The sequence below is a fragment of the Exiguobacterium algae genome (genome assembly GCF_018617875.1).
Classification (GTDB): Bacteria; Bacillota; Bacilli; order Exiguobacteriales; family Exiguobacteriaceae; genus Exiguobacterium; species Exiguobacterium algae.
Map to the genome: position 1 here is coordinate 115,343 of NZ_JACSKZ010000004.1, position 57,671 is coordinate 173,013.

At 48.1% G+C, this 57,671-nt stretch carries 59 protein-coding genes, 1 tRNA gene and 2 riboswitches (2 of these 62 running past the window's edge); of the genes, 22 read left to right on the top strand and 38 right to left on the bottom strand.

Going from position 1 to position 57,671, the window contains the following annotated elements:
- Positions 1–274: the 3' portion of a VOC family protein gene (locus tag KNP03_RS10715; protein ID WP_214829163.1), read on the top strand. 140 nt of this gene lie to the left of the window's left edge; 274 of the gene's 414 nt are visible here — the last part of the coding sequence; its start codon lies beyond the left edge, outside the window; the stop codon is at positions 272–274.
- A 16-nt stretch (positions 275–290) separates the two neighbouring features.
- Here the strand turns inward: KNP03_RS10715 and KNP03_RS10720 are convergent, their stop codons facing one another.
- The gene (locus KNP03_RS10720) at positions 291–1,343 is read right to left on the bottom strand and encodes an NAD(P)/FAD-dependent oxidoreductase (RefSeq protein WP_214829165.1); all 1,053 of its coding nucleotides are present in this window, start codon (positions 1,341–1,343) and stop codon (positions 291–293) included.
- Between the two features lie 160 nt (positions 1,344–1,503).
- On the opposite strand from KNP03_RS10720, the gene KNP03_RS10725 reads away from it, so the two are divergent.
- The gene (locus KNP03_RS10725) at positions 1,504–2,061 is read left to right on the top strand and encodes a methyltransferase family protein (protein WP_240544578.1); all 558 of its coding nucleotides are present in this window, start codon (positions 1,504–1,506) and stop codon (positions 2,059–2,061) included.
- A 62-nt stretch (positions 2,062–2,123) separates the two neighbouring features.
- Here KNP03_RS10725 and KNP03_RS10730 read toward each other — a convergent pair whose 3' ends face one another.
- Together KNP03_RS10730 and KNP03_RS10735 are read right to left on the bottom strand one after the other, a co-directional pair.
- Complete coding sequence (locus tag KNP03_RS10730; protein WP_214829167.1) at positions 2,124–2,939, bottom strand: DUF368 domain-containing protein; 816 nt, start codon at positions 2,937–2,939, stop codon at positions 2,124–2,126.
- 94 nt (positions 2,940–3,033) lie between these two features.
- Positions 3,034–3,588 (bottom strand): GNAT family N-acetyltransferase, encoded by a 555-nt coding sequence (locus KNP03_RS10735; RefSeq protein ID WP_214829169.1) that lies wholly within the window; start codon positions 3,586–3,588, stop codon positions 3,034–3,036.
- A gap of 86 nt (positions 3,589–3,674) precedes the next feature.
- On the opposite strand from KNP03_RS10735, the gene KNP03_RS10740 reads away from it, so the two are divergent.
- Together KNP03_RS10740 and KNP03_RS10745 are read left to right on the top strand one after the other, a co-directional pair.
- Positions 3,675–4,424, top strand: coding sequence for a sugar nucleotide-binding protein (locus KNP03_RS10740; RefSeq protein ID WP_214829171.1), 750 nt, complete (start codon positions 3,675–3,677; stop codon positions 4,422–4,424).
- A 113-nt stretch (positions 4,425–4,537) separates the two neighbouring features.
- On the top strand, positions 4,538–4,900 hold the full coding sequence (locus KNP03_RS10745) for a potassium channel family protein (RefSeq protein WP_214829173.1): 363 nt from the start codon (positions 4,538–4,540) through the stop codon (positions 4,898–4,900).
- A gap of 21 nt (positions 4,901–4,921) precedes the next feature.
- Here KNP03_RS10745 and KNP03_RS10750 read toward each other — a convergent pair whose 3' ends face one another.
- Entirely contained in the window at positions 4,922–6,274 is a 1,353-nt protein-coding gene (locus KNP03_RS10750) for an alanine/glycine:cation symporter family protein (RefSeq protein WP_214829175.1), read from the bottom strand.
- A 125-nt stretch (positions 6,275–6,399) separates the two neighbouring features.
- Positions 6,400–6,672 carry a membrane protein insertion efficiency factor YidD gene (yidD, locus tag KNP03_RS10755; protein ID WP_214829305.1) on the bottom strand — a complete coding sequence of 91 codons (273 nt, stop codon included), beginning with the start codon at positions 6,670–6,672 and terminating at the stop codon, positions 6,400–6,402.
- A 193-nt stretch (positions 6,673–6,865) separates the two neighbouring features.
- Between yidD and KNP03_RS10760 the strand changes: the two genes are divergently transcribed.
- From KNP03_RS10760 to KNP03_RS10775, 4 genes are all read left to right on the top strand, one after another.
- Positions 6,866–7,654: a pyrroline-5-carboxylate reductase family protein gene (locus KNP03_RS10760; RefSeq protein WP_214829177.1), complete on the top strand. Its 789-nt coding sequence runs from the start codon at positions 6,866–6,868 to the stop codon at positions 7,652–7,654.
- A gap of 233 nt (positions 7,655–7,887) precedes the next feature.
- Positions 7,888–8,124, top strand: coding sequence for a FeoA family protein (locus KNP03_RS10765; RefSeq protein WP_214829179.1), 237 nt, complete (start codon positions 7,888–7,890; stop codon positions 8,122–8,124).
- Entirely contained in the window at positions 8,121–10,097 is a 1,977-nt protein-coding gene (feoB, locus tag KNP03_RS10770) for a ferrous iron transport protein B (RefSeq protein WP_214829180.1), read from the top strand. The genes KNP03_RS10765 and feoB overlap by 4 nt, the downstream gene beginning before the upstream one ends.
- A 12-nt stretch (positions 10,098–10,109) precedes the next feature.
- Entirely contained in the window at positions 10,110–10,307 is a 198-nt protein-coding gene (locus tag KNP03_RS10775; protein WP_214829181.1) for a FeoB-associated Cys-rich membrane protein, read from the top strand.
- Between the two features lie 42 nt (positions 10,308–10,349).
- On the opposite strand, the gene KNP03_RS10780 is transcribed toward KNP03_RS10775, so the two are convergent.
- The 5 genes from KNP03_RS10780 to KNP03_RS10800 form a co-directional block, all read right to left on the bottom strand.
- Entirely contained in the window at positions 10,350–11,045 is a 696-nt protein-coding gene (locus KNP03_RS10780; RefSeq protein ID WP_214829182.1) for a DUF554 domain-containing protein, read from the bottom strand.
- A 149-nt stretch (positions 11,046–11,194) separates the two neighbouring features.
- A tRNA-Val gene (locus tag KNP03_RS10785) sits at positions 11,195–11,267 on the bottom strand.
- Between the two features lie 83 nt (positions 11,268–11,350).
- Positions 11,351–11,908: a GNAT family N-acetyltransferase gene (locus tag KNP03_RS10790; protein ID WP_214829183.1), complete on the bottom strand. Its 558-nt coding sequence runs from the start codon at positions 11,906–11,908 to the stop codon at positions 11,351–11,353.
- A gap of 67 nt (positions 11,909–11,975) precedes the next feature.
- Positions 11,976–12,290, bottom strand: a complete 315-nt coding sequence (locus tag KNP03_RS10795) for a DMT family transporter (RefSeq protein WP_214829184.1) — start codon at positions 12,288–12,290, stop codon at positions 11,976–11,978.
- Positions 12,287–12,631, bottom strand: coding sequence for a DMT family transporter (locus KNP03_RS10800; RefSeq protein ID WP_214829186.1), 345 nt, complete (start codon positions 12,629–12,631; stop codon positions 12,287–12,289). The genes KNP03_RS10795 and KNP03_RS10800 overlap by 4 nt, the downstream gene beginning before the upstream one ends.
- A 130-nt stretch (positions 12,632–12,761) precedes the next feature.
- On the opposite strand from KNP03_RS10800, the gene KNP03_RS10805 reads away from it, so the two are divergent.
- Positions 12,762–13,553, top strand: coding sequence for an alpha/beta hydrolase (locus KNP03_RS10805; protein ID WP_240544579.1), 792 nt, complete (start codon positions 12,762–12,764; stop codon positions 13,551–13,553).
- A gap of 43 nt (positions 13,554–13,596) precedes the next feature.
- Here the strand turns inward: KNP03_RS10805 and KNP03_RS10810 are convergent, their stop codons facing one another.
- Positions 13,597–14,835: an aminopeptidase gene (locus KNP03_RS10810; protein WP_214829188.1), complete on the bottom strand. Its 1,239-nt coding sequence runs from the start codon at positions 14,833–14,835 to the stop codon at positions 13,597–13,599.
- A 115-nt stretch (positions 14,836–14,950) separates the two neighbouring features.
- Between KNP03_RS10810 and KNP03_RS10815 the strand changes: the two genes are divergently transcribed.
- From KNP03_RS10815 to KNP03_RS10825, 3 genes are all read left to right on the top strand, one after another.
- Positions 14,951–15,358 carry a YkvA family protein gene (locus tag KNP03_RS10815; protein WP_214829190.1) on the top strand — a complete coding sequence of 136 codons (408 nt, stop codon included), beginning with the start codon at positions 14,951–14,953 and terminating at the stop codon, positions 15,356–15,358.
- 88 nt (positions 15,359–15,446) lie between these two features.
- A complete protein-coding gene (locus KNP03_RS10820; protein WP_214829192.1) occupies positions 15,447–16,313 on the top strand; it encodes a YitT family protein in 867 nt (288 codons plus the stop codon).
- 117 nt (positions 16,314–16,430) lie between these two features.
- Positions 16,431–19,040, top strand: coding sequence for a putative bifunctional diguanylate cyclase/phosphodiesterase (locus KNP03_RS10825; RefSeq protein WP_214829194.1), 2,610 nt, complete (start codon positions 16,431–16,433; stop codon positions 19,038–19,040).
- Positions 19,041–19,084: 44 nt separating this feature from the next.
- Here the strand turns inward: KNP03_RS10825 and KNP03_RS10830 are convergent, their stop codons facing one another.
- Entirely contained in the window at positions 19,085–21,154 is a 2,070-nt protein-coding gene (locus KNP03_RS10830; protein ID WP_214829196.1) for an alpha-amylase family protein, read from the bottom strand.
- 167 nt (positions 21,155–21,321) lie between these two features.
- On the opposite strand from KNP03_RS10830, the gene KNP03_RS10835 reads away from it, so the two are divergent.
- Entirely contained in the window at positions 21,322–21,945 is a 624-nt protein-coding gene (locus KNP03_RS10835) for a hypothetical protein (protein WP_214829197.1), read from the top strand.
- A 32-nt stretch (positions 21,946–21,977) separates the two neighbouring features.
- Here the strand turns inward: KNP03_RS10835 and KNP03_RS10840 are convergent, their stop codons facing one another.
- Entirely contained in the window at positions 21,978–24,023 is a 2,046-nt protein-coding gene (locus KNP03_RS10840; protein ID WP_214829198.1) for a heavy metal translocating P-type ATPase, read from the bottom strand.
- A 110-nt stretch (positions 24,024–24,133) separates the two neighbouring features.
- On the bottom strand, positions 24,134–24,496 hold the full coding sequence (locus KNP03_RS10845; protein ID WP_214829199.1) for an ArsR/SmtB family transcription factor: 363 nt from the start codon (positions 24,494–24,496) through the stop codon (positions 24,134–24,136).
- 153 nt (positions 24,497–24,649) lie between these two features.
- Between KNP03_RS10845 and yhfH the strand changes: the two genes are divergently transcribed.
- Positions 24,650–24,808, top strand: a complete 159-nt coding sequence (gene yhfH / locus KNP03_RS10850; RefSeq protein ID WP_214829200.1) for a protein YhfH — start codon at positions 24,650–24,652, stop codon at positions 24,806–24,808.
- Between the two features lie 40 nt (positions 24,809–24,848).
- On the opposite strand, the gene KNP03_RS10855 is transcribed toward yhfH, so the two are convergent.
- From KNP03_RS10855 to KNP03_RS10865, 3 genes are all read right to left on the bottom strand, one after another.
- Positions 24,849–25,190 carry a fluoride efflux transporter FluC gene (locus KNP03_RS10855; protein ID WP_214829201.1) on the bottom strand — a complete coding sequence of 114 codons (342 nt, stop codon included), beginning with the start codon at positions 25,188–25,190 and terminating at the stop codon, positions 24,849–24,851.
- Positions 25,187–25,588 (bottom strand): fluoride efflux transporter CrcB, encoded by a 402-nt coding sequence (gene crcB, locus KNP03_RS10860; protein ID WP_214829203.1) that lies wholly within the window; start codon positions 25,586–25,588, stop codon positions 25,187–25,189. Before crcB ends, KNP03_RS10855 begins: the two co-directional genes overlap by 4 nt.
- Before the next feature lie 92 nt (positions 25,589–25,680).
- Entirely contained in the window at positions 25,681–26,883 is a 1,203-nt protein-coding gene (locus KNP03_RS10865) for an ornithine--oxo-acid transaminase (RefSeq protein ID WP_214829205.1), read from the bottom strand.
- A 155-nt stretch (positions 26,884–27,038) separates the two neighbouring features.
- Between KNP03_RS10865 and KNP03_RS13615 the strand changes: the two genes are divergently transcribed.
- Positions 27,039–29,090, top strand: coding sequence for an EAL domain-containing protein (locus tag KNP03_RS13615; RefSeq protein WP_214829207.1), 2,052 nt, complete (start codon positions 27,039–27,041; stop codon positions 29,088–29,090).
- Between the two features lie 18 nt (positions 29,091–29,108).
- Here the strand turns inward: KNP03_RS13615 and KNP03_RS10875 are convergent, their stop codons facing one another.
- Positions 29,109–30,512, bottom strand: coding sequence for a basic amino acid/polyamine antiporter (locus KNP03_RS10875; RefSeq protein WP_214829209.1), 1,404 nt, complete (start codon positions 30,510–30,512; stop codon positions 29,109–29,111).
- Positions 30,513–30,734: 222 nt separating this feature from the next.
- On the opposite strand from KNP03_RS10875, the gene KNP03_RS10880 reads away from it, so the two are divergent.
- On the top strand, positions 30,735–32,360 hold the full coding sequence (locus KNP03_RS10880) for a peptide ABC transporter substrate-binding protein (RefSeq protein WP_214829211.1): 1,626 nt from the start codon (positions 30,735–30,737) through the stop codon (positions 32,358–32,360).
- A 301-nt stretch (positions 32,361–32,661) separates the two neighbouring features.
- Here the strand turns inward: KNP03_RS10880 and KNP03_RS10885 are convergent, their stop codons facing one another.
- From KNP03_RS10885 to ade, 3 genes are all read right to left on the bottom strand, one after another.
- Positions 32,662–34,254 (bottom strand): Na+/H+ antiporter NhaC family protein, encoded by a 1,593-nt coding sequence (locus tag KNP03_RS10885; RefSeq protein WP_214829213.1) that lies wholly within the window; start codon positions 34,252–34,254, stop codon positions 32,662–32,664.
- Positions 34,255–34,367: 113 nt separating this feature from the next.
- Positions 34,368–34,543: riboswitch (Lysine riboswitch) on the bottom strand.
- 58 nt (positions 34,544–34,601) lie between these two features.
- Entirely contained in the window at positions 34,602–34,886 is a 285-nt protein-coding gene (locus KNP03_RS10890; RefSeq protein WP_214829215.1) for a hypothetical protein, read from the bottom strand.
- Between the two features lie 118 nt (positions 34,887–35,004).
- Entirely contained in the window at positions 35,005–36,714 is a 1,710-nt protein-coding gene (gene ade / locus KNP03_RS10895) for an adenine deaminase (RefSeq protein ID WP_214829217.1), read from the bottom strand.
- A gap of 120 nt (positions 36,715–36,834) precedes the next feature.
- On the opposite strand from ade, the gene KNP03_RS10900 reads away from it, so the two are divergent.
- On the top strand, positions 36,835–37,356 hold the full coding sequence (locus KNP03_RS10900; RefSeq protein ID WP_214829219.1) for a gamma carbonic anhydrase family protein: 522 nt from the start codon (positions 36,835–36,837) through the stop codon (positions 37,354–37,356).
- 124 nt (positions 37,357–37,480) lie between these two features.
- Positions 37,481–37,660 carry a hypothetical protein gene (locus KNP03_RS10905; RefSeq protein ID WP_214829220.1) on the top strand — a complete coding sequence of 60 codons (180 nt, stop codon included), beginning with the start codon at positions 37,481–37,483 and terminating at the stop codon, positions 37,658–37,660.
- 110 nt (positions 37,661–37,770) lie between these two features.
- Here the strand turns inward: KNP03_RS10905 and KNP03_RS10910 are convergent, their stop codons facing one another.
- The 11 genes from KNP03_RS10910 to KNP03_RS10960 form a co-directional block, all read right to left on the bottom strand.
- The gene (locus KNP03_RS10910; RefSeq protein WP_214829221.1) at positions 37,771–38,325 is read right to left on the bottom strand and encodes a nitroreductase family protein; all 555 of its coding nucleotides are present in this window, start codon (positions 38,323–38,325) and stop codon (positions 37,771–37,773) included.
- Positions 38,326–38,428: 103 nt separating this feature from the next.
- Complete coding sequence (gene lysA, locus KNP03_RS10915; protein ID WP_214829222.1) at positions 38,429–39,721, bottom strand: diaminopimelate decarboxylase; 1,293 nt, start codon at positions 39,719–39,721, stop codon at positions 38,429–38,431.
- Positions 39,691–40,779 (bottom strand): alanine racemase, encoded by a 1,089-nt coding sequence (gene alr, locus KNP03_RS10920; RefSeq protein WP_214829223.1) that lies wholly within the window; start codon positions 40,777–40,779, stop codon positions 39,691–39,693. The genes lysA and alr overlap by 31 nt, the downstream gene beginning before the upstream one ends.
- 13 nt (positions 40,780–40,792) lie before the next feature.
- Positions 40,793–41,719, bottom strand: a complete 927-nt coding sequence (locus KNP03_RS10925; RefSeq protein WP_214829225.1) for a branched-chain amino acid transaminase — start codon at positions 41,717–41,719, stop codon at positions 40,793–40,795.
- Between the two features lie 47 nt (positions 41,720–41,766).
- A complete protein-coding gene (gene dapD / locus KNP03_RS10930) occupies positions 41,767–42,474 on the bottom strand; it encodes a 2,3,4,5-tetrahydropyridine-2,6-dicarboxylate N-acetyltransferase (RefSeq protein ID WP_214829227.1) in 708 nt (235 codons plus the stop codon).
- Positions 42,452–43,201: a 4-hydroxy-tetrahydrodipicolinate reductase gene (dapB, locus tag KNP03_RS10935; RefSeq protein WP_214829229.1), complete on the bottom strand. Its 750-nt coding sequence runs from the start codon at positions 43,199–43,201 to the stop codon at positions 42,452–42,454. The genes dapD and dapB overlap by 23 nt, the downstream gene beginning before the upstream one ends.
- Positions 43,198–44,079 carry a 4-hydroxy-tetrahydrodipicolinate synthase gene (gene dapA / locus KNP03_RS10940; protein ID WP_214829231.1) on the bottom strand — a complete coding sequence of 294 codons (882 nt, stop codon included), beginning with the start codon at positions 44,077–44,079 and terminating at the stop codon, positions 43,198–43,200. Before dapA ends, dapB begins: the two co-directional genes overlap by 4 nt.
- Before the next feature lie 12 nt (positions 44,080–44,091).
- Positions 44,092–45,087 carry an aspartate-semialdehyde dehydrogenase gene (locus KNP03_RS10945; protein ID WP_214829233.1) on the bottom strand — a complete coding sequence of 332 codons (996 nt, stop codon included), beginning with the start codon at positions 45,085–45,087 and terminating at the stop codon, positions 44,092–44,094.
- Between the two features lie 12 nt (positions 45,088–45,099).
- Complete coding sequence (locus KNP03_RS10950; protein WP_420827885.1) at positions 45,100–46,299, bottom strand: aspartate kinase; 1,200 nt, start codon at positions 46,297–46,299, stop codon at positions 45,100–45,102.
- 114 nt (positions 46,300–46,413) lie between these two features.
- Positions 46,414–46,593: riboswitch (Lysine riboswitch) on the bottom strand.
- A 77-nt stretch (positions 46,594–46,670) separates the two neighbouring features.
- Positions 46,671–47,099: a GNAT family N-acetyltransferase gene (locus KNP03_RS10955; protein ID WP_214829234.1), complete on the bottom strand. Its 429-nt coding sequence runs from the start codon at positions 47,097–47,099 to the stop codon at positions 46,671–46,673.
- Entirely contained in the window at positions 47,093–48,265 is a 1,173-nt protein-coding gene (locus KNP03_RS10960) for an alanine--tRNA ligase-related protein (RefSeq protein WP_338082731.1), read from the bottom strand. The genes KNP03_RS10955 and KNP03_RS10960 overlap by 7 nt, the downstream gene beginning before the upstream one ends.
- 82 nt (positions 48,266–48,347) lie before the next feature.
- Between KNP03_RS10960 and KNP03_RS10965 the strand changes: the two genes are divergently transcribed.
- A complete protein-coding gene (locus KNP03_RS10965) occupies positions 48,348–49,076 on the top strand; it encodes a GntR family transcriptional regulator (protein WP_214829236.1) in 729 nt (242 codons plus the stop codon).
- Positions 49,077–49,108: 32 nt separating this feature from the next.
- On the opposite strand, the gene KNP03_RS10970 is transcribed toward KNP03_RS10965, so the two are convergent.
- The 4 genes from KNP03_RS10970 to KNP03_RS10985 form a co-directional block, all read right to left on the bottom strand.
- The gene (locus KNP03_RS10970) at positions 49,109–50,212 is read right to left on the bottom strand and encodes an LCP family protein (RefSeq protein ID WP_214829238.1); all 1,104 of its coding nucleotides are present in this window, start codon (positions 50,210–50,212) and stop codon (positions 49,109–49,111) included.
- A gap of 146 nt (positions 50,213–50,358) precedes the next feature.
- Entirely contained in the window at positions 50,359–51,129 is a 771-nt protein-coding gene (nagB, locus tag KNP03_RS10975; protein WP_214829240.1) for a glucosamine-6-phosphate deaminase, read from the bottom strand.
- Positions 51,126–52,277, bottom strand: a complete 1,152-nt coding sequence (nagA, locus tag KNP03_RS10980) for an N-acetylglucosamine-6-phosphate deacetylase (RefSeq protein WP_214829242.1) — start codon at positions 52,275–52,277, stop codon at positions 51,126–51,128. Before nagA ends, nagB begins: the two co-directional genes overlap by 4 nt.
- Positions 52,278–52,388: 111 nt before the next feature.
- Positions 52,389–53,753, bottom strand: a complete 1,365-nt coding sequence (locus tag KNP03_RS10985) for an MATE family efflux transporter (RefSeq protein WP_214829244.1) — start codon at positions 53,751–53,753, stop codon at positions 52,389–52,391.
- Positions 53,754–53,792: 39 nt separating this feature from the next.
- Here KNP03_RS10985 and KNP03_RS10990 point away from each other — a divergent pair, with 39 nt between their 5' ends.
- Positions 53,793–54,566 (top strand): CHAD domain-containing protein, encoded by a 774-nt coding sequence (locus tag KNP03_RS10990; RefSeq protein ID WP_214829246.1) that lies wholly within the window; start codon positions 53,793–53,795, stop codon positions 54,564–54,566.
- On the opposite strand, the gene glsA is transcribed toward KNP03_RS10990, so the two are convergent.
- Positions 54,563–55,504, bottom strand: a complete 942-nt coding sequence (gene glsA / locus KNP03_RS10995) for a glutaminase A (protein ID WP_214829247.1) — start codon at positions 55,502–55,504, stop codon at positions 54,563–54,565. The two genes, KNP03_RS10990 and glsA, sit on opposite strands and share 4 nt — an antisense overlap.
- A 47-nt stretch (positions 55,505–55,551) precedes the next feature.
- A complete protein-coding gene (locus KNP03_RS11000) occupies positions 55,552–55,725 on the bottom strand; it encodes a hypothetical protein (protein WP_214829248.1) in 174 nt (57 codons plus the stop codon).
- Between the two features lie 106 nt (positions 55,726–55,831).
- Between KNP03_RS11000 and hemG the strand changes: the two genes are divergently transcribed.
- Both hemG and KNP03_RS11010 read left to right on the top strand, forming a co-directional pair.
- On the top strand, positions 55,832–57,205 hold the full coding sequence (gene hemG / locus KNP03_RS11005; RefSeq protein WP_240544580.1) for a protoporphyrinogen oxidase: 1,374 nt from the start codon (positions 55,832–55,834) through the stop codon (positions 57,203–57,205).
- Positions 57,202–57,671: the start of a TIGR04053 family radical SAM/SPASM domain-containing protein gene (locus KNP03_RS11010; RefSeq protein WP_214829249.1), read on the top strand. It continues 613 nt past the right edge of the window; 470 of the gene's 1,083 nt are visible here — the first part of the coding sequence; the start codon lies at positions 57,202–57,204; the stop codon falls past the right edge of the window. The genes hemG and KNP03_RS11010 overlap by 4 nt, the downstream gene beginning before the upstream one ends.

Here is a 57,671-nt window from a genome sequence, read left to right on the forward strand (position 1 = left end):
TGTCGGAAACGACGTCATCGAACTATTGCGCCCAACGAGTCCAACCAGCCCGATCGCCCGTTTCATGAAAGCACGCGGAAAAGGCGTACATCATATCGCATACCGCGTAGATGATTTGGACGCATCCATCGCAGAGTTAAAACAAGCCGGACTCACGTTCTTAGAGGATACGCTTCGCACGACAGCAAAAGGAAGACGATTAATTTATATGGACCCACGTCACTCTGGCGGTGTGATCACCGAACTATGTGATTATCCGAACCAAAATCAGTAAAGGGATAGAATTCCCTCTACTGGTTTTTTATTGTGCGATTGATCACTTCACGATTCTTTTCTGTTAATCGCTCGTTGTGAGAAGACACCATCGCGACCTGTTCCGCTTTTGGATCGATGAAGGTTTTCGCCCGGTTGACTGCGTGGACAGCATCATGGAAAGCACCCGCAAGGAGGTGAATTTTCCCCTCATGACGCAATACATCCCCGGCTGCATACAATCCCGGAACAGATGACTCACTATACGCGTTTCCTCTAATCACACCATCCTCTACTCCCTCAACTACCAGTTCACTTTTTTCAAGGAGGGAGGCATCTCGCTCATATCCATGATTTACGATGACCTCATCCACTTCACAGTATTCCGTTTCTCCCGTTGACATATTCGTGAGTTCCACCTGTTGAATGAACTCGCCATCCTCGGATTGTAAATGACTTACTCTCGCTTCCGGTCTGAACGAAACGTTCCCCTTATTCACAAGTCTCTCGACTTGAGCCTCATGCGCGGCAAGTTCTGTTTTTCGATAGACGAGCGTGATATGTTGTGCAAACGACTGAAGTTCGCTGGCCCAATCAACTGCACTATTCCCACCACCGGAAATCAAAATACGCTTTCCTTTGAAACGATCAAGCCGCTTCACAGTATAGTGTAAATTTGACACTTCGAACCGATCGGCCCCACGAAGTTTGATTTTTTGCGGTTGCACGATTCCACTTCCGGTCGCCATAATGATGGTCTTCGACACATGACTCCCTTGAGACGTGTTCAAAATAAAACTCCCATCCGCGCCTTGCGCAATCCTTTCAACTTTCTGCCCGAGAATCACTGTGGGATGAAACGTCAAGCCTTGCTGAATAAGTTGCTCTGCTAATCTTGACCCGGTTGTCGGTGTCAAACCACCCACATCCCAGACTAACTTTTCGGGATAAATATGTACTTTCCCACCAAGGTGGGGTTGGGCTTCAATTAACTTCACCTTCATTCCTCGTAACCCGCTATAAAACGCTGCATATAATCCTGCCGGTCCTCCACCGATAATCGTCACGTCAAATACCTCTTGTGATGACACGATATCGCCCCCTTTTCATTATCAGTGATAATCGTTCTCAATTAATATATCGTGATTCCCCTCTTTGCACAACCTATCTCCCCTTTTTCTCTTGGCAGTATCGAGTTTTTCACTTCATGGAGGAGGGTATCTATTCATGGAAGGACCGAGGGGGTGAATGATGATGAACTGGACAGACTGGATGTTGATTATAATTTCAATCTGTTGGTTAGGTGAGATGATTATTTTTCGTAATCGGCAAGAATCGTCCGATAGTCAAAGTGAACATAAAAGTTTTTATACCGTTTCATTCATCATTTTATCTGTCTTTCTCGCTTCCCTTATTTTTTCTGGGATGTCACATACGATTCCATCTACTTCTCAACGTATCATCGGGCTCATCTTCTATGGTCTCGGGGTCAGCTTACGTTTTTGGGGAATCACACATTTACGTAATCAATTTACACGACATGTCGTCGTTCAACCAACAGACGAACTGGCAAGTTCCGGACCTTACCGTTTTTTACGACATCCGCTCTACACCGGTCTATTATCAATCACATTCGGTTTTTCCTTATACTTTTTAATATGGTGGTTGGCCATCTTTGGGGCCATTCTGACATCCATCGCATTACTTCAACGTATTCACATTGAAGAACAAATGCTGGTTACCCATTTCGGACAAAAATATGTTAATTGGTCCAAATCCCGAAAGCGCTTATTCCCTTTCATTTATTAAACTAAATCTTGCTACTTATCAAAAAAACAAGCGAGTCCTCAAACAGGACTCGCTTGTTTCAATCAGACGGCGTATCTACTCAGGAATCGGACTACGATGACTCCTAACAGGAACGACAAGACACTTAAAATCCATAATCCGGTGGAAGCCGGCAAACTAGAGGCAGGGAAGACAACCGCTAGCGAACCCGCTACCATACCAATGATGACTGAAAACGTCATACCCGGATAGTTTGCCAACAAGTGACGAATCACTTTACTGCTGACGATAAAGCCAACCGCAACCCCCGCACCGACAATTCCAATGATGAGGAAATTAAAGTTTGAAATCGCACTGATGACGGTTGGATAGACGCCGATCAGTAATAATACGAATGAACCACTAATACCAGGGAGTAACATCGCCATACTACCTAACCACCCTGCAAAGAACAGTAATAGCGCTGTTGTGAAATTGACATCCGTAATAATCGGTGTCTCCGTAGGTTTTATAACCGCCATGCTCGCAATCAACAGTGCAGCGATCCCCATCACGACAAAATGAATCGGACGGACGGTCGCGCGCGATCTGATTTCGACAATCAGCATCGGAATGATACCTAAAATCAATCCAAGAAAGAAGAACTGCGTTGGTGCATAATATTCACGAAGTAAAAACTCAATCAAATGACTCAATCCGATAATGGCCAATCCGACCCCGATGGCGAGCGGAATCAAAAATCCGAGGTATTTTTTCCAGTAGCGACTGAACACCCCGCTGATCGCCTCAATGAGTCGATCATATATCCCTAAAATGACCGCAATCGTTCCACCGCTCACACCGGGTATTAAATCACTCGTCCCCATCGCCATGCCGCGCCATATATTTTTCCACTCCATAATCGTTCTCCTTTTCGTATGACTTCATCCAAGCATTTAGTATAGCTGAGAAACCTGTAAAATGCATCGGCTTGTAGACTGAGACGGACACGCATCAGCACGTTCGACTCATGTAATCAAATCGCTCCCCGCAAATCTCAATCTCCTGCAGCTTCTGAAATCCAAGGCGTATGTACAGTTTCATTGCAGCCTGATTCGTCTGATCGACGTTTAACGTGACGGCCGGGATATCTCTTGCTTGAGCGTCACGGACAACCTGTTGAATCAATTGTGTACCGATGCCTTTCCCAACGTAGTGCTCATCGACAGCCAAAGAGTCAATATAAAGAACGTCTCCTCCCGTCTCCACATCCAGCCGGTCTTCACTTCCTTGAGACCGGAGCCACGCTTGAATCGGTTCATCTAACCGCTCAGCTGCCAACCCGTGATACGAAATAACGACCCCTACAATGGCTCCACACGCTTCCGCCACCCACATATTTTCATAACTCAAACGATTATCGGTTTGCTTCACCCACATATCTAATCGATCAAATACAAGATTGAGATTGGTCGTGGCTGTTAAAGTGTAAGCAATCTCATGAATTGCCCGATAGACAAGCGGGACGATTTGTCGGCTCTCGCTCGGAACTGCGCGTCGAATGTTCATGTTGATCCCTCCTCTACCAGTGTATCACGCATGGTTTGCAACCATCCGATTTGTGGCATCATACAGAGAGAAGGGAGCGAATCAAAATGAAAGCCATCCTAACCGGAATGAACGGAACGGTAGCACCTGTCGTCGCAAGGGAACTCCTTCAACACGGAATCGAGCCTGTCGCCTGGGATCGGGAAAAAGTTTCGACTTCAAAAGAAGAAGAGATGCGTCATTTTATCGAAGAAGTCAATCCGAACTATTTTCTTCATATCGGCATGGGTCCAGCCGAATGGGCTGGAGCGCTGGCACGTCTATGCGCCGAGTATCAAATTCCTTTTCTATTCACAAGTACGGTTTCTGTCTTTTCAGATCAAGTGACTGGCCCCATTCCGCCTGAAACCTCTCCTGACGCTGAAGATGAGTATGGTCACTATAAACGAGATTGTGAGGAGGTCATTTTTTCAAACAATTCGAGCGCTCAAATTGTCCGGCTCGGCTGGCAAATCGGGAATGAAGCAGGTTCGAACAATATGATGGACTATTTCGTCAATGAGATGAAACAAAATGGCGTCATTTCTGCCAGTGACCACTGGTATCCGTCCTGTTCATTCTTAGAAGATACGGCAAGCGCATTAGTCGAAATCCTGACAATGCACGGACCCGGCCTCTACCATCTGAATGGAAACACACGACATACCTTTTATGAGATCGCAGTTGGGCTAAAAGAATTACACAACTTGGATTGGCAGATTGAATGTGTCGATTTACCAAAACAAGATCATCGCATGATTGATTCAAAAATCTCCATCCCCTCCATCACGAAGCGCCTTTCTCTCCATACTAAATAAGTCACCCAAGCGGGTGACTTATTGTAGACAATCCATTTTTTTGTTGATGAGCAGGCAATCACTTTATGCGCTTCACGAACACACATCATTTTGAAACGAAAGGAGAGGGAGACATGTTACCATTCTTACTTACACTCCGACGGATTGTTCGAGGAATTTGGCGAGGACTTCACGATCCCGAGTTTCAAGTATTATTTAGTCTCGCTTTCATCACCATTCTCTCGGGCACACTCTTTTATGCCCGCTTTGAGGCGATGCGTTGGCTAGACGCCCTTTATTTCAGCGTCATCACTTTGACAACAATCGGCTACGGGGACTTCACGCCGGCAACAGATATCGGAAAAATCTTTACCATCGGATATGTACTGACCGGGATTGGAATCACTGTCGGCTTCGTCACCAAAGTGTTCGATCATTTACAACAAGCTCGTTTAGATGAGCTTGAAGCCAAACGAAAAACGCCACCCTCTCGGTAAGAGCGTGGCGTTCAAATCTTTTTATGAAACTTTCCGATTTTCAATCTCAAGCTGTTGGTTGAATCGCTTCGTTTCCGCGATGACAACACCCGATAAGAACAGCAAACCAATCAAGTTTGGAATCGCCATCAGTCCATTGAATACATCTGACAACGCCCACACCAAATTCAAGTTTGTCGTCATCGCCCCAAGTCCGGCGACGAGCACAAATGCAATCCGGTATGGAAGGATTGATTTTTGACCGAATAAGTAATGAATCGAACGCTCCCCGTAGTACGACCATCCAAGAACGGTTGAATACGCAAATAAAACGAGTCCGATGGTCACAATATAGCCTCCAGCTGGACCGAGGAATGCCTCAAACGTTGTTGAGGTCAGTTCCACACCCTCTAATCCGGTACCAATTTTGCCACCCATGACTAAGGTAAGGCCTGTCACCGAGCAAACAATGAGTGTATCTAAAAAGACTTGCGTCATCGAGACGAGCGCTTGACGACCAGGCATATCCGTTTTCGCAGCAGCAGCCGCAATCGGTGCAGAACCAAGTCCGGCCTCGTTAGAGAACACGCCGCGGGCAACACCGTACCGAATCGCGGCACCGATAGCCCCACCACCGATGGCTTCGGCACTGAATGTACTACTGAAGATTAAACTGAATGCGTCCGGAATGAGTGTATAATTCATGATCATGATCAAGAGTCCACTTCCTAAGTAGAAGACAATCATGATCGGAACGAAGTAGCTGACGACCTTTCCGATTGAGCGGACGCCACCTAAGATGACAGCTCCTGTAAAAATCATAAGTAATATACCTGAAACGTATAATGGCACGTCAAACGTCGCTTTCAATGCCAACGCGACCGAGTTGGTCTGTACCCCGTTCCCAATACCAAATGCCGCAAGCGAGGCGAACGCCGCGAACGCAACCGCAAGCCAGCGTTGATTCAACCCACGCTCTAAATAATACATCGGCCCCCCTGCCATTTGTCCGCGCTCATCTGTCACACGGTATTTGACAGCAAGAACAGCCTCCGCATACTTAGTCGCCATTCCGAAAAATCCAGATACCCACATCCAAACGATTGCACCCGGTCCCCCTAGAACGACAGCGGTCGAAACGCCGACGATATTCCCTGTACCGACGGTCGCCGCGAGCGCAGTCATCAACGCTTGGAAGTGACTAATGTCGCCACGGGACGACTGGTCTTGATTTTTTGAAAACGCGAGCTTCAAGGCATACGGTAATTTGGTAACTTGAATCCCGCCTAATCGCACCGTCAAATAAATGCCTGTCCCCACAAGCAAAATCAAGAGCGGTGGCCCCCACACGAAGTTCGATGCTGTACTTACCCAATCACTGAAAGATTGCCCCATTTTATGTATCCCCTTCCCCGAAATTAGTGTACACTCCTATTTTTTCAGAATACTTGGAACAATGCAAAAGTATTGTGCTAAAACAACCAACGCGAAAAGAACCCTGTAACTGAAACAGCGGGACGTTATGAACCGTCCCGCTGAGAAAGTGGTTTTTCACGCTGTAATGGAGCTTTCCAATCAAACTCATCCGGCACATAGTCCAACCCGCCTGGATGAAACGGCTGACATCTCATGAGGCGTCGCGCAGTCAAATAACTGCCTTTTGCTGCGCCATGTTTTTCAATCGCCTCAATCCCGTAATGGGAGCAACTTGGATAAAATCGGCATGTCGGGGGTTTTAATGGAGAGATGAATCGTTGATAACCGCGAATGCCCTTTACTAATACTCGCTTCACATCATTTCGCTTCACATCATTTCGCCTCACTCTGTTGAATTAGTGCCATCATAGCCCGTTTTTTGCATTTTGTCATGCCCGCCACCTCTAGGCGGAATCCACTCAACTGAGCAGGATAGGCGAATTTCTAAAAGGTGTTTGTTATGATAGTCAACATAACTATGACCGAATCTATTTGAAGAGGTGACGAATCATGAAGAACTTATTAATGGTCGGGGCAGGTTCAATGAGCGAGGCACTCGTACGCGGTTGGATCGACTCAGGGATTGCTCCAACGGATATCACGATGACAAACCGAAGCGACCGTGAGCGTTTATACGCGTTGAAAGATGAACTCGGTGTCCAAATTGTAGAAGAGGAAAACGTCAACGACTACGAAATCGTCGTATTGGCGATGCAACCAGATGGCGTCATTCCTTATGTCGAGGCCAACACTTGGGAAACGCCGCTTCTCATTTCTGTCGCAGCCCATATTGAACCGCATCAACTCGAAGCGGCTTCAGGTCTCCCGGCTGTGTGCGCGATGCCAAATACGCCGGTTGCATACCGGAGCGGGATGACCGGTCTATGGTTCGGACCCGAAACAGACGAAACAGACCGTGCCAAGGCCACTGCCTTGTTTGAACGCGTTGGCCGAACGGCCGTGACAGACGCCAAGTCAATGTCCGCCTTCATGGCGGCTGCCGGGTGCAGTCCTGCATTCTTCTACGAAATTGTCGGGGCAATGACTCCTGTCTTAACGGAAGCTGGATTCGACCAGGATACCGCCCGACAAATTGTTGCCCAAGCGATGAAAGGATCCGCTGAACTCCTTTCTCACGAATCGCGGGAGACAGATGAACTCATCGCAGATGTGGCCGCTCCAGGTGGTCCGACCGACCGCGGTGTCGGCGTATTGCGAAAGCGTGATTTGGCAGACGTTATGGCATCTGCGTTGCGTGAAAGTGCAAAAGAAGACCATGAATCAATCGAAAAAGCTTGAACCACTAGCCATCTCCCTTGGAAATGAAAGTCCAAGGGAGATGGCTTTTTCGTATGCTAATAGACACCGGCGTTCAGACGATTATCAACAACCATCCCACTACTTTTTACGTTCTTACGAACTTATTGATTATGAATAATAAGTTTTTTATGTGATATATATTTCACTTTCTAAGTGAACATGATAAGATAGCGAATGAGAATCGTTATCAACAAAAGATGGGGAAGATTATGATGAATCAACTAATCAATATCCCGTTGAACCAATCGGTGATCGTCTCGGATTTAACACAGATCGATGATCGGTTGCGCCGACGTATGATCGCTTTAGGGTTTTATGAAGGCTGTTCGATCAAAGTAAAGCGTAAAGCCTTTTTTTCTGGCCCGTTGACGATTGAACAAACGGAGCATCGGCAAATGATTGCCATTCGCCAAAGTGATGCCGAACAGATTGGAGTAATCGTACCGTGAATCCACGTATTGCACTCATTGGAAATCCGAATACCGGGAAAACGTCTCTTTTTAACCGTTTAACCGGTTCATTTGCTCATGTAGGAAACTGGGCCGGCGTCACAATCGAACAAAAAATCGGTCAACTGCATGGGGAAGCGGGTCAATTGATCGATTTACCCGGCGTCTATGATTTAGACCCGTTATCTGCAGATGAAGCCATCGTTTCACGCTTCTTATTACATGAATCATTCGATGGTATGATCAATATCATCGATGCTTCGCAACTCGAGCGAAACCTGCAACTGACGTTGCAGCTGTTAGAAATGGGCAGACCGATTCAAATCGGCTTAAATATGGTCGATGTAGCTGAAGGTCGAGGGATGCGTGTCAATCTCGAGCGCTTTGAAGAATTGCTCGATGTCGACGTCTTTCCCATCACGGCTCGCACCGGAGCGGGCTGTGAAGTGTTACTTTCTTCCCTTCAAACAAAAGAGCGCCAACCGTTCGTGCTTGATTATGGGGCAGACACGGAAGAGGCCATACAACAAATTTTAGAACTGACTGGTCGGTCCAAACAAGATCGGTGGATTGCCGTACAATATTTAGCAGGAAATCGTGTCATTTCTGAACAATTGGAAGCCTCGATGCCTTCAATCAGTGATATTCGAAAAACACTCGAAATAACACTCGGTCGTTTCGCCCATGCCCATATTACAGAACGTCGTCGCGATTGGGCCAAGCTGATCCGTCATCAAGTCATTGAAGAGAACAACGCAAATGAAATGACGATGACGGACCGAATCGACGCCGTGGTGACCCATCCCATTCTAGGCTTACCGATTTTCTTCGCGGTCTTGTATAGCCTGTTCCATGTGACGTTTAATTGGGTAGGCGCTCCTCTCTCCGATCTGTTGGACGGCTTCCTGTCCGGTTCTTTGACGACAGGCGCCGTATGGTTGTTACAGGCACTCGGAGCGTCTGAATTCATTCAGGCCTTGATTGTAGACGGGATCATCGCCGGTGTTGGGGGCGTCCTCGTCTTCGTCCCGCAAATATTCGTCCTCTTCTTTTTCATCTCATTTTTAGAGGACTCAGGGTACATGGCCCGTGTCGCCATCGTCATGGACCGTTTCATGCAAATGGTCGGCTTGAACGGGAAAAGTTTTATTCCGATGATCATCGGATTCGGTTGTAACGTACCCGGGATTATGGCAGCACGCACTGTCGAAGAAGAACGTGAACGACTCGTCACCATCTTCATTTCACCGTTCATGTCCTGCTCGGCACGATTACCGATTTATGCTGTTTTTGCAGCAAGTTTCTTCGCCTCGAATCAAGCGTTAGTCGTGCTTTCTTTATATATTTTAGGCATTGTCCTTGCCTTACTCGCTGCAAAACTATTCACCAACGTATTGGCAGCGGAAGACAAACACAGTTTATTCATCGTCGAACAACCGCCTTACCGCGTCCCTCAAGGATTAACGTTGTGGCGCAGTACGTGGCAAAAAGCGAAAGGCTTTGTACGTAAAGCCGGGACATTTATTTTCGGAGGATCCGTGTTCATCTGGTTGCTTGCTTACTCAGGACCAGACGGATTTAATGTTCCAATGAACGACAGCTTCCTCGCCATGATCGGTGGCGCCATCGCCATCTTCTTAGTCCCACTCGGATTCGGAACCTGGCAGGCGGGGGCTTCCCTCATTACAGGTTTTTTGGCTAAAGAAGTCGTCGTCTCAACGATGGCCATCATTTATGCTGTCAGTGAATCGGATCTGTCTGAATCCTTATTGCCGATTTTCACACCGCTTAGCGCATACAGCTTTATGGCGTTCGTATTGCTCTATGTCCCGTGTCTCGCGACTGTCGCCGTCATTCGCCGGGAAGTCGGAAGTGCGAAGCTCACCTGGTTCGCCAGCCTATATGGTTTAGGGGTCGCTTATGCGGTTTCACTCATCATTTATCAAATCGGTCGCTTGCTCGGATTCGCCTAAGGAGGAAAGAGGATGTCATTGTTTGATTTACTCATCGGTTTCGCTATTTTCGGATACGCCGCATTTTCACTTTACCGTTACAGCCGAAAAGCGAAAGCCGGAAAATGTGCCACATGTGAGATCGAGCCGACATGTACAACAGCTTGTGATGCGGCAGACTGGGATAAAATTATCGCTGAGGCATTGCAAACGGATCGTTCAAAATCATAATGCAAATAAAAATGGAGTGAAGCAGCTGCTTCACTCCATTTTTCACATGTTATGTAATACCGACACAATGATCCCGACCACTAAAATCCCCGGCAACAGATTCGCTACGCGAATTTTTGTGATGCCGACCAAATTCAACCCAATCGCGACAATCATCACCCCGCCGGTTGCCGTCATTTCTAAAATAAAACTGTCCATGAGCGACTCAGGAATGAATTTCATGATTTGAATCGCGAGAAGTGCAATCGCGCCTTGATAGATGAGCACCGGGATTGCCGAAAACATGACACCAATCCCGAGAGTGGAGCTTAGAACGAGCGAAGTAAATCCATCAATTAACCCCTTCGTATACAAAACATCGTGGTCCCCACGAAGCCCACTGTCGAGCGCTCCGATAATCGCCATCGCTCCGATGACAAAGATGAGTGTCGCCGTGACGAACCCTTCTGCCACACTTGACTGACTCCCGAGTCGTCGTTCGAGCCGATAGCCGATCTCGTTTAATTTTTCATCTAACTTCCACCACTCACCAAGTGCGGCTCCAACGACCAGACTCCCGATGACGATTAAGAAATTCTCACTCTTCATTCCCATTTGAATGCCAAGTAAAATGACCGCCAACCCGATTGCAGCCGTGACGGTTTCTTTCATCCGCTCCGGGATTCGGTGGAATAACAGCCCTAACAACGTGCCGATGACAATCAGCGCCGCGTTGACCAGTGTCCCAGTTAACACCATATCGCACGCCCCGTTTCCTATGTATTGAATGGAATATATCAATTCCAGATCTTCTCTGTCAATGAAATAAAAAAAGAGCCACTTCTCGCAAGAAGTGGCTTCGCGGAAACCCATGTTCCGATGGGTTTCTCGAGGGTTTGGCACCCAAGTGATTCTGACTGGGCTCGAACCAGCGACCTCTACCCTGTCAAGGTAGCGCTCTCCCAGCTGAGCTACAGAATCAGGTCGTGTCCTCTCTTAAGGACACTAATAATATATCAAGAAACTAATGAGTTGGCAACTGTTTTTTTAACTTTTTTTATTTTTTATCGAGTCATTTGCTGGCGGATCATGTGGCGACATAACCGTTCCAAATCTCCTGCATACACCGATACAATCATGCCTTCATATTCCGTATCCCGGTCCCAGTGCAATCCATTTGCTTTGGCAACGCGTTGCGAAGGAATATTGTCAGGGTGAATGAGGGAGATGATTTCTTTTTCCCCTTGTGAAAATGCATATTGCATTAATCTGGCTGCCGCCTCTCGACCGTACCCCATGTGCCAGTGCTTCGGTGACAACCAATATCCCACTTCCAGTTCCATGCTCCCATCTAACTCTTGTAACAACGTACCGGCATGACCGATCGGTTCGTCCTTGTCATGCGTCATCAACTTTAACAAACCCGTCTGTCTTCCTGTTTCGTACCGTGCCAATTGTCGCTCGAACCATTCAATGGTTTGTTCATCTGAATAAGGCTTCCCATCAGGACTGATGAAGCGCATCACCCGAGGATCTTGGAGAAGCGATTTAACGAAGTAAAAATCTGAAATCGTATACGGCTCGAACCGCAAGCGCTCTGATTGCAGCTCAACATGACTCATCGTTTCCCGCCCCTTTCTTTCACAGTCTGAACTATTCAATTCCCGGTTTATTCTTGTTTCAATCCTACTACGAAATGACTTTTAAGCCAATCACGCTCCCGATTACTAGAATTAAATAGACAACCCGCCGCCAATCTTTTGATTCACCAAGATACATCATCCCAAGAATCACGCCTCCGGCCGCTCCAATCCCGACCCAGATCGAGTAAGCCACACTTAAAGGGATTTCTTCAAATGATTTCGACAACAAGTAGAAGCTAAGACCAAACATGAGAATCGAGAGAACTGACCATTTCAGCAACTGATATCCTTTCGATTTTCCCATGAAAAATACAGCGGTCATCTCAGCTATCCCGGCCCCGATTAAAAAAATCCAGCTCACTCTGCATCGCTCCCCGTCACTTGCTTCAATCCGATGATCCCAATCAGCAGTGTAGTGATGAATAACCATTTCCACCCGTTCATCGCCTCTTCAAAGAAGAATGCGCCGACTAGTACCGTCCCAACTGCCCCGATTCCCGTAAAGACAGCGTAGCCAGTCCCCGTCGGTAATACGCGAAACGCTTTTGCCAGCAATCCGAAACTTAGAGCAAGTAACACAACTGTTAAAATGGTCGGGACGAGCTCAGTAAATCCGTCTGACAACTTCATTGTCGTCGCCCAAACAATTTCTAATAACCCCGCCAATACCAACGAGACCCAAGCGCCTGTCTCTCGCTTCATCCCAATTCCTCCTGTCAGCCATTCCCATCGATTCTCTTACAATGTATCGAACAATCCGGAAGTAGTCGAATCGTATGATTGTTTTCTTCTTTCCGATTCTCCACAATCAACTTAAAGATGAAGTAAAGGAATGATGACGATGATTGAACAGTTTCTATTTTCACTCCCGACAGAAGCCATCTCTACCCAGAAGCGAATCGTTCGTGTTTTTCGACCCGATTGGGTAGAAGAACATCAGGCGCTTCCGGTGCTATATATGCACGATGGACAGAATGTATTTTCCGGTAAAACGGCAACCCATGGAGAAGGGTGGCAAATCGATCAGTGGATTGACGAACTGCGTCTCCCACTCATGGTCGTCGCGATCGCGAGCCCTCCTGACTGGTTATCCCGTTATGACGACTATTCATTTTACGAAGATCCAATGATTGATTATCGCGTCGGACCTGAAGTCGCGAAAACAAGAACGCGTATCGGAGGAAGAGGTCGCCCATACACCGACTGGCTCATGCACGAATTAAAGCCGTGGGTCGATCAACAGTATGCAACAGACCCTGAGGACGTCGGTGTGATGGGGAGTTCGATGGGGGGCGTCATCTCTTTATACATGATGGCGACTTATCCGAACATCCGACGTGTCGGTTCTCTTTCTACAGCCGCCTGGTCAAACCTTGACCCGCTCATTCGTGAGTTGAGTCAAGCATCCCTGTCAGCAAGGCTTTACATGGACATCGGTACCAATGAAACAAGCGGGCCGATCACGCCAAGTGATTATGTACAAACAAGCGCTCAACTCGCACATACGGTGTCCCGCTCCGGCATTGCATTCCGTTATGAGGTAGAACCCGGGGCAGAGCATAACGAAATCGCCTGGCGCAGACGTTTACCAAACGCATTACGTTTCTTATACGAGCTCACTTAAAAAGCGACGGGTTCCGATTTTCGGAATCCGTCGCTTTTATTTATTAAATGACCCAGTTTCCGTCACGCATGATTGCTTCACGCGTGCCGTCTTCTAGTTCACCATCAATATTCATTTCAGCCGATCCAATCATGAAATCGACATGCGTCATGGAATCATTTGCGCCATTGGCAGCAAGCTCTTCCGCCGACATGGAAGGACCGCCTTCAAGACAAGTCGAATAGGCACGGCCCAATGCCAAATGACATGATGCGTTCTCGTCGAACAACGTGTTATAGAAAAGAAGTCCCGAGTTCGAGATCGGTGAATCGTCCGGCACGAGTGCCACTTCACCAATTCGGCGTGCGCCTTCATCTAAGTTCAATAGTTCATCGAGGGCAGCCTGTCCTTGCTTCGCTTCCGCTTTGACAACTTTTCCGCCTTCGAACCAAAGCGTGAACTCGTCAATCAAGTTTCCACTGTAGCTAAGTGGTTTTGTACTCGACACATGTCCCTCAACCGAATCTTTATCGGCAAGCGTGAACACTTCTTCGGTCGGCATGTTGGCAATAAAGTCGATTCCGTCCGAGTTCGGTCCACCGCCACCGAGGAAAACATGTTTCTTCGGAAGCCCGATTGTCAATTCCGTTCCAGGTGCTTTGTAATGAAGTTTTGCATATTTCTTTTCTGTCAACAGGTTGGCACGGCTACGAAGCGCCTGATCGTGCTTGTCCCACTCTCCGACGACATCTTCCCGGTCCATTCGTGTAGCCGCAAAGATTGCCTGCCATAGAGCCGCCACCGCATCTTCGCGGTCCGGGAATACTTTTTTAGCCCATGCCTCAGACGCCCCCGCAACGATTGACCAACTCACATTGTCACTCATCACGTATTGACGCCATTTCGCGAGCGCTTGCCCTGCTGCGCGGTTCGCATCGGCAACACGTGACGATTCGACACCGTTCAACGCATCCGGGTCGTCACTCACGATTGAAAGGAATGCGGTTTTCTCCTCTGCCAGTTGTTCATAACGTGCCTTCAACCAGTCCGGGAAATCTTTGAAAGATTCTGCCGGTGCGTCAAAGAAACGAATTTTTGATGTTTCTTCGTCACTCCAGTTGACGAATACCTGCTTCGCTCCCGCAGCATATGCCGCTTTGACGACGTGACGAACGAGCGGCGCTTGACTGATATCTGCCCGAACCTCAAGCTGTTGACCAGGTTGAAGGTTCACCCCTTTTTTCACCGCTAATTCTGCATACCGGGCAAAGTCTGCCTCGGTTGGCATTGAAATCATTCCCATATGTATCGCTCCTCCTTTTTTCACTTATCCTTATCTTCTTAAATTTCAGGAAAAGTTGCAACCAAAGCGCAAAAACGGGCATATTAATAGATGAGGAAAGAAGGAGGAATTACTTATGGCAGATTGGAAGACTACCTACTCTTATTTTTTAGAACAAGCCAAACAAGACATCACAGAACAGGAACAACTCGGTGACCTACTCGTTCAAGGTGAACGCGCACTTGCGAAATTGACCGTCGATGTCGCATCGAATGAAATCAGTAATATCGAACGAGAAGAAGAACTTACACTGTACTTTCAAATGAAGCAGATGTTAAACATGTTGCGTGCACTGTATCATCAGCAATTTGAGATGCAGTCTGACAAACGTCACGAACTGATCGCCGCCATCCTATATTTCGTTTCACCATTTGATGCCATCCCGGACGACTCACCGCTCGGGCTATTCGATGACGCACAAGTCATCGACTATGTACATGAACAATTGGCGAGTGATATTGACCGGTTCCATAATGAATTATGACGAGATACTTGAAATGAATTTCGAGTAGCAGTACGCTTGCATGAGACTTTATCATTTAAAGGAGGCGTATGGCGCCTAGCCATCACTTATGTACGCAAAATCACGAAAACGAGTTGCTCTCGAAACCGTGCTCTTTATCATCATCGGGACCATCTTACAGTCTATTTATGTCAGCTTACTGCTTAAACCGAACGAAATCGGTTCCGGCGGGATTGTCGGGATTACGCTCATCATCAATGAGCTTTTCCGTACCCCAATCGGGTTGACCCAACTCGTATTAAACATTCCGTTATTCATTCTCGGGTTAAAATATTTAGGCAAGCGGTTTATCTTCATGACAGGGATTGTCGTCGTCTTATCCTCGGTTTTAATTGATACGCTACCGATCATCATTCCACCTACTCCGCTCGACGACCCACTCGTCGCGTCGGTATTCGGCGGACTCGTATCAGGACTCGGACTCGCACTTTTACTATTCGCCGGAGCCTCTACAGGTGGCCTTGATATTCTCGGGAAAACGATTTTCATCAACAATCGCAATCTTTCACTTCCAAAGATTTTTTTGACACAGGACTTGATCGTGTACGTACTCGTTTTTATCGTGTTTGACATTAAAGCCGTCATGTACGCGCTAGTTCTCAGCTTTGTTCGTTCACGCACCCTATTGACGATTCACAAGTTTTTCTCGGCTCAAAAACAATGCTTCATCATTTGCGAAAAAGCCGAAGAAATTAACCTCGTCATCAAACAGAACTTGAAGCGAGGTGTCACAATCATGGATGCGACCGGCGGTTATTCGAACGATTCGAAGAAAATGCTGTACGTCGTCGTCCAAAATAATGAGATTCCCCGACTCCGGCATATTGTTTCTGAAATTGATTCAGAAGCGTTTGTCACGGTTTCCGAGATTGATTCGGTCGTCGGTAACTTCAAAGAACACTCTTATACACTCTAATCGTACAAGATTCGACAGCATTCTTTTTTTTGCTGTCGAATTTTTGTGTAATAAACCGTTGTTTCAACCGATAATAGTAACGAGCCTCAGATACATATACAGAAGGAGGTGCATGAGTTGTCTATCCACTCGCTGCGCCATTATGTTCCCGCCATGCTCATCGGGACTTTTTTTACGGGACTCATCCTTTTATTACTGAGTCCAAGTGAACTTAGAGAATTGACATTATTGATTTACTTTTTGGTGATTTCTATTGCGGCTACGGTGTTCAGCGGTCTCGCTGTTTTCTCTCATCAAGGAATGCGACGCTTCATCCACCTGCTGATCAGTGCTGGAAACCTATGCTTTATCACTTATTTGACGCTCCAACATTTTGTGCAGTCCATCGATTTCCCGAGCCATTCCGTTTTGTTTTTACAGAACTTTTTTTATTTAATCATGGCACTCGTCGTCATCACGCAATCGATTGAGATTCGTACGCTAAAGCTACGTACGTTTGATTTGTTCGCCCTACTCAGCTTTTTCGTGGTTGCCGTCCTCCATGCTTGGTTGACTTTTATCCCGAATCAACAAGTCGTGCTTCAACTCAGTGGATTTGAAGAACAAATGTTGTTGCTCAGTCTTTATATGATGCTAGGATTTTTGTATTTGAATCGAATCGTTTCATCCGGTCAACTCTTCCGGGTCTTTCTATTGATCGGTGTCCTTGGATTCACAGCTGCTTCAATTGTTAATGAGTTGTATTCCTTTACCGGAATCAATCATGATTTGGTCCACCTGATTCAGGCATGCAGCATCCTGATGATTTCCATCAGTTTCATTTTTGATGAAGTAAAGAAGGATGTGCTCGTATACGATTCAGTAATTGACTACGTATTGTATAGCATCGTCGTCATGATGTTTTTACTTGCCTCCGATCGACTACTCGGTGCTTCCATGCTGGACTCGATGATCACAAACGCCGTCTTGTTGTTACTGATTCGCCAGTTTGTCGTCTCAAAACAAAACGCGCTGATCAGTCACCGTCTTCATTCCGTCAACACCGATTTGGAAGTAGCGGTCACCACTAAAGCGCATGAGCTTGAATTTCGCGAGCAACAATATCGTTCGTTGTTCGCCTATCACTCCGAGCCGATCTTCCTGTTTGATTTACACGGAGAAGTCTTGTCCGTAAACGAGGCCGGAAGTTCCATTTTAGGCTTATCAACCGAGATGCTCACCGGCTCAAATATTTTGGATATCATCGTTCCGGAAGATCGCATGGCCTATACGGCTGTACTACAGGAGTTAAAGAACGGGCGTCCCCAAACGATTGACGTTCATGTATTGACAGAAAATCATGAAAAACGGGTGTGGCAACTCGTCAACGTCCCGATGATCATTGACGGTGATGTTGAAGGGATCTATGCCATCGCAAAAGACATCACGAAAATGATTGCTCAGCAAGAACAAATTTTGTATCAGGCAAAATACGATAGTTTAACCGGACTCCACAATCGATACGCCCTGCAAGAACAGATCGAGCAGTTGATGGAAGAAGGAAGAACGTTCACCCTCATGTTCTCCGATTTAGATGGATTTAAAGATATAAACGATCAATTCGGACACCACATGGGCGACCAGTTACTGCAACATATCGGGAAACGCCTCAGAAGCGCCCTCCTGCCGAATGAATACGCCGGGCGACTCGGCGGGGATGAATTTATCGTCGTCGCAGAACATGGTGACGTTGAAATTCTGACGGAGCGGTTACGCCGTCTCGTCTATCGTCCTCCTTACTACATGGCAGGCACTCTTGTAGAAGTACATGCCTCCATCGGAATCGTCCGTTTCCCTGAGCACGGAAAAACTTTGAAGCATCTTCTTTCGAACGCGGACCTCGCCATGTATCGAGCGAAAGACAAAGGGCGAGATGAAACCCTCATGTTCTCACCGGACTTACGCGAGGACAAAGAAGAGCGGAAGTTGTTGATGGAGGGACTCGAAACCGCATTAGAAAAAGGCGAGATTTCATTATTCCTTCAACCACAAGTCGACGCTTCGACGAAAGCAATCATCGGCGCGGAAGCTTTGATGCGTTGGCAACATAACGGAACCTTCATCCCACCAAGTCAGTTCATCCCAATCGCGGAAGAAACAGGACATATCCACGACCTCGGAAGATGGATGATTCATGAGACGTTCCAATTGATTCACATCTTCGAGCAAGGTGGTATCAATTTGCCGAAGCTGTCGGTCAATTTATCTGTCCGTCAACTGTTCGATGAGCATTTAATCGAGTATTTAAATACATTATTCGTGCGTTTCCCAATCGATCCCGCTCGTCTGAACTTTGAATTGACAGAAACCGTTGCCGCACATCAATCGGATCGTGTGTTGAATCGGATTTTAGAACTGAAAGCGCTCGGAATCAAGCTATCTATTGATGACTTTGGGACAGGATACAGTTCCCTCGCTTATCTTGTGCGTTACCCGATAGACGAATTGAAAATCCCGCGCGAGTTTACGATGCAACTCGAAGAAAACCGGGAATATCAAACGGTCACGGCGACCATTGTCGCGATGGCTCGACAACTGGGTATGGCTCTCGTCGCAGAGGGGGTCGAAACCGAATATCAGGAATCGTTCCTGCGCCGCATCGGCTGTGATTCGATGCAAGGGTATCGATACGCCAAACCTATGCCGCTCGACGAGTTTGTCATTTTCTATATGAAGCAATCTTCTTAACAAAAAGCGCCTCGGACCATTTTCTAAATGGTCCGAGGCTTTTGTTATTTCATTTCATATATTTTCACTTCACCAGGTTTTAAATCAATCCTTAAATTCCAATGCTCGTCAAATGCATGCTCGGCATATGGCCAGGAGTTCGGTGAGTAAATCATCTCAGCGAACCGACTCGCGTTCCAGTTTCTCCGGCGAACCCCGTCCAATCCGACGACCCCATGTAACTGTTCAAACATATTTGTATTGGCGAGCACGAGTAAAGTGTCCGTGGTCTCAGGGCGAAGCCAGGCAAACCCGATGAATGGTGTAGCCGGGCCTTCGAGCACCAACGGCTCAAAATGACTTGGATTGACAAGCACATCAAGCCAGCGACGACGGATTTCCGCCACTTGATGCATCAATTCAATCATCTCGTCCCGATTCGGGTGATCCCAATGAAATTGATACGCATCAAAAAAGGCGAGTTTTCCGAAATAAGGATCGGTCGGAAAGAGTTGATACGCCTCTTCCGGACGGCAGTCCAATCCGGTATTCATCGGCTGGGTCTCATAAAGTTCCAGTCCTGAGTTCGTTAACGGCACACCGTTTGGCATGAATCCGTTTAAGACCGTCAACAACCGGCTCGCCTGTCTGCCCCCATCCCGCGTCGCCAATCGTCGTGTATCTGCCGTTTCTCCGGAAGCAAACACCGGGAGCGGAAGAAAGCGCGAGTCATACAGGAATTGATGCGTTTCATGGGAATGGAAACGCGGCTCCTTATAAAATCCATATCCGATGATCATATTGTAACCCGCATCTTTAGCTGCCCATGCTCCCGCTTCAATCAATTCTTCTGCGATAAAGCTAAAGTTCGGATCCAACTCGCGGGGACGTTCTAAAATTCGTTGCGCCAAATCAACCGGGAGCGCATGTCCCATATCAATTCGCGCTCCATCAATCCCATATTCCCGCTGATAGTAGGGAATGATATCGGCAAGCATCGCCCAAAGCGGTTCATTGATTTGCTCCCCTCTGAATTGATTCGCTTTGATTGAATCAAACAGGATATAAGGGGCCAAGTTCGCTTCACTGACGAACGGAGCTGCTGCTACAGGATGATCTAGGAACAGACGGAAATAGGTCACATCCGACCAGGGAGGTTGCGGGTCGTTGATGCAATCCGAAAATGCAGGCGCCGTCGTCAATCCAAATTCTCTTTCAATCACGGCAAGTACGTTCTCTGTCGGATTTTCCGATAAGAAAGTACGTACACCCTCCCACTTCTCCGCATCTATCAGGTTAGGAGCCATCGAGAAGCGTCGCAAGTGCTGCCAGACGTCTTCTGAATGATACACCATCGGTAAGAAGGCATGTTCCGGTTTCACGTTTTCACCGATTCCTGGAACGTGTGGCGGATGATAATAATCCACTTCCGTCACCGGAATCCAATAAAACCATTCCGGGTTCTCGAGAATCAAACGATTATCCCGCGCACATGTTCTCGGGATGACGTCAATGACGACACGAATCCCGACCATATGACACGCTTCTACAAATGCCGCAAATTCCTCCTCGACTGTCAGTTCATCCCCTGTCAATGATTCCTTCAATTCTTCGTCGATGGCAAAAAAATCTTGAACGGCATACGGTGACCCAAATTCACCTTTTTTATCTTTATGACTATGTTGCGAAATAGGGAGTAAAAAAATCGTATCGATCCCCATGTATAACAAGTGAGGAATCAAGGCGAGCGTTTTGACAAACGTACCCGTATCTTTCATCCCGTCCCGATTCTCCATCTCGACATATCCGGAGTGATCATGGTCCCACGCCGTCGATGTCCGTACCTGCATCGAGTACACGGAAGATCGTTTGATCCAATCACCATTTGTTTGAAGGTGACCGTCTGCCTGTGCAACCGATGAAGCATAATCACGTCCTTCTACAGCGTGCGGTAAAATCGCTTTTTCAATCGTTTCGATCAAAAAGTCATACGGATTGACACGTTCTACTCCGTCTCGAACAGCATCCGATTGAAATTTCATCCGATTCCATAAACTCGGGATTTCGTAAAAAAGCTCGACACGTTTCTTTTGCAGCGTTTGATGCAACTTGTGTAACGATGAGGTCTCTGTCATCACCTTGTCTCCTTATGATTGGACTCACGCCTTCTATTGCCACTTGGTCATAGGGGCATATCTCTTAATTCATTACACATTTACCCGTTTTTTCCTTTTTTCAATAAAATATTTGTATGTTGTATTCAAGAAAATATTGTACGATGGGGTGAGAGAGGAGTTTGAAGATGTCTCAACGAAAATGGCTTTCTTTATTGATTGGCCTGTCTATTTTAACCATCCTAATCATCAGTATTTTCATCTTTCAATTAAGGGAGACGAATGCACGGATTGACGGGATTCACGGAAAACAACTCGATTCTTATGAAGCGATTGAAGATATTATGTATTTCAATGTGGAGCGTGCCAATGCGATTCGGGGCTTATTAGCATATGAAGACCGCCACTTCCTGGAAATGTATTATAGTATGTCACAACGCGCGAAGGAGTTGAAACGCTCCATCGTCGAAAATCCGGATACGCCAAGTTCCTTGCTCGATTTGCTGCATCGTGACGCCATTTGGGAAAAAGAGGCCGACCGCGTACTCGTCCTCTACGAAACAGGGAACCTGCAACAGGCAACGGCGGTCGCAGAAACGATGACCGATCAACGTCAGACCATCTTGGAAGATTTACGCGCTCTGAAGAATATGCAATATAAAGAAATTAAACATCAACTAGTCGTTGCCGAGCATCAAGTATCGTTCCTGACACAAGTCCTGTTCACAATCGCCTTTTTACTGATTGCCGTCATCGTCATTTTAACGTTCCTATTGATCAAGAGACGGTTACATAAAGACCTGACTGAATAAGAAAAAGGGGGCAGCCTTTGCTGCCCCCTAACTTATGCATTTGATACCGAACGAAGTAAACGAGATGCATTCGCAATCGCAATCAAGGCAACTCCGACATCTGCAAACACCGCTTCCCACATTGTCGCAAGACCGAAAACACCAAGGACAAGCACGAGTGCTTTCATACCGAAGGCGAATAGGATATTCTGCCACACAATCCGCTTCGTTCGTTTTCCTAACTCGATGGCGCGCAACACGTCAGACGGTTGATCATTCATCAACACAACATCTGCAGCCGTCACCGCTGCGTCACTTCCAACGCCACCCATCACGAGACCGACGTTTGCTCGTGCCAAGGCCGCCGCGTCATTCATACCATCCCCGACGAAAGCGACCTTACTCGAACTCGCGAGTGTCTCGACTGCCTGCACTTTCTCATGCGGGAGTAATTCCGCGAACACTTCATCTAACCCAAGCTTGTTTCCAATCGCCGAGACCACTTCTTGACGGTCCCCTGACAACATAACCGTCCGGTAGCCGGATCGCTTCAACATTTGAATCGTATCGACAGCATCAGGCTTGATCGTATCGATCAATTCAATCCGCCCAAGCCATTCCTCGTTTCTCATTACATGAACACTTGTTCCAAGCGAGGCATCCTCCACTTGTTGTCCCAGTCGTTCCATATAACGCGCACTTCCAACGTAAATCCGGTCCTCACCATCCACAGCGCAAAGCCCGTAACCCGGTTCTTCCTGAATAGACGTAAACACCTGAACTGTCTCTGCCTGATCGACGATAGCCCGGGCGAGCGGATGGGTCGAGGCTTTCTCCACTCTTGCCGCTAAATGGAGAAGTTCGTCCGCTTCCATGATGCCATTCGTCACAATCTGATTGACCGTAAACCGTCCGGTCGTAAGTGTGCCGGTTTTGTCGAAAATCACAGTATCTACTTCCGTCAACGTGTCTAGATATTCTCCTCCTTTGACGAGGATTCCACGTTTTGAACCTGCCCCGATGCCGCCAAAGTAACCAAGCGGAATCGAAATGACCAGGGCACAAGGACAACTGATCACAAGAAAGATGAGCGCCCGATACACCCAGTCACTTAAATTCCCTACAAATAACGGTGGTACGAAGGCAACGAGTGTGGCCATGATGACAACAAACGGAGTATATACTCGCGCAAGACGCGTAATCATTTGCTCGGTCTTGGCTTTCTTCTCATTCGCCTGTTCAACAAGGGCAATCATCTTTTGTACACTCGATTCTTCTGCGAGTCGAGTCGTCCTCACTTCAAGGCGACCATCCAAATTGACCATTCCGGCAAGTACTTCATCTTCTTTCCCTACTTGTCTGGGCACCGACTCTCCGGTCAATGAAGCCGTATCCAGTGAACTCGAACCCGCCTGAATCACTCCGTCCATCGGTACCTGCTCACCCGGTTTAATCGCGATGATGGCACCCACCGGTACTTCTTCCGGAGTTCGTTCCACTTCCTGCCCATCGATTATGACACGGGCAAGGGTCGGCTTCATATTTAGTAACGATTGAATCGACCGACGCGAAGCCCGGACCGCTCGACCTTGTACATATTCACCAAGTTGATAGAATAACATGACCGCGACTGCTTCTGGATATTCTGCTATCAAAAACGCGCCAACGGTCGCAATCGTCATTAAGAATTTTTCATCGAACCATTCCCGATGCCACACATTCCGGATTGCCCCGTACACAACGTCGTAACCTGCAACGGCATAAGCGGCGACAAACCCGATGAGTGAATCCGTCAAGATCGCGACAATAAACAATACCGCCGCTACACCAAAGCGCCATAATGTGTAGTCACGTGTCTGTTCTTCATTTTCTTCCTTCATGAATTTCGCCCCCGGCTCAATCCGTCCCATCGTTTCTTCGATCGATTGCAACATCTGGTCCCGGTCGGTTGGGTCAATCCATTCAATCACCATACGACTGGTGGCAAAATCAATTTGGCAGGATGCCACTTCGGCACGCTGCGCTACATCCCGTTCTATTTTTGCCGCACAATTGGTGCACGTAATTCCTTCTACTGGTAAAACATCTCGTTTCGACATCATCATCCCCCTTATTCAAATGAACATTTGAATATATCGTAACGTGAACTTCACTTCATGACAACAACAAAATAACCAGCTCATATTCTGAACTGGTCAAAAATCATAAATTATTCTGCTTTTTGCTCTTCACTATGCGTCAGAGCGATTTCGACAAGTTGGCGCACGTGATCGTCATCTAACGAGTAGTAGACAACCTTTCCTTCTTTTCGATATTTGACAAGACCTTGCTCCAGCAAAGTTCGCAAGTGATGGGAGGCCGTGGCATTTGAATGGCCGATAATCGCAGCGACATCACAAACACATAATTCCGGTTCTAGCGTGAGTACGTACAATACTTTCAAACGCGTCGGATCCGCAAATGCTTTGAACAATCGGCTGACTCGCGGTGCGTCCAATTGTGCCAACGCGCCCTGTAACGACGACACCTCTTCCGATTGAATGGCGATTGTTTCACATTGGGGTACTTTCATGATGGGTCACCTCTTCTTCTATACATACAGTTTAGCAAAATACGCCTTCAAAATCTGTTATATATTATTATTGACTATTTAACTACTGTTATAATACAATCAAACTAACAACAATCGTATCGATGTACTTACACAAAACAGGAGGCGTTTTGAATGAACGAATGGGCAAGCAGACTCGAGTCTTCAGTTGAATTTTATCGGAAACTCCCAGATAAAACGTGCCAGGAATGCGGAAAACACATGGATGAGCAATGTGAGTCATATGAATCAACCTGTGCAGAGTGCACCGAAAAACTTCAGCTTTCTGAATAAAAACAATCTCCCCCTCGAACAATCGAGAGGGAGATTGTTTTTATAAATGCCATCCTATATATGCCGCAATTAAACCGAAAAGATAGGTCGCCATCAAGTACATCCCAAAATGAAACCAATCTTTAGACGTAAAACGCATCAACTCTAATTTAAGTGTTGAGAACGTGGTAAGTGAGCCGAAAAAACCGACGCCAAGAAACAACAAGAGCGATGCGTATGTGGTATGGCTCGATAAGTACCCTAATCCGAACGACCCGGACACGTTAACGAACAAGGTCGCCCATGGAAAGGCAGAGGCCGACCACGCTTTCATCAACTGCCCGACCCCGAATCGCGCGATGGCTCCTAAAAAAGCACCCGCCATGATGAGTAAGATGGTCATGTCATCTCCTCCCCGCGTTGATGCCGAAGGCGCTTCGTACCGAAATGATAGCCGAGATACGAGCTATAGAGGCCCAGTCCTGCACTTAATAACACATATCCGATCGCTTGATCTGCCTTCCCCATGTCAATCAATTGAATGGTTTCGACACTGAACGTCGAGAAGGTCGTGAACGAGCCGATCATCCCCGTCCCAACTGCCGTCACGACTTGAGGGGTCAGTTTACCCGTTCGGAATAAAAAATGAGTCATCCAGCCCAGTAGAAAGCTCCCGATGAGATTAATCACCAGCGTTCCAATCGGAAACGTATTCGTCCACACTGCACCAATCGCCGTACCGAGGCCATATCGCGCCAAAGCTCCGAGCGCCCCCGCAATCCCAACATACAAGTACAACACGACGTTCCTCCTTTACAAAAAAACACCTGCGGCGAACACATCGCCTTGCAGGTGTCTGTATTTCTGAACTCATTATACCAAGCTGACCCCGATTACGAAATAGGGGCCGGTGCGAGGACTTCCTCGATTGCTTCAAACGCCTGGTCGAGTTCCTCTTTCGTAATGACGAGTGGTGGTGCCAAACGGATGACCGTCTCGTGTGTTTCCTTACATAGTAAACCTCGGTCTTTTAAGGCCTCACAGTAAGGACGAGCCGCCTCTGTCAACTCGATACCGATAAATAATCCACGCCCCCGTACTTCTCGGATCATCGGATTATCGATGGCTTTTAAACGGTTCATGAAGTACGTCCCTAATTCAAGCGAACGTTCCGGCAGTTTTTCTTCCTCCAATACCTCAAGCGCAGCAATCGACACAGCCGCGGCCAACGGGTTCCCGCCGAACGTCGATCCATGTGATCCCGGGTTGAAGACATTCAACACGCCTTTGTCCGCTGCGACACATGATACAGGGAAAACCCCTCCACCGAGCGCTTTTCCGAGAATATACATGTCCGGAACGACACCTTCCCACTCCACTGCGAACCACTTCCCGGAACGCCCGAGACCGGATTGAATCTCGTCAGCGATAAACAACACATTGTGCTGTTTGCAGAGCTCTGCCGCACGCTTCAAATACCCTTCTGGCGGGATGATGATTCCGGCTTCACCTTGAATCGGCTCTACGATGAAAGCTGCTGTATTTTCTGTAATGGCAGCCTCAAACGCTTCAAGATCTCCGTAAGGCACAATTTTAAATCCTGGCAATAACGGACCAAAGCCACGCTGATATTCTGCCTCTGTCGACATCGAGACAGCCGCCATCGTGCGACCATGGAAATTTCCTGAACAGACGATAATTTCAGCTTGACCCGGTATTTGCTTCACTTCGTACGACCAACGGCGCGCTGCCTTCACGGCTGTTTCAACTGCCTCAGCCCCCGTATTCATCGGCAACACCATTTCTTTCCCTGTAAGCGCTACCACTTTGTCGTAGAGGCGTCCGAGCTGATCGTTGTAAAATGCGCGTGACGTCAACGTGATTTTGTCAGCCTGATCTTTTAATGCCTGAATGATTTTCGGATGACAATGTCCCTGGTTGACTGCTGAATAGGCGCTCAACATATCCATGTAGCGATTCCCCTCTGGGTCCGTCACCCAGATCCCTTTTGCTTCTGAAATAACGATTGGAAGCGGATGATAGTTGTGTGCCCCGAATTTCTCTGTCAATTCAATCACATCTTGCGTTTTTGACATCTTGATTCCCCCTTATTCCAAACTATCTTACCATCTCAGTATATGATGACCGCCTTTCTTTTGACAACGCCGAACTTAATCGTATCGTGAGGTCAGAAAATCAGGTACACTGACAGTAGTATATGCATGAAACATGACAGATTGGGGGAAACGAAGTGGCTCCATTACGTGATTTTCCAGTAAACGAATTCATTGATGCGATTGCGGTCCCGTGTTGTTATGTGGCAACCGACGGAAGCGTCTCATTGTGGAATCAAGCGGCAGAGCGGTTACTCGGTTGGACACAGAGAGACGTGCTTCAACACCCGCTTCCGATTGTTCATCAACTCGCCCAAACTCTGGAGGGATGGTCAACCCAACTTTTACACCGTCCGTATTCCACGACTGTAATGACACCTTTTCTACATAAAGATGGAACGACCGTTTATGCGACTGCTTACATACAAGCCTGCTCGATCGAGAAGCAGAACGGGTACTTGTTGGCGTTCCTTCCTAAAGGGTTTGGTCCATTGATGAGCAATGAGCAATTTAATTTCTTGCACCACTTCCAAGAAATGATTAAACAGTCCACACATTACTTGGCGACAAACGACAAAGGTGAAATTATTGACGTCAACGCCATTTTCTGTCGGCTGTTTGACGTGACCGATCAGCAATTGCTCGGGCGCAACTGGTTTGAATTGCTGGACCCATCACAAGAGAATCGCATGATCGAGAACGAGGTTTCCGTTGCTTTAGCGACCGATAAAATCTGGAACGGCGAAGTTCCCGTCGCTTGTTCAAAACACACAGACAAGCCTTGCTGGCTCAACCTGACAGTCGTCCCGATTTTGAGTGACTCAGGTGAAGTCATTCAATATACCGCCTTCGGTTTTGATGTGACGGAAAAGAAACGACTCGAGCAAGAAGTAAACGACCTGGCCTACCGAAATGACTTGACCGGTTTGTTGAATAAAAAAGGATTTCTCCATCAATACGAGGACTTCTTTAACCAATTTGATCAACAGGACCGATACTTGCATGTTGCGTTACTGGATATCGACCGTTTCAAAATCATCAATGAATCCTTCGGTTCCCGCATCGGAAATGAGCTACTCGTACAAATCAAAGACCGTGCGGTAAAACTTCTTCCCGAGTCGACTGTATTCTTCCACCCTTCCGGTGGGTTATTCGGTCTGTTGTTCACTGAAGAGTCGAAAGAAGAGGTCTTCCAGTTACTGCGGCAATTACAGCATGAGCTACAGCGACCATTCCGCGTGTACCACCATTCGATTATGGTTTCTCTATCAATCGGATGTGTGTACTACCCGTCTGCGACGACCTCATTGGACGACTTATATACGCGAGCCGAAAGTGCGCTGTTTAAAGGAAAACAAATCGGGGTCGGGACCATTCAATTTGTGACGAAAGACATGGACGCCGCCTTTTCAAGACAAATTCATATTGAAAAAGCCTTGTATAAAGCGCTTGAAGAGAAGCACTTCTACCTCGAGTATCAACCAAAATATAACGTGAAAACGGATCAACTCATCGGGTTTGAAGCGTTGCTTCGCTGGCATCATGCTGAGCTTGGACAAATCCCGCCTGCAGAGTTTATCCCGCTTGCGGAAGAGATGGCATTGATCGTCCCAATCAATAACTGGGTCATTTTAGAGGCGGCAAAACAATTGAAACAGTGGCAATCCCAGTTCAACCAACCGCTGTCGATGGCCATCAACATCTCACCGAACCAATTTCGGAGTGAGAGTTTCTTGAATACACTCCGAAACATTAAACAGCAACTCATGCTCGACCCATCCGATCTTATTTTAGAAATCACGGAGAATCTCGTGATGCAGCAGACGGATGAGATCATCGAACGAATGAATCAAATCAAGCGTCTGAATTACCGTCTATCCATCGACGACTTTGGAACAGGTTACTCTTCACTCCAATACTTGAAGTCTTTCCCGGTTGACGAACTCAAGGTCGACAAAGTATTTCTCGACGATTGGATGACCTCAAAATCACACTTGTTAGATGTCATCATCCACCTCGGGAAAGGGTTGAACCTTCATGTCGTCGCGGAAGGTGTGGAAGATGAAGCCATGCTCGAGCATTTAAAAACGACCGACTGTGATGCTTTCCAAGGCTTTCTTTTCGCCAAGCCCTCTTCGCCTGCACAAATCGAACAGTTGCTTCACAGTAAAAAAACACCGGATGCATAAGCATTCGGTGTTTTTGCTTTATAAGGAGATACTCGCTGTCCAGAGGCCGTATATGCCATATGTCGCCGCTAAAAGAATGAGGAGGGCCACAATCGATTGAACCCGGTTCAAATACGGACGTCCTTGCTCCCGTTCGGCCAACATGAACACGAACACACCTGGTGCATATAAAATCATCGCAATGAGGACGTATTCCAAACCGGACGCATACAACAACCAAGTCGCATAGACAGATGCCACACCTGAAATGACCATCATTCGTTTGGATGCCGCATGCTTCGCTTCTTTCCATCCAAATAATGCGGAGAAGAGGTACGGGACAAGCGCAGCAATCCCCGCAATGCTTGAGAGAACCAAGTATGTTTGTTCCGAATATAAGGCGATCGCCGTTACAACCTGAGTAAACGCTTGCGTAATGAAGAGCGCATTGACAGGTGTATCATTCTGATTGATTCGTTTGAACACTTTCGGGAAGACCCCATCGCGACTTGCCACGTACGAGATTTCAGTAGCCAAAATGGTCCACCCTAACAAGGCGCCCGCTAGCGAGACGAGAAGCCCCAAATTGATGAGCGTTGCTCCGACCGGACCCACTACCGCTTCGAGGACGTAGGCCATCGATGGTTCTTGCAAACTGGCAAGCTGATCTTGTGTCATGACACCGAATGAAAAAATTGAAATCATCATATAAATGAGTAACGTACCAATCAAACCGATCACCGTTGCGCGCCCCACATCTTGTTTATGCCGGGCACGTGAAGAGAGTACAACAGCCCCTTCAATTCCAACAAACGCCCAAAGTGTGACGAGCATCGTCGATTTCACTTGAGGAAACGCCTCTGACCATGAAAAGCCGGTCTGTCCCCATACATCCACTTGGAACGTTTCTACTCGAAAAGCAAATAGAACCAGCACGATAAATAAGAAAATCGGAACCAGTTTGGCAATCGTCGTCACGATGTTCAGGATTGCCGCCTCACGCATCCCCCGTGAAATAAGCCAATACAATCCCCAAATTAACAATATACTGGCGAATAAGCGAAACAGGCGATGCTCCGCCGAAAAGACCGGGAAAAAGTATCCGAGTGTACTAAAGATTAACGTGATGTTTGCAACCGTCCCGATCCAGGCAGACATCCAGTAACCCCAACCACTATTAAACCCGACAAATTTGCCGAATCCTTCCCGAGCATAGGCATAAATCCCGCCTTCCAGTTCAGATCGGGTATTCGCTAAAAATTGAAACACTAAGGCCAGCATAATCATCCCAACGCCTGTGATGCCCCATCCAATTAAAACCGGTCCTACTCCTGCCCCTTGTGCCATCGCACCCGGTAAATTGAAGGCACCGCCTCCAATCATCGTCCCGACAACCATTGCTGCCAGACCAAAAAAGCCGATTCCGGCTGAATTTTGTTTCATTATTACTCCTCCAACATCCTGACAGTAAACGAATAACTATACAAGGATACCGTATATTCATTCGTCGATTTTCTCATTCTACTGAATAAAAGGTTTAATGAACAGTGATTTCCAATATGTTTATATTTTCGAATAATTATAAAAATTTCATTGCGTATTCACCGAGTTTGTAGTTTAATTGCAATATATTCGAAAGAATCAGAATTTTCGGGAGGTTTTATGATGCGTAACAAAAAATGGCTAGCTTTATCGGGGGTCGCACTTCTTGCGACGGCAGCTTGTAGTACAGGAGACGATTCGTCGAGTACAGACGGTTCTTCTTCGAGTGACTCATCAAAAGAAATCACGATGGTATCGGCAACAGACTTGCCACAGCTTGATCCGACACTTACAACGGACTCGACGTCAATCATCGTGACAAACAACGTATTCGAAGGGTTGTACCGTCTCGACGAAAACAACCAACCGACACCAGGAATTGCGGAAGATGTCGAAATTTCTGAAGATGGACTTACATATACGTTCAAACTTCGTGATGCAAACTGGTCTGACGGCTCGCCAATCACAGCCGAAGACTTCGTCTATTCTTGGAAACGTGCTCTCACACCAGAGACAGGCGCAGAATATGCGTATATCCTTCAAGACTTGAAAAACGCGAACAAAATTCTCGCTGGTGAGATGTCTGTTGACGATCTTGGCGCAAAAGCAATCGATGAGAAAACGCTCGAGGTCCAACTTGAAGCACCGGCTCCTTACTTCTTAGGACTCACTGGTTTCCCAACGTATATGCCACAAAAACAAGAGTTCGTCGAAGAACAGGGAGAAGAATTTGCGTCTTCTGTTGATAAGACTCTCTTCAACGGTCCATACGTCTTGAGTGAATGGCAAGACAACGCTGGCTGGGTATATAAGAAAAACCCGGAATACTGGGATGCGGACAACGTCAAGATGGATACAATCAACGTCAAAGTCGTCAAAGATGTAGCGACTGGCGTCAACTTGTTCGAATCAGGTGAAGCCGATTACACACTTCTTTCGTCTGAGTTCGTTCCACAATTCCAAGATAGCGATGAGTTTAAGACTCGTGCCGATGCACGTATTAACTTCCTTCGTTTCAACCAAAAGAACGAAGCACTTAAAAACGTCAATATTCGTGAGGCACTTGCCAAAGGCTTTGATAAACAAGGGGTAACCGACGTCATCTTGACTGACGGTTCACAACCGGCAAACTTCATCGTCGCAAAAGATTTCACGTATACAGAAGACGGTGCTGACTTCCGCGAGAAGTATCCGGATCTCATCAGCTACAACGTGGATGAAGCAAAAGCTGCTTGGGACAAAGGATTGAAAGAACTTGGTGTTGAGACAATCGAACTCGAGTTCCTCTCACGTGACGAAGAAGCCTTCAAAAAAGTTAACGAGTTCATCAAAGGTGAGCTTGAGAAGAACTTACCTGGGCTCACGCTCAACATCAAACAACAGCCATTCAAAAACTTCCTCGACCTCGAAGGAAAAGGCGAATACGATGTATCTGCTGCCGGCTGGGGACCTGACTACCAGGATCCAATGACTTACCTCGACATGTGGATCACAGACGGACCGTTCAACCGTATGCAGTATTCGAACGACGAGTATGACCAATTAGTTCAATCAGCGAAAAAAGAAGCGGATCAGATGAAGCGTTGGGAAACGATGCAGGAAGCAGAACGAATCCTCCTTGAGGAAGACTATGCGATTGCTCCAATCTACCAAAAAGGTGAAGCTTACCTTGAGCGTTCATCAATCGAAAACATGTACCGTCACCCGTTCGGTGCCGATGCGAGCTTCAAATGGCTTGATGTAAAATAATGACCAGAGACCCTGCACATTTACTTGTGCAGGGTCTCTTTCTGTACCGGATCCGGCAGTCTCAAAGTGTGATTTCCCATCATGTCCGTTAACATTTGTCTGTCTGATTGCCTCAGATTCGATGACCAAAACGTTCTATTATTCTTTGTCCCCCGTTCATATTCGAATTGAGGCACTTTGAATTTCTTCACGTACGATTCCCTTTGCTCCCGTTTCACAGTCAGATCGAGTTTGCATCGAACACATCGGACCACAAAAAAAGTGACGTTCATCCGTGATGAACGTCACTTTTTCTTTTTGATTATGCTTCACGCTCTGAACGAATGTCAGCCGGAACCTTCCCGCGTTTCGAAATAACTTGGGCAATTCCAACCAATACGACGAATGAGATGAGAGCCGCAAAGAAACCGATCCAAATCGATGTCGTGATTCCGAGTACCAAGTAGCCGATTGCCGAAACAATCGCTGCAAGAAGCGCGTATGGCAACTGCGTCAGAACGTGATCGATATGGTGTGACCCCGCCCCTGTCGAGCTAAGGATTGTCGTATCAGAGATTGGAGAACAGTGGTCTCCGAATACAGCACCCGCAAGTACTGCCGCTAGTGAGGCAAGGAGCAACTCCGGCTCTACCGCCATCACCAAGTCTGCACCGATCGGAAGCATCAATCCGAATGTTCCCCAGCTTGTACCTGTTGAGAACGCCATGACGCCTGCAATCAAGAAGAGCAATAATGGTAAATAAGATGCTGCAATCGTGTCTGTCACGAAGCTTGCCAAGTATTCACCCGTTTGCATATCACTGATGACTGCGATAATCGTCCAAGCGAATAAAAGAATCAATACTGCCGGCCACATCGCGCGAATCCCTTCCCACGTTGCTTTTCCGTAGTCTTTTGCCGGGATTTTACGTCCTGCAAGGAGCAAGAGGGCAACAATCAAACTGATGACAACACCGGCCACGAGTGAACGTGTCACGTCAGTCGATTCAAATGCACCGATTAGCGAGAAACTTTCTCCATCTGATGCGAGCGCCTGACCACCTGTATAAAGCATGGCGCCAACTGTTGCGATAATCAACGTGATGATTGGAACAATCAAATCGCGAACTTTTCCGCCTTCATGTTCATGTAAGTCTTCACTCATACCCATCGGCTTCCCTTTAGCCGAGTCATACAACTCCCCTTGCAATGCACGAAGTTCATGTGTACGCATCGGTCCGAATGCAAGGCCCGTAAAGGCAACATACGCTGTTAACATCAATGCGAACACTGCATAGAAGTTCATTGGAATGATTTGAATGAACGCTGAGAACGATGAATAGCTGTCAATCGAATACTTCGTTAAGATCCCTGCGATGATCGCGATGATATAGGCCCCCCAACTCGAAAGCGGGCTGATGACACAAACAGGTGCTGCCGTCGAGTCAATCGTGTAAGCCAATTTTGCACGTGAGATATTTTTACGGTCCGTTAGCGGACGGCTGATGTTCCCGACTGCCAAACTGTTGAAGTAATCGTCAATGAAAATCAAAATACCGAGTCCGAATGAGACAAGACGCGCCCCACGAGCTGTCTTCACGTTTGCCGCTGCCCATTCACCGAATGCACGCGCGCCGCCAGACGTCTGGATAATTGAAGACAAGATACCAAGTAACAACAAGAATGCAATCAACAAGACATTCCATTCATTGATGGCCCCTTCCGACCAGAACAAGGCGACAATGTTCGACCATAAGTATTGAATCGAATCAATCGGATTGAAACTGTGCAAGAGAAGAACCCCTGCGATAATCCCGACCCCAAGTGATGGGATGACCTTTCTTGTTGCGATTGCCATAATAATTGCGAGTAAAGCTGGTACTAATGAAAGTACCGAAGTTGAATAATCTACCATGCTGAATTCCTCCTCTTTGATTTAAGATGAGGCCCCCCAATGCTTAAAAAAACGCAAAGCGAGGGCATCGGCAACAAAGCCGACACCCTCGCTGGATGTTCCGTCTTTCTTAGCCGACTTGGAGCGCTCCATACGTATAATATGTATGGCAGTCTGACGGGTGTTTCCCGTCAGCCCAGCACAAAATCAGAGACATGACTTTGCACTTCGGCGATCTTGCCTTTCCGTAGTCCTCATCGTTGTCATCCTCCGACTACTTACTCATCAGCATCGCACCTCTACCTCATCGATAGCACGAATATTCATTTAAAAGTTACGTCTAAATTATCACACATCGACGTCACATATCAATAGTTTTTTTCATCACGAATAATTTGCTTTAAAACAGCAAGTGCTTCTTGATCATCTGCCTCTACCGCTTTAAAGAAGTCATTGAAGAAGTGATATAACACGAATCGGTCAGCGTGTGACTTCGTCTGTTCTTTAATCGTAGAGAAAATCAGCCGGCGCAGACGACGTTTCGTCTGTGTTTCTTCCGGCAACTCTTCACATCGGTCCTTGAAGGCACGATATACAGAATTGATCAAATCTTCATGCTCATCATATGACCGATTGTAGGCAACTTGTTCCATCTGTAATATCCCTCCTTTCAAGATTGACCCAATGAAACTTGTCGTAACTATACCAACTTCCGATTGGTCATTCAATCGTTACGCGCTGTTCTTAACAAAAATCATACATTGGACCGAGTCATTCTCCGATGAATGAGAATGTCGTCACATCGAATAGTCCCATATCCGTCAATTTCAAATCCGGGATTACCGGAAGGGCGAGGAATGACATCGTCAAATATGGGTTAAAGTGACGGTGTGCACCGACAACGTCGAGCGCATCATTTAACTGTTCGAGAATATCTGCCACTTCATGGTAAGGACGTTTCGTCATGAGACCACCGATTTCAAGTGGAAGTACCGCAAGCACTTCTCCTTCTGATACCGCCACGACGCCACCGCCAACTTTCTCTAACGTCTTCGCTGCGAGTAACATATCCTCCGGGCTGACTCCGGCGATGACAAGATTATGACTATCGTGTGCCACAGTAGCAGCGAGCGCGCCCCGTTTTAAACCAAATCCCGTAACCGGTGCCAGCGCCATATGCCCTGTCCCGTGATGTCGTTCGATGACAGCGAGCGTCGCGATGTCTTGCGACAAGTCCGCACCTGATTCGTCCGGACGGAATACGAGACGCTCACGCTTCGTCAATAAGCTGTTCGGAAGCACTTGAATGACGTCTACTTCTTCCTCAGCCACCGGGAGACGGAACGAATCAATCGTCAATTCCGGTAAAGCGAGCTCCCCTTTCATCGGCTTAGGAACTTCAATTCCTTCCGCCTCAAATGTCGCCTTCCCGTTTTCCGCTACCAGTTCCCCACCGACGTATACTCGTTGAATCTCTACTGATTCGACGTCTGACAAGATGACGAAGTTTGCCTTCTTGCCCGGTGCGATTGCTCCGACTTCTTTCAATCCGTAAGCTTCGGCCGCATGCAGGCTTGCCATCGCATATGCCGTTTCCGGTTTGACCCCTTGTTTGATGGCCATTCGAATATTGTAGTCAATTCCGCCTTCCGTGACGAGGTCGTCCAAATGTTTGTCGTCTGTACAGAACAAGAAACGATGGGCATTGCTTTCCGTGACGGCCAGGCTGACTTTCTCGACATTTCTCGCAACCGAGCCTTCGCGAATTTGAACATAGAAACCGCGTCGTACGCGTTCAATCGCTTCTTCCGCAGTCGTACACTCGTGATCCGTCATGATTCCAGCCGAACGATAGACGTTCAATTGATCCGGACCCAGACCCGAGGCATGTCCATCTACAACTTTTCCGGCATGTTCGGTTTGTGCAATCTTTTGAAGCATATCCTCACTACCCGCTTCGACTGATGGATAATCCATCACTTCACCAAGTCCGTGTACACCCGGGTCACCTAAAAACGGGGCCAAATCTTCTGCATATAATTTGGCGCCTGCGTGCTCGAACGGGGTCGCAGGGACACAACTCGGCAGCATCATTCGCACATCAAGCGGCAATCCCTTGGCATCTGCCAACATGTATTCAATCCCGAGTGCGCCGTTCACATTGGCAATTTCATGCGGATCCGCAATGACGGTCGTGACCCCCAGCGGCAAGACAGCTTTGGCAAACTCATGCGGTGGGACCATCGATGACTCGATATGGACGTGAGAGTCAATAAACGACGGGGCAAGTGTCCATGTAGGGTCATGATATTCCGTTTCTCCTTCATAGCCTTCTCCAATCGCCACAATGTAACCCGCATCGACCGCAACGTCAGTCCGAATCGTTTCACGGCTATACACGTCAATCACCGCGACGTCTTTAAAGACGATGGCCGCTTTCTTTTTCTTGGCGGCGATGTCAATCAAATGTTGTTTTTCCATCATTTTTGCTCCTTACTGGACGTATTTTATCCATCTTACCAAGAAAAATCTTTTCGTTGCAATTTCTTTTTCAAGTTGTGCGACAATGATAACATATTCGTTTGAAAGGGGTTACACTATATGAAATATCAACTAGGAAAACTCATCCCAAAGGTCGATGACACGGCATATATTGCACCTGGTGCACACGTGATTGGAGACGTCACGATTGGTGAACATTCGGGGGTTTGGTTCAACACCGTCATCCGTGGTGATGAAGGACCGATTCAAATCGGATCGTATGTCAACATTCAAGACGGTTCGATGATTCATCAATATGAAGGATCGCCGACAATCATTCATAACCGGGTCTCGATTGGACATATGGCCATGATTCACGGATGCGAGATTGAGGAGAATTGTTTGATCGGCATGCACGCCACCGTGCTTGATGGGGCAAAGATTGGGAAAGGTTCATTTGTCGCAGCTGGTGCGCTCGTCACACCAAATATGCAGATTCCTGAAGGCGTGATGGTCATGGGGGTCCCTGCTAAAGTGGTGCGTCCGTTAAATGATGAGGATCGCTTTATTATGGAACGGACCGTTAGAAAGTACGCAAAACGAGCCGAACAATATCGTGAGACTTGCCAAGCTTTAGACTGAATCCATAGTTTGTGAAAGCGTTTACAAGGTTCATAAATTGTTAACGTTTATCCCGAATTTTCTCCACATTTCCTTTGTATACTGAGGATGTAGTCAAGCCGACGTATTGAAAGGAGCCAACTGTATGTACCCGAACCACGATCAGCTCATGTTAGACTTGTACGCTTCATCCATCAACCCGAGTTACGGTCTCCATATCGATGATTCATTCGATGACACGCTTCACGGCACGCACCGAGAGGTTTGGGAACGCATGCATTCGGATAATATGAATAGTGAAGAAAAACAAAACGGGGGAACGTGAAGAAGATGATTCCAACTAACGTCATTCAGGACTGGCTCGCCACCAAATTAAAACGATAATCAATAAATTAAACAAAGACGCGTGGAGAAATTTCTTCACGCGTCTTTTTCTTATTCAAAAATCGCCAAATGAGCATCCAATGATTGGCGTGGCTTTTTCGAAGGAATCGCTGCTTCATCATACTTCCCGATTTGTAGCAGACCGACAAACGTCTCTCCTTCTGCCCCAATCGACTCCTTCATGCGGGCATCATCGAAAACACCGCCCGTTCGCCAAACGATGCCGAGATTCTGTTCGGTACATAACAGTTGAAGGTTTTGGATAAACGCTGCCGTCGCAAGCAGTGCATCTTTATTTCCTTTTTCCGTCTCAAACGCTTTGGCTGTCACGTAAAGACAAGCTGCCGCATTACGGATATGACCGGCCACTTTCTCCCGTTGTGGCTCTGCCATCTCCGAGAAGGCCGGTTCAAGTGCATCCAATAGCACATGCTTCCCTTCCCCATTAAACAGATACACGTTCCACGGTTCTACTTTGTTATGAAACGGCGCATGATGCGCTGAGTTCAACAGGTCGTACAGTACTTTCGTCTCGATTGGCTCGCCATTGAATGTGCGAATCGTTCTTCTTGTTTCAATGAGTTGTTGTGCTGTCGTTTTGGTCATAACCGTCACTTCCCCGTCTATAGTCTACTTATTTATCATAATTGTTCGGCCCAATTATTCAAAATGACGTGCATCAAAAAAGACTACAGCATACGCTGTAGCCTTATGTCGATTGACTGACAATCTCACATGCCACCAGGTCTTCCAGTGTTTGGCGTCGAACGACGAGACGGTGTTTCCCGTCTTTCACAAACACCACTGCCGGTCGCAACATCTGATTGTAGTTACTTGCCATTGAGAAGTTATACGCTCCCGTTGCTTTGACGAGTAGCAAATCACCCGGTGTGACCGGAGGGATCAACGAGCGGTTCGAGATGACATCCCCCGACTCACAGCACGCCCCGACAATTTTCGCCTCAAGCGTCTTCTCTTCGTTCATCCGTGTTGCGGCTACCACCTCGTACTCGGCATTATACAATGCAGGTCGAATGTTATCCGTCATCCCTCCGTCGACAGAGACAAATGTACGAACACCACTCACTTCCTTCACCGTCCCGACTTCATACAAAGTGGCTCCTGCATTCGCGACCAGCCAGCGTCCCGGTTCAATTCCGACTGTTGGAAGTGGCAGGTCACGCAAAGAAACCTCTTCCGTGAGCGTCTCCATCACGAGCTCCATCGTATTCGCAAAGTTGAGGCGCTCATCCGCGTCGAGATACGCGACCCCAAATCCCCCGCCGATATTCAGAACATCTGTCGTATATCCGGTCTCCGTACGAATCGTATCGATAAAACGAACCATCGTTTTCACGGTATTCACGAACAGTGTCGGATCTTGGATTTGTGAACCGACATGACAATGAATCCCTTGTAAATGCAGGTGTTCAGCCGACAATGTCGCTCGAACGGCTTCCAAATACGTGTCATCATGCGTCGGGAAACCGAACTTCGTATCGACCCCGCCCGTTTGGATGGCCTCATGTGCCCCCCCGACGACCTGAGGAACGATACGCAGTAACACATCGACTTCACGATTGTATTCGGCCGCAAGACCGGACAACAGGCTGATTTCACGCATATTATCAATCGTGAAATGAGTGATTCCGTTTTCGAGCGCGAATGAAAGGTCTTGAACCGTTTTGTTCGACCCATGGACATGAATACGTTCTGCCGGCACACCCGCATGAAGGGCCACGTACATCTCACCTCGAGAGACCACGTCGATGCTAAGACCTGCTGCCATCACTTTTTCATAGACTGCCGCAATCGATAATGCTTTCGAGGCGTATAGCGCATACGTATTGGGATACTTGTTCAGGAAAGCCTCTTGTACAATCGTAAGACGTCGCTCGAGCTCCGGCTCACTCATAATATAAAGCGGTGTCCCATATGTCGCCTGCAATTCACGAACGGATACGCCTTCGATCAAACATTCTGACTGGTTGGTGGTGTACATGTAACTCCTCCTTCGAAGCGATGCGGCACACGCCATGAGCGCGCACAGAGCTGCTCTGAATTGTTCGCATGACCAACTCGCGTCACATCATCAATTTTTATTTCTCGTCCATACAGGTTGACCCGGTCGCCAATTTGTACGTCTTCGTCCACTTTGATAAAGCTATGACTCATAAAGATATTACTGACGAACGGGTAAGCTCGACCTTCAATGTGCACCGGTAAAAATCGACGGGCCCGCATGAGACCATCCCCATATCCGACAGGTAAGACGGCAATCCGTTCTTTCGTTTCCGCGGTATATCCCGTTCCGTATCCGACATGAGCCCCCGCTTCAATCTCGTGGACGGCAATCACTTCCGTCTCCCAGTAGAAGGCAGGGATTAGCCACTCGACCGGTTCTACGGACGAATAACCATAAAGGAAGATGCCAACCCGGACGTGTGTGCAATGATGCAGGCGCGGGTCATCTTGAAGCGTCGCTGCACTGTTTGCGGCATGAACCAGTTCAAACACATGGCGTTCCATTAGACGTGTGGACCAATCCATAAAACGTTGGACGTGAACACTATGTTCCACTTCGGCGTTATCCGCATCAGCAAGTGGAAAATGCGTGCACAATCCGACGAGATCGAGTCCTTCATTTTGACAGAAGGCAACGATTTGAAGCGCCTCTTCAAACGACTTTGCACCGAAACGATTCATCCCGACGTCTAACTTCAAATGAAGACGAACGCCTCCGAGTTGAGAGCGGTTGGCAACGAGCCAGTCGTACGAACCGATAGCCACATCCAAACGATGCGCATGAACTTTCTCCCATTCGTACACGGGGTTCATGACCAACACATGTGCCTCTTCGGCATATGTCCGGACTTCCGTCGCTTCTTCCAAGGTCGTCACCATGAAATGGCGAACTCCCTCGTCATATAAGGTCGTCACAACTGGCTCCATCCCCAGGTTATAGGCATTATTTTTTACGACGGCGAACACCGGTCGGCCAAGCGCTTCAATCCGACGTTTGTTCTCGCGAATCGCATTCAAGTCAATTGTGACTCCCATTTACAAAACCCCTTTACTCTTTTACTGCTGTTTGCACGAACGTGATCCAATCACGGTGCTCCGGAAGTTGTCCCGTGACGGCTTCGCGGTATCGCGTCAACATTTGAGTCGCGACTGTTTGTCCACCGCCTCCGATTTGAATATGGTCGACTTCAATCACACTCGTCACTTCAGCTGCCGTACCCGTCAGGAAAATCTCATCCGCAACGTATAACTCATCACGTCCGATGTGACGCTCAATGACGTCATAGCCTTCTTCACGGGCAAGCTGCATAACGGTTTGTCGCGTAATACCATCAAGCACCGAACAGTCGAGTGATGGTGTCGTGATCGTATTCCCTTTGACGAGGAAAATGTTCGCCACACTCGCCTCACTGACATTTCCATTCACATCAAGGGCGATCGCTTCATCGAATCCGTCACGAAGCGCCTCCCCTTTTAACAATTGTGAGTTCATATAGTTCGAAGCCGCTTTTGCCTGCATCGGCATCATTGTCGAAGACACACGACGGTATGAGGCGACTTTTGCGCGAATTCCGACTGTTTTATTGAAATATTCTCCGAGTGGCCAACATGCGATGGCAACATGGACTTTCGTTTCTTGTGTCGGCATGAGTGCCTGCCATGGCGTACCGAGGAAGACGAACGGACGAATATAACAAGCATCGAATCCGTTTCGTTCAATCAATTCCATTGTCGCCTGTTCCAGCTCTTCTACCGTGTAGGGTAGTTTGACGTGATAGTATGCACACGAGCGAACGAGTCGCTCCAAGTGTTCACGTAGGCGGAAGATGGCCGGACCCTCTTCCGTATGATACGCACGAATTCCTTCAAAGAACCCGCTCCCGTAGTGAATCGCGTGTGTCATGATACTCGTGTTTGCGTCAGTCGGCTCAATCCACTCTCCGTCTTTCCACATCCATTGTCCATACTGTTCCATAGTTCAACTCTCCCATTCATTTGTTTATATTTTCTGTCTATTATACGTTAGAGAGAGCGTAAATCATCAACGAGTTGCGTTTTTTCTGAAGTTTTCTCGTCTTTCTGCTTGATGACGCGGGCTGGTGTTCCTGCTACGACAACGCCTGGAGGAACATCTTGTGTGACGACACTTCCAGCCGCGACGACCGCATTTTCCCCGACGCGCACGCCTTCCAAGATGACTGCGTTCGCTCCAATCATGACCCCGTCTTCAATGATGACCGGGTCTTTTGAAGGTGGCTCAAGGACACCTGCGACCACGGCACCTGCTCCGAGGTGAACGTTTTTTCCGAGCGTTCCGCGCGCTCCGATGACGGCGTTCATGTCGACCATCGAACCATCTCCGATGACCGCACCGATGTTGACGACAGCACCCATCATGACGACGGCATTATTCCCGATTTGAACATGATCCCGGATGAATGAACCCGGTTCGATGCGCGCATTTAATTTCGTCGTGTCGAGCATTGGGACGGCACTGTTGCGACGGTCGTACTCAAGATGCGAATCCGTGATGACAGACGCATTCGCTTCAAGGAACGCTGCCGCACGCTCGGCTGTCGTCAAGAACAGTTTCGATTCGTCCGTACCGAACGCTTTGGCTTCTTCAATCTCCAGACCAGCCAACTGACCGTTGACGTAAAGTTTAACCGGTGTTTCTTTCTTAGCATCTTTAATATATTGTGCAATTTCATAAGCGTTTGTGAGTAACATGAGTAGCCTCCTCGTATAAGTTCGTTAAATTATATAGTCCAGCCGGGCGATCGAGTATCGTCGCCGCCGCGGCGAGTGCTCCATTGGCGAAGACACGCTTCGAAAGAGCCGTATGCTTCAGTTCAATCATTTCATCGTCTCCGGCAAACAGGACCGTATGTTCACCGAAGATGGTCCCGCCCCGGATCGAGTGCATGCCGAGCTCATCCGTTCCTCTTGCCTCTCGGCGTGAGGTACGTTCATAGACCGGTGTGACGTCCCGTTTTTTCTCAATGGCACGAGCGAGGAGTTCGGCCGTCCCACTCGGGGCATCCACTTTTTTACGGTGATGCGCCTCGATCACTTCGATATCATAGCCGAGCGTGAGCGGCACGAGCTGGTCAAGCAATTGCTTCAACAGCGCGATTCCATATGACGTGTTGTAGGACTGGAAAATCGGAATCTCCTGTGATGCCGATTCAATCGCTGCCAACTCGTCTTCAGAGAATCCTGTCGTCGCGATGACGAGCGGAATGTTCTTTTCTTTTCCAAAAGTGAGGACGTCGCCCAGTAATGCCGGATTCGAAAAATCGATAACGACATCGACCGGTGTATCCACTTCCTGTAATGATGCAAGATGCTGATCACTCCCCGGTGACACGATGGCCGCAACATTCAACCCTTGGGAAAGTGCGACTTCCTCGACGATCCGCCCCATCGCACCATACCCATGAATGAGTACATTCATTGTCTCACCTCATTAAACTGTTCCATCGCCGAAAGAAGCTTCGCTTCTGCTGTCGCACTCATCGGGACGAGTGGCAGACGTGGTGCGCCGAATGCAAATCCACGTGCATTGAGCGCCGCTTTCACCGGAATCGGGTTCACTTCCGCAAACAATTCGTCGATGACCGGTAACAGGCGAATTTGCCACGTACGCGCTGCCTTCAGGTCTCCCGCTAAAAGCGCTTCAGCTAGCGCCACAGTTGCGTTCGGATAAACGTTTGAGAGGACCGAGACGACCCCTTGGGCACCCCACGCCATATAAGGGAGGATTTGATCATCATTTCCGCAGTACACAGCGAATCCTTCAGGAACATGTGCCATCATTTGGGCCATGACCGAAATGTCGCCGCTCGCTTCTTTTAAAGCGGTGATACGTGGATGCTCGGCTAACTCACCCACTGTTTCCGGGGCGAGTGCGACGCTGGTCCGTGACGGGACGTTATAGAGCATGAGCGGAATCGGTGACGCGTCCGCAATCGCTGTAAAATGGGCGATGAGTCCTGCTTGCGTTGATTTGTTGTAGTAAGGAGTGACGACCATCGCCATCTCCGCACCAAGTTCAGCGGCACGTCTCGTTTTTTCGATGCTGAGAGCCGTATTGTTCGACCCGGTACCGGCGATGATTGTCGCTCGACCGTCCGTAACTTCTACTGCCCGGACGAGTAACGTTTCGAACTCTTCATCCGTCAACGTCATTCCTTCCCCCGTCGTACCGCCAATCACGAGTCCACGGATCCCTTCTTGAATTTGTTCTTCAATCAATGCATCCCAAGCCGCCAAATTCAGACTTCCGTCCGTGTGAAACGGAGTCGCCAGTGCAGTTGCAACACCTGTAAACATGTCATCTCCTCCTTATTTTGCAGTCGTTTGACCAATCATACATTGTGCAATTTGAACAGCATTCGCCGCTGCTCCTTTTCTGACGTTGTCCGCAACACACCAAAGATGGAATGTGTTCGGTTGCGAATCGTCACGTCGAACTCGACCGACATACACCTCGTCTTTCCCGTTCGTATCGAGCGGTGTCGGATACAGCAGTTCAGTCGGGTTATCCATCAGCACGACTCCCGGTGCATCTGCGAGCACGGCACGTACTTCTTCAAGTGTCGCACCCCGCTCAAGCGTCACCGTGATGGAGACCGCATGACTGTTTCGAACCGGCACCCGGACACATGTCGCCGTCACACCGAGGTCTGGCGCATTCAAGATTTTCCGCGTCTCATCGATCATTTTTTGTTCTTCTTTCGTATAGCCGTTTTCTAAGAACACATCGATGTGCGGAAGGACATTGTTGTAAATCGGATACGGATAATTTTGCGGTGCCTCGCCTTGTGCCCCTCGTTCCAAATCATCGATTCCTTTTTGACCGGATCCGGATACGGCCTGATAGGACGTGTAGGCGACCCGCGTCAATCCATACACGTCGGAAAGTGGTGCCAATGCGACGACCGATTGAATGGTTGAACAATTCGGATTCGCAATCAACGATTTGTCCGGACTGAGCTCGACCCGATTCACTTCGGGTACGACGAGCGGGATTCCTTCTTGCATCCGGAAGGCGCTTGAGTTATCGATGACGATGACCCCTTGCTCGCTTAAACGTGGCGCGTATTGTTCACTGATGCTCCCGCCTGCCGAGAACAATGCAATATCAATGGCGTCCGTGTAAATCAGGTCAGAGAGTTCACGAATTACGATGTCCTGTCCGTTTACCTGAACAGTTTTTCCTGCTGAACGAGCGGAAGCATAAAGTAACAACTCATTGATTGGAAATTCGTATTCCGTCAATACCTCAATCATCTTCTGGCCGACTGCACCGGTGGCACCGACGACGGCTACGTTATACATGCTGACTCCCCCTTATAAGTTGAATCGAGCCGCAATGGCTGCGACCGCCGCTTCGACGTCTTGTTCTTGAATCGTGTAAGAAATGCTGATCTCAGATGTTGTGACTTGATAGAATGGAATCCCCATCTCGCGGAATGTCGCGAAGAGCTCGGATGCGACGCCTGTCGCGTCCCGCATGCCGATTCCGACGACCGAGATTTTTGCGTGTTCCGTGTGACGATCGATTTTGATTTGTGGCAAGGTCGCTGTCAATTCTGCAAGTGCCTCTTCTAAAAACGCCTCTTCATCGAGTGGGCATGTGAACGAGAGGAACACTTCGCCGTCGAACGCCGTTTGCGAAATCATATCGATGTTGACATGGCGTTCTGATAATCGTTCAAAGATGTCCGCGACTCCGGCTGCAGTGTGCGGGATATGTTTGATCGAGACACTGAGTACGTTTTTGACGACACTCACGCTCGTGACCGCTTTCTGTTCCATTGCTTGCGTTGTATCCATGATCCATGTTCCTCCTTCATTTGAGAGCGTCTTCCCTACAAAGATGTTTACATCATATTTTTTTGCGAGCTCGACACTTCGCATCTCCATCACTTTTGAACCGAGTGCACTCATCTCCATCATTTCGTCATAAGAGACATTGTCTAGACGTTTCGCCGTCGGATGGATTCGCGGATCGGTCGTATACACTCCCGCCACATCGGTATAAATCTCACAGCGTTTGCTCAGCACGGCAGCAAGTGCCACAGCCGTCGTGTCCGAACCGCCACGCCCGAGTGTCGTGACGTCTCCAAATTCATTCACACCCTGGAAACCGGCGACAATCAACACATCGTGTTGTCTTAATTTTTCTTGAAGTACTTCTTTTCGAATCGCTTTGATTTTACTTTTTGTATGAATGCCCATCGTATCAATCCCGGCTTGCTGTCCCGTAAGCGAAATGGCCGGGACGCCTCGTGAGTTCAAAGCGATACTTAACAGACTGATGGTCTGTTCCTCGCCGACAGCTAACAGGCGATCGAGTTCCCGAATCATCGGGCGCTCCGTGATTTGTTTCGCGAGCGAAAGGAGTGAATCCGTCGTTTTTCCCATCGCCGAGACGACGACGACCAGTTTTTCTCCGGCTGAGACTCGCGTTTGTAAGTAATCCGATATAGCTTGTATTTGTTCAATTGTGGCTACAGAACTGCCACCAAATTTGAGTACGGTTGTCATCAGGTTCCCCACTTTCAAGATGTCCACCAACAGAAAAAGCGGCAGACCGGTAGGAAGCACTCTCCCTACGGTCTGCCGCTTGTACGCGCAGTTGAAAAACGATTAAAAAATCGTTCCGTAGATAGCGCTCCATGGTAGTTGACCATGGCAGTGTAGGCGTTATTCACGACTACCCCAGCCTTCGTTCACACGCACGTGAACGTCGACTTCGGCGAATTTCCCCTTTCGGCTCGGTCCGGAGTGCGTCCGTTTCAACCAAGCTTACTCATGTCATTCGCAACCTCTATCTGTCAGTTGTTAGTATTAGTTATAACAAAACGAAATCTTCTTGCCAACCTTTTTTTAGAAAAATGGGATATTTCAAAAAAAGCTCACCACGTCTTCTTCATCATGCGATGAGGCAAATCAGCGTCTAGAAATTCCGGTCCGTATGCCTCATATCCCAACTTTTCGTAAAATGGTAACGCCGTCAGTTGCGCTCCCAATCTCAACTCATGCAAATGATGATGCTTTGCCACTCGTTCGATTTCAAGCATGATTTCTTTAGCGTATCCGTTCCCTCGAAAATCCTGGATCGTGGCAACGCGCTCCACTTTCCCCACAGTCTCCTCAATCGGACGTAATCGTGCCGTGGTCACCGGTGAATCACCGATCGTTCCAACAAAATGGATGCATTGCGGGTCAAGCGTGTCGTATTCAAGGTCCGGGTCAATCCCCTGTTCTCCGATAAACACCTTTTCCCGAACCACACGTGCCTGGGTAATCAATGATTCGTCTTGACCGTTTTGGATAATCAACATGGTAAAACCCCTTCCTGTAGCCGACGTACAATCTCTTCCATCGCTTTCTCTAATTCAATTAACGAGTCAAATCGCGCCTGCGCCTGCTTATTGCTTCCACCTCCCCGGCCAAACCCTAACTCATGAAGAACCGCCTTTAAGCATTTTCCGGTCGCCAAATCATGCGTGCCGTCATGGACGACAAATAATTTTTTCGTGCCGTAGTTCACACCAACCGCAATTTTCCCGGACGCCGCCACCCGCTCCACGATGGCCATAGTCAAGGTTTCCGCTTCGGTCTTCCCGATATGGATGGCGACATAGTCATCCTCTTGTAAAACAGCCTCAACCTTCGCTTTGGCAATTCTCAGTTCCAGTTCTTTAATCTCCCGTTCACGCTCCAAACGAATTGTCCGTTCTTCCAACACCCGCTCTGCTACCGTCTCATTTGTTGTCGAGAGCGTTTGGTGAATGGAGCGTAACGCAGCCCGTGACGCTTGAGTCATCCGCAAGGCGCGGTTTCCTGCTACGTAGGTCAAACGAATATTTCCCCGTACTTTTTTTATACCAGTTACGTGAATGGTTCCAAGTTGCGCCGTCGTCTCCACATGTGTACCGCCACACGCATTGTAGTCCAGTCCTTCGATTTCGACAATCCGGATCATCCCCGTCCGGTCAGTCGGTTTTCGTAAACGTGTCCGGTCAACTTCGTCCTCCGGGAGCTCCATCTTGCGAATCGGTCGATTTTCAAAGATGATATGCTGAAGCTCCTTCTCAAATTGTTCGACTTGATCCCAGTCCAACTGTTCTGTCCCGATTTCAATCGAGGCATCTTCTGCATTGATTCCAAAGCTGAGCGTCTCGATCCCGTGACGATCCTGCAGGATGGCTGTCATCACATGCTGAGCCGTATGTTGGATCGAGTGATCCTGTCTCACTGTCTCGTCAATTTGCGCTTTGATCGTGCTTCCGACTTCCAGCGATTGATCGAGTAAATGCCACGTGGTCCCTTCGACCGTTTGCACGTCTTTTACCTCATATTGATCGACCCAGCCGCGATCGGCTGGTTGTCCGCCCCCTTCCGCATAAAACGGGGTTTGCGCGAAAACGTGCCAATAACCTGATTGATCTTTTTTGACTGCCGTCACGACAGTCTCTGTGATGACTTTCTCCATCTTCCTGTCCACCTTTTTTCTATAATCTGTTCAGACATCTAGTCTAATTTCGTCTATAATAGGACATACTACTTCTCGGTTAGGAGCGAAATTGATGTTAGAAATTGATAAACAATCCCCGCTTCCTATTTATTATCAAATCGAAGCGTACTTAAAGCAACAAATAGATAACGGAACGTTAAAACCAGGAGATGTCTTGCCATCTGAACGGGAATTCTCCGAGCAATTCAATGTGAGTCGGATGACCGTCCGGCAAGCCATCATGAACCTCGTCAATTCCGGCTATTTGAACCGCCAAAAAGGTCGTGGCACCTTTGTTGCGAGTCAAAAAATCGCGATGACGCTGTCCGGGTTAACCAGCTTTTCTGAAGAAATCAAACACCGGGGCATGCGCCCTTATAGCCGCCTTCTTTCTTTTGACAAGGTCCCGGCCTCTGAACGGGTTGCACAGCAGCTCCGGGTCCCGAATCAGACTCCTGTCTACGAGATGAAACGACTACGCCTGGCCGATGACATCGTACTCGCCTTAGAAACTGCGTATGTTCCCGTTGCCCTGTTACCTGACTTAACGGAAGCTGATGTGACGGGATCGATTTACGAATACGCTGAGCAATCGGGGTTACGTTTGAAAAATGCGACCCAAACACTCGAGGCGAGAAGTGCCAGCCCTGAAGAAGCCGAGCTGTTGACCATCTCACCGAATGCGCCTGTCCTATTAATCGACCAGCGCACCTATCTTGAGGAAGGTGACATGTTCGAATATAGTCGTTCGCTCTTCCGTGGGGACTCCTATTCGTTCACTGTCTCCATGGAGCGTATATAAAAAAAGTTTGCCCAAGAGGCAAACTTTTTTTATTATTGCGCTTCGTAAGTCACGCCGTTCGGGTCAAGCGTGTACGATTCTAGTTCTGTGTCTGACATCGGTTCGACTTTATTCCCGGCGTCTGCTTGTTGGACGCGATAGCGCACTTCTTCAAGAAGCGGCTCGTTCAAGAAATAATAGAAGTGTCCATCTTCAGCCCGCGCGCCTTCACCGGTCAATTGATATTGTACCGTGTTGTGTAGTGCGCCGACGTCCTCGATCAAACGCATGTAATCGTTCGGTCCGAGTGTCGTTTGCATATTGTCGCCAACGGCTTTTAACACTTTATCATAGTTGTTGATCAGTGACGTACCGAGTGACTGCTCCAACACAGCATTGATGACTTCCATTTGCCGTTGTCCGCGGCCGATGTCTCCTCGAGGATCATCGTAGCGGTTACGGACATAAGCAAGTGCCTCTTCACCACTTAAGCGTTGTAAGCCTTGTTCGATTTGAACCGTCTCTCTTGATGCGTCATAACTGTTCTGTTGCGATGAAAACGGGACATCGATTTCGACCCCACCGACCGCGTCAATGAAATCGACGAAACCTTGGAAGTTCACTGATACGACATGGTCGATATCGATACCGATCAAGTCTTCAATCGTGCTCGTCGCCACGCGCATCCCGTTATTCGGATTCGATTCATCCATCGATCCGAAATAGTAAGCATGGGTGATTTTATCCTGGTCGAGCCCTGTTTTCCCGTAAGGAATGTTGAACCCTGAGTAATCGATATTGACATATGAATCACGCGGGATACTGAGCATCGTCGTTTGTTTTTCTTTCTTATTCAAAATCACCATGATCATGACGTCGGAACGGCCGTATTCACCTCTCGCTTTTTTCTGAGGTGACAAATCTGTTCCGAGAATCAAAAAGCTCTCGGTGTTTTCTTTATCGAAGCGGGTCGGTTCGACTGTCGGGTCATCTTCTAATGTCACCTGTGTGCCTGACAGCATGTTATGGGCTTTATAAAATGCCATCCCATACATACTCGATCCGACGATGATGGCAATGAGCAAAATGGAACTAAATACTTTATAAAACGCAGACGGTCGCTTGCGCTGTCTGCGAGCATGGGTTCTAGAATTCATGATGTTCTCCTTCAAGTCAAAGATGTAAGCTTCACTCATTATAGAGGAAACCTCAAGGTTTGTCGAAAACGTTTTGATGACAAATCGATTTCTTTACAATTTCCCATAGTTGAAATGAAAAAAACCTAGAGAGCTGTTTCTCTAGGTCATGCATTGGTGCGTATGGAGAAAAATCGGTCGGCAGCCTCACGCCCACGGGCTTGCCGGGCATCGTCGCATCGAGATGCCGCCTCGACATCAAGGACGATGGTGACGCTCGGATGTGCTTGAAGGATGGTCGCCGGCCATTCCACCGTCGGTTCCCGTTCAATCATATGATGCACAGCCTCTGCTTTTCGTGTACCGGTCGCCACCAACACAATTTCACGGGCATTCATGATGGTGTCCAGTCCCATCGTAATCGCATGGGTCGGGACATCACTCAATTCGTTAAAAAAGCGACGATTGGCTTCCCGTGTTGATGCCGTGAGCTCGGTGACGTGTGTTTTCGCATCGAGAGCCGTTCCGGGCTCGTTGAACGCAATATGACCATTTTCTCCGATTCCGAGTAACTGCAGATCCACACCGAGTGAGCGGACGAGTTGTTCATAACGCTCTGCTTCTTTCTCTGCGTCAGGCGCATCGCCCTGCGGCAAAAAATGTTCTTTAAACGGTACCTCGTCGAACAACCGCTCTTTCATGAAGTGATGGTAGCTTTGTGGATGATCCGCTCCGAGACCAATGTACTCATCCAAATTGACACTTGTGACATGCCGACAGTCTAACGCATCCTGTTTAAACATTTTGTACATGCCGACAGGGGTGCTCCCGGTCGCCAATCCGAGCACAAACGCATTCTTCCCGGCAAGCCGTTCTTTGATGATGGTATAGGCGATGCGCTCTGCATCTAGTGCATTCTTTGCAACTAATACGTTCATCCTCGTCCCTCCCGTTTGTACGCTATTTGTCCTCGAAACACCGTGTATGTGACTGTCATGGCTTCATCCCAGATCACAAGATCGGCATCAAATCCGGGTTTGATTTCTCCTTTTGTCTTTAATCCGAACTCACGGGCGGCATTCGTCGCCGTCATTTTGACCGCTTCCTGTATACTGCAACCGGTAAAGGATTGGATGTTTCGAAATGCCGCATCCATCGTCAGCACACTTCCTGCCAAATTCCCCGCCTCCAGACGTGCCGCGCCCTGCTCCACGATGACCGGTTGACCCCCGAGTTCATACCGTCCATCCGGCAATCCTTTCGCCCGCATGGCGTCTGTAATGACCACCAGTTCATCCGCTCCTTTTAAACGATAGGCGAAATCGATCATCTCCGGACGACTATGAATCCCGTCCGGAATAATTTCGGTCATCACCCCTTTTTCCAACAGACAGTATCCAACCGTTCCCGGCTCTCGATGGTGAAGTCCGCGCATCTGGTTGTAGAGATGCGTACCGTGTTTCACGTCTCCCAATTGATTTTCCTCAAACGTCGCACTCGTATGTCCTGTTGAGCCGATTGCGCCCGACTGTTTCATTGCACGCTCGAATTCACGTGCGCCTGGACGCTCAGGAGCATAGGTGACGAGACGAATCTGCTTTCCGGCCAACGCTTGCCAACTGTTGAACTGCTCTGCGTCCGGGTCAAGAATGTATTCCACCGGTTGAGCCCCTGCCATCTCCCGATTAACGAACGGTCCTTCCAAATGAATCCCGATGAGTGTCGAATCCCGTCCCTCAATCACGTTTCGAGCAGCGCTCAGCGCCTTCTCAATCGATGTCTTCGATTGCGTGATGGTCGTGGCAAAGAAAGAAGTGACCCCTTCCTGCAACATGTTTTCACTCCATGTACGTAATCGTGATTCGTCGGCATCCATTGTATCAATCCCATATCCACCGTGCACATGAACATCAATCATTCCGGGCGTCACCAAAGCTCCTTCTACGTCCAACGTCACTTCTGACGGGATCGGTTCGTATGTGTCCATTGATCCGACCTGTTTAATGGTGTCCCCATCCCACCGTACGTACCCCCGCTCCCAAGACGCATCCGCTGTCACGATGTGGGCATTAATTAACGTTTCCATCGACGAATCACTCCTTCTCTTTTCTTCTCTTCCATCCTATCATAACCAAAATAAGTATAGTTGTATAGACCAATTTAAATATAAAAGAAATTGTCCGCCTCAGCGGACAATTTACGCTTTACTGAGCGTCGCCGGATCGTATCGTCTGACAATCCACACGAGTCGAATGAAGAGCAAGACTGCCCCGGCCGCAAGACCGGCAATCAGTCCAATCCAATATCCGTCCGGTCCGATTCCTACCAGTTCTGCCAACGTGTAACCGAGAGGCAGTCCGATGACCCAGTATGCGATCAACGATAAGACGAGCGTCACATTCACATCCTTGAATCCTCGGAGTATTCCCTGAATGGGTGCTGCAACCGCATCAGAAAGTTGGAAAAACACCGCAAAAATCATGAAGTGCGAGGCCAGTTCAATCACTCTCGCATCATTTGTATAAATCGCAGCGACTTGTTCATTTTGCCAGAACAAGAGCGCACCGGAAAAGAGGGATACCGCCAAACATAAGGCGATGCCGATTTTCGCATAGCGCACCGCATCCTTCAGACGACGGGCCCCCAATTCATATCCGACAACGATGGTCAATGCACTCGAAGCCGAAAGCGGAAGCATGTATACGAACGAGGCGAAGTTGATTGCCGCCTGGTGAGCCGCCACGATATGGTCGCCATATGAGCTGAGAAGTAACGTAACGGCCGCGAAAATACTAACCTCGGCAAAAATCGCCAACCCGATTGGGGCACCTAACTGCAGCAGTTCTTTTTGCTTCAGCCAAACCATCCGTTCGGGCACTCGTAAAAATTGATAGTTCCGAAACGGCTTCCCGTTTCTTACGAAACCGAATGCCAGGAAAAAGAGAAACCAATACGTCAAGCTCGAAGCGATGCCTGCTCCAATTCCACCAAAGGCAGGCACTCCCAGTTTTCCAAATATGAAGATGTAATTTAATCCGACATTAATGGGTAACCCTAATAGTATGAGGATCATCGAAACTCGTGTCTTTCCTAACGCGTCCATGAGTGTGCGCAGGACGTTGAATAAAAACATCGGTAAGACACCAAATCCGAGGGCGAACAAGTAGTACGTCGCAATCCTCTTCCCTTCATCGCTAAGCCCCATTTTTTCAATCGCCGTCGGCACGAACAGAAGACCGAAGAGAATTGTTCCGACACTGATGGCAATCGCCAAATAAATACCTTGGAACAACGTCTGTTGAATTTGTTTATGGTCTCGGGCGCCTAATGCTTGGGCAACAATCGGGGCGACCGCAAGAAGAATACCGCTCAACCCCGTATAGACCGGCATCCACAGACTCGACCCGACACCCACGCCAGCCAAATCAATCGCGCCGGCGCGGCCCGACATGACCGTATCAAAAAAGCTAATCAAATAAAAAGACACTTGCGTGACTAGGATCGGGAAAAATATTGTTAAAAATAATTTGATCTTTTCATTCATTGAATGTGTCTGGAACATGTACAACCTCATCTCTTTTTTCAGAAAGGAAACGATAAAATGAATCAACGGAATGCAGAAAAACTAAAGTTTGAACTTTTGGAAACGTGGAACACATTCAACCATTATGTGACCGAGGCGTTGACGTTTCAAAATTCAGAAGACATCCACCGTGCTCGTGTTCATTTGCGGAAATTGATCACGTTCATGCAGGTGTATGAAACGAAGCCGGCAACGTTCCGTCAATTGAAACAGCTGATGGAAGCGCTCGGGCATGTACGAGACAGCGATGTGCTCATCGAGAGTTTTGATGTATCCGATGATCTCGATCAGGCTTTTCTCGAGGAAATGGAAAGACAGCGTGCCGCGAACAGAACCGTTCTGACGACCCGTGTCGGAGAGAAAATGACGCCTTCCCTCGACCAGCAACTGCGGCGGTTCATTGGTGGCCAGCTATTTCGTGCGTTCAAAAAACAAGATGCTTCGTCTTTTCTGGACAAAGCCAAGGCCGAGCGCAAAGAGCGCATCCGCGCTTCCAAAAACACCACGGACAGCGATACGCTTCTCGAAACCTTGCACAAAGTGAGACTCGCCGTAAAACGTGAACGTTATTTGCATGAGTATTTATTAAATTATGAGAGCGATGCCTCCATCGAAGTGGTGCGCAAATTGAAACAGATTCAAACGACGCTTGGAGAGATGAATGACACGCACCAGTTACTCCTCCAGTGGGAGGCGTTCACCCCTCCATCGTATTTAAAAGAAGCGTATGCGAAAAGAGTGACGACGCTCCGGTCTACGCTTGAAGAGTCTATCCATCACGTCTCCCTTTAGCGTGATGTATACCGTTCGACGAGGAGCTCCAACAACTTCATGCCGGCAATCGAATTTCCTTTTGAATCAAGTGCAGGACCGAAAATCCCGAACCCGACATCACTTAACTCCAGTTCATGCTTTCCGGTCGCTAAGATGGCGCCCGAAACACCACTTTTTCCAGGTAACCCGACACGAACCGCAAATTCACCGGACGCATCATACATCCCACACGTTGTCATAATGGCTTTCACAATTCGAACGACACGTCGTGGTATTAACTCTTCTCCCGTTTCAGGGTCTTCTCCATTTCCTGCTAAAATGCGACCAATCCGTGCTAAGTCGAAACAGTCGATCTCGATGGCGCATTGTTTCGTGTACACATCGATAATCTCATCAACGTCCCCTTCTACAATGCCGTGGTGACGCATAAAGTATAATAAAGCCCGGTTCAAGTCGGTCGTCTCATATTCCGAGCGGGCGACTTTTTCGTTGTATGTCACCTGTTCGACAGGAACATTTAATAAGGTCGCTAAAAACTGACGGAATTGAAAAATCTTTAACTCCGCCGTCTCCCCTAAGATCATACTCGTCACCGCAAGTGCACCAGCGTTGATCATGGGGTTCAACGGTTTGGAAGGCACGGTCTCTTCAAGCTTCGCAATCGAATTGAAGGCATCCCCTGTCGGCTCCATCCCGACTTTAGAAAATACATAGTCTTCTCCAAATTCCATCAACACATAGCAAAGGGCAAGTGCTTTGGAGACACTTTGAATCGTAAACTTGTGATGCACATCGCCCGCGTGGATATAAGTACCGTCCGGAAGGCAGATGGCCACCCCGAGTAAATCGCCTTTCACATGTGCCAGTTCAGGAATATAGTCGGCGACTTTCCCTTGGGCGGTGTACGGGCGACATTCGTCGACTAAATGCTCCAATTGTTGTTGTAGTACATTCATTCGATCACCTCGTTTTCCTTCGATATAAAACCTGTTGGTCGAATCGGTTAACCGTCATAACCGTCAGGCGGTCCATCTCCTTTATACCACTCTTCGTCCGCCCAAATCATCGGTGGCGATTCTTCGTCCCCTTCAAGCTTCTCCCCTTTTTGATTCATCACCATGATAAAACTCACCACTCCGAACACGACAATGCCAGAGAGTATGGCAAACCAAACCATCTTCTTTCTCTCCTTTCGAATTCGTGACAAATTCGTCTAGAACATCGTGATACTTATCCTATGTCTCCGTCAAAATTCTCGGTAACGTTGAACAGAAAACTACTTCATGAAATGGGTGAATCGATTGAACAAGATTGCAATCATCGGCGGAGGCATCACTGGCCTCGCAGCTGCCCACTATGCAAAACAGGCGGGTGCTCACGTCACATTGTTCGAAGCAAGCGAGCGAATTGGTGGAAAAATCAAGACGGTCTATCAAGACGGATTTACGTTAGAAGGTGGACCGGATGGATATATGGCAAGAAAACCGACACTGACTGAACTGATTACGGATCTCGGCCTTGAAGAGCATCTCGTTCGTTCAAAAACAGGGACGTCCTATATTTATGTGCGCCAAAAGCTTCGTCAAATGCCGGCGGGATCTGTCATGGGCATCCCGACAAAATTTTGGCCGATGGTCAAAACCGACTTGTTTACATGGCGCGGGAAACTTCGGGCGGGATTCGATTTGTTCCTTCCACGTGTGTATGAAGGAGAAGACATCTCCCTCGACCGGTTTTTCCGTACACGTCTTGGTTCTGAAGTCGTCGATGCGATGATTGAACCCCTTCTGTCAGGAATTTATAACGGTACGCTCGAAGACATGAGTATCGAATCTACTTTCCCTCAGTTTATCACGATTGAACAGAAAACACGCAGTCTGATCCTTGGCATGAAAGCTCTCACACCTCCTGTTCAAGCGGGTGTGAAACCGAAAGAGGCTGGAAAGTTCTTATCACTTGACCAGGGACTTGGCGCATTGGTCGAAGCGTTGCGCCCATCCATTGACCGGCTTGAGACAAGCACGCAAGTGCAGTCGATTCGTCCACATGAAGTGACCTTGTCCAACGGTCACGTCGAGCAGTTCGATGGCATCATCATCGCAACGTCTCCGAACGCTCTCGGAGGACTGTTGCAAATTCCCGAAGCAGAACGTTTGTCGCAACTGAAGCGCACATCCTCGATGACGGTCCTCGCAGCATTCGAAGAAGGTGATGTGCAGGCACTGGACGGAACCGGATATGTCATTGCCAAGGCGGAACACAATGCGTTGACCGCTTGCAGCTGGATGCACAAGAAATGGCCGCACATGGCACCGGAAGGCAAAGCATTGCTTCGGATGTACATCGGTTCTGACCACGTCCCTCACTTGCTTGAAGAAGATGATGAGACAGTCGCCGCATTTGCCCTAAACGAACTCCGCCGGATTCAACAGGTCGGGACACCGCTCTTCACGAAAGTAGAACGCCACATTCATACGATGCCGCAATACGAGGTAGGCCATAAACAATCCGTACGTGCGTTTGAAGAGGCCATTTCAGCAATGGATGGGATTGAAGCATGCGGGGCCATCTTACACGGCGTCGGACTACCGGACTGTGTCGATTCGGCCAAGCGTGCCGTCGAGCGACTCCATATTACTCAAGAGGTGACAGTATGAGACAGATTGACTACAACCAAAACCCATTCATCGTCATTTGGGAAGTGACCCGTGCTTGCGCATTATCCTGCGTCCATTGCCGTGCCGAAGCACAATTCCACCGTTATCCGGATGAGTTGGATACCGAGCAAGGAAAGGCCTTGATTCGGGACATTCATGCGATGGGAAACCCCATCCTCGTCTTCACAGGGGGTGACCCGCTGATGCGTGAGGATTTGTTTGAACTGACAGAATATGCGGCCTCACTCGGCATGCGCGTTTCCATGACCCCATCAGCTACCCCCCGCGTCACGCATGATGCCGTGAAGCGAGCAAAAGCTGCCGGACTTACGCGGTGGGCCTTTTCTTTAGATGGTCCGGATGCGGAGTCGCATGACTATTTCCGGGGAACACGTGGTAGTTTCGACCGGACCATTCGCGGGATTTCCTATTTTCGTGAGGAAGGCATGTCCTTCCAAATCAACAC

Bases quoted from the DNA above. Each gene is read 5' to 3' on its own strand.
- KNP03_RS10725 (WP_240544578.1), top strand. From the start codon at position 1,504: ATGATGAACTGGACAGACTGGATGTTGATTATAATTTCAATCTGTTGG.
- KNP03_RS10730 (WP_214829167.1), bottom strand. From the start codon at position 2,939: ATGGAGTGGAAAAATATATGGCGCGGCATGGCGATGGGGACGAGTGAT.
- KNP03_RS10735 (WP_214829169.1), bottom strand. From the start codon at position 3,588: ATGAACATTCGACGCGCAGTTCCGAGCGAGAGCCGACAAATCGTCCCG.
- KNP03_RS10740 (WP_214829171.1), top strand. From the start codon at position 3,675: ATGAAAGCCATCCTAACCGGAATGAACGGAACGGTAGCACCTGTCGTC.
- KNP03_RS10745 (WP_214829173.1), top strand. From the start codon at position 4,538: ATGTTACCATTCTTACTTACACTCCGACGGATTGTTCGAGGAATTTGG.
- KNP03_RS10750 (WP_214829175.1), bottom strand. From the start codon at position 6,274: ATGGGGCAATCTTTCAGTGATTGGGTAAGTACAGCATCGAACTTCGTG.
- KNP03_RS10760 (WP_214829177.1), top strand. From the start codon at position 6,866: ATGAAGAACTTATTAATGGTCGGGGCAGGTTCAATGAGCGAGGCACTC.
- KNP03_RS10765 (WP_214829179.1), top strand. From the start codon at position 7,888: ATGAATCAACTAATCAATATCCCGTTGAACCAATCGGTGATCGTCTCG.
- KNP03_RS10775 (WP_214829181.1), top strand. From the start codon at position 10,110: ATGTCATTGTTTGATTTACTCATCGGTTTCGCTATTTTCGGATACGCC.
- KNP03_RS10780 (WP_214829182.1), bottom strand. From the start codon at position 11,045: ATGGTGTTAACTGGGACACTGGTCAACGCGGCGCTGATTGTCATCGGC.
- KNP03_RS10790 (WP_214829183.1), bottom strand. From the start codon at position 11,908: ATGAGTCATGTTGAGCTGCAATCAGAGCGCTTGCGGTTCGAGCCGTAT.
- KNP03_RS10800 (WP_214829186.1), bottom strand. From the start codon at position 12,631: ATGAAGCGAGAGACAGGCGCTTGGGTCTCGTTGGTATTGGCGGGGTTA.
- KNP03_RS10805 (WP_240544579.1), top strand. From the start codon at position 12,762: ATGATGACGATGATTGAACAGTTTCTATTTTCACTCCCGACAGAAGCC.
- KNP03_RS10810 (WP_214829188.1), bottom strand. From the start codon at position 14,835: ATGGGAATGATTTCAATGCCAACCGAGGCAGACTTTGCCCGGTATGCA.
- KNP03_RS10815 (WP_214829190.1), top strand. From the start codon at position 14,951: ATGGCAGATTGGAAGACTACCTACTCTTATTTTTTAGAACAAGCCAAA.
- KNP03_RS10820 (WP_214829192.1), top strand. From the start codon at position 15,447: ATGTACGCAAAATCACGAAAACGAGTTGCTCTCGAAACCGTGCTCTTT.
- KNP03_RS10830 (WP_214829196.1), bottom strand. From the start codon at position 21,154: ATGACAGAGACCTCATCGTTACACAAGTTGCATCAAACGCTGCAAAAG.
- KNP03_RS10835 (WP_214829197.1), top strand. From the start codon at position 21,322: ATGTCTCAACGAAAATGGCTTTCTTTATTGATTGGCCTGTCTATTTTA.
- KNP03_RS10840 (WP_214829198.1), bottom strand. From the start codon at position 24,023: ATGTCGAAACGAGATGTTTTACCAGTAGAAGGAATTACGTGCACCAAT.
- KNP03_RS10845 (WP_214829199.1), bottom strand. From the start codon at position 24,496: ATGAAAGTACCCCAATGTGAAACAATCGCCATTCAATCGGAAGAGGTG.
- yhfH (WP_214829200.1), top strand. From the start codon at position 24,650: ATGAACGAATGGGCAAGCAGACTCGAGTCTTCAGTTGAATTTTATCGG.
- KNP03_RS10855 (WP_214829201.1), bottom strand. From the start codon at position 25,190: ATGACCATCTTACTCATCATGGCGGGTGCTTTTTTAGGAGCCATCGCG.
- KNP03_RS10865 (WP_214829205.1), bottom strand. From the start codon at position 26,883: ATGTCAAAAACGCAAGATGTGATTGAATTGACAGAGAAATTCGGGGCA.
- KNP03_RS10875 (WP_214829209.1), bottom strand. From the start codon at position 30,512: ATGAAACAAAATTCAGCCGGAATCGGCTTTTTTGGTCTGGCAGCAATG.
- KNP03_RS10880 (WP_214829211.1), top strand. From the start codon at position 30,735: ATGCGTAACAAAAAATGGCTAGCTTTATCGGGGGTCGCACTTCTTGCG.
- KNP03_RS10885 (WP_214829213.1), bottom strand. From the start codon at position 34,254: ATGGTAGATTATTCAACTTCGGTACTTTCATTAGTACCAGCTTTACTC.
- KNP03_RS10890 (WP_214829215.1), bottom strand. From the start codon at position 34,886: ATGGAACAAGTTGCCTACAATCGGTCATATGATGAGCATGAAGATTTG.
- ade (WP_214829217.1), bottom strand. From the start codon at position 36,714: ATGGAAAAACAACATTTGATTGACATCGCCGCCAAGAAAAAGAAAGCG.
- KNP03_RS10900 (WP_214829219.1), top strand. From the start codon at position 36,835: ATGAAATATCAACTAGGAAAACTCATCCCAAAGGTCGATGACACGGCA.
- KNP03_RS10905 (WP_214829220.1), top strand. From the start codon at position 37,481: ATGTACCCGAACCACGATCAGCTCATGTTAGACTTGTACGCTTCATCC.
- KNP03_RS10910 (WP_214829221.1), bottom strand. From the start codon at position 38,325: ATGACCAAAACGACAGCACAACAACTCATTGAAACAAGAAGAACGATT.
- lysA (WP_214829222.1), bottom strand. From the start codon at position 39,721: ATGTACACCACCAACCAGTCAGAATGTTTGATCGAAGGCGTATCCGTT.
- alr (WP_214829223.1), bottom strand. From the start codon at position 40,779: ATGGGAGTCACAATTGACTTGAATGCGATTCGCGAGAACAAACGTCGG.
- KNP03_RS10925 (WP_214829225.1), bottom strand. From the start codon at position 41,719: ATGGAACAGTATGGACAATGGATGTGGAAAGACGGAGAGTGGATTGAG.
- dapD (WP_214829227.1), bottom strand. From the start codon at position 42,474: ATGTTACTCACAAACGCTTATGAAATTGCACAATATATTAAAGATGCT.
- dapB (WP_214829229.1), bottom strand. From the start codon at position 43,201: ATGAATGTACTCATTCATGGGTATGGTGCGATGGGGCGGATCGTCGAG.
- dapA (WP_214829231.1), bottom strand. From the start codon at position 44,079: ATGTTTACAGGTGTTGCAACTGCACTGGCGACTCCGTTTCACACGGAC.
- KNP03_RS10945 (WP_214829233.1), bottom strand. From the start codon at position 45,087: ATGTATAACGTAGCCGTCGTCGGTGCCACCGGTGCAGTCGGCCAGAAG.
- KNP03_RS10950 (WP_420827885.1), bottom strand. From the start codon at position 46,299: ATGACAACCGTACTCAAATTTGGTGGCAGTTCTGTAGCCACAATTGAA.
- KNP03_RS10955 (WP_214829234.1), bottom strand. From the start codon at position 47,099: ATGTTGATTATCCAAAACGGTCAAGACGAATCATTGATTACCCAGGCA.
- KNP03_RS10965 (WP_214829236.1), top strand. From the start codon at position 48,348: ATGTTAGAAATTGATAAACAATCCCCGCTTCCTATTTATTATCAAATC.
- KNP03_RS10970 (WP_214829238.1), bottom strand. From the start codon at position 50,212: ATGAATTCTAGAACCCATGCTCGCAGACAGCGCAAGCGACCGTCTGCG.
- nagB (WP_214829240.1), bottom strand. From the start codon at position 51,129: ATGAACGTATTAGTTGCAAAGAATGCACTAGATGCAGAGCGCATCGCC.
- nagA (WP_214829242.1), bottom strand. From the start codon at position 52,277: ATGGAAACGTTAATTAATGCCCACATCGTGACAGCGGATGCGTCTTGG.
- KNP03_RS10985 (WP_214829244.1), bottom strand. From the start codon at position 53,753: ATGTTCCAGACACATTCAATGAATGAAAAGATCAAATTATTTTTAACA.
- KNP03_RS10990 (WP_214829246.1), top strand. From the start codon at position 53,793: ATGAATCAACGGAATGCAGAAAAACTAAAGTTTGAACTTTTGGAAACG.
- glsA (WP_214829247.1), bottom strand. From the start codon at position 55,504: ATGAATGTACTACAACAACAATTGGAGCATTTAGTCGACGAATGTCGC.
- KNP03_RS11000 (WP_214829248.1), bottom strand. From the start codon at position 55,725: ATGGTTTGGTTTGCCATACTCTCTGGCATTGTCGTGTTCGGAGTGGTG.
- hemG (WP_240544580.1), top strand. From the start codon at position 55,832: ATGAAATGGGTGAATCGATTGAACAAGATTGCAATCATCGGCGGAGGC.